Source organism: Mycobacterium sp. E3247 (assembly GCF_001667785.1).
Classification (GTDB): Bacteria; Actinomycetota; Actinomycetes; order Mycobacteriales; family Mycobacteriaceae; genus Mycobacterium.
In genome coordinates, this window is sequence record NZ_LZJG01000061.1 from 1 (window position 1) to 56309 (window position 56309).

At 68.6% G+C, this 56309-nt stretch carries 54 protein-coding genes and 1 tRNA gene (1 of these 55 running past the window's edge); 29 read left to right on the top strand and 26 right to left on the bottom strand.

Annotated elements, in window-relative coordinates:
- Positions 1-182: 182 nt before the first annotated feature.
- Entirely contained in the window at positions 183-1055 is an 873-nt protein-coding gene (locus tag A9X04_RS03125; RefSeq protein WP_067917652.1) for an alpha/beta fold hydrolase, read from the bottom strand.
- A gap of 110 nt (positions 1056-1165) precedes the next feature.
- Between A9X04_RS03125 and A9X04_RS03130 the strand changes: the two genes are divergently transcribed.
- The 4 genes from A9X04_RS03130 to A9X04_RS03145 all read left to right on the top strand — a co-directional run bounded on the left by A9X04_RS03130 (position 1166) and on the right by A9X04_RS03145 (position 6089).
- Positions 1166-2071 carry an NYN domain-containing protein gene (locus tag A9X04_RS03130; RefSeq protein WP_067917654.1) on the top strand — a complete coding sequence of 302 codons (906 nt, stop codon included), beginning with the start codon at positions 1166-1168 and terminating at the stop codon, positions 2069-2071.
- Complete coding sequence (locus A9X04_RS03135) at positions 2058-3251, top strand: MFS transporter (protein WP_067917656.1); 1194 nt, start codon at positions 2058-2060, stop codon at positions 3249-3251. The genes A9X04_RS03130 and A9X04_RS03135 overlap by 14 nt, the downstream gene beginning before the upstream one ends.
- 157 nt (positions 3252-3408) lie before the next feature.
- A complete protein-coding gene (locus A9X04_RS03140) occupies positions 3409-4647 on the top strand; it encodes a cytochrome P450 (RefSeq protein WP_067917795.1) in 1239 nt (412 codons plus the stop codon).
- A 92-nt stretch (positions 4648-4739) separates the two neighbouring features.
- On the top strand, positions 4740-6089 hold the full coding sequence (locus tag A9X04_RS03145) for a hypothetical protein (protein ID WP_067917658.1): 1350 nt from the start codon (positions 4740-4742) through the stop codon (positions 6087-6089).
- Positions 6090-6095: 6 nt separating this feature from the next.
- Here A9X04_RS03145 and A9X04_RS03150 read toward each other — a convergent pair whose 3' ends face one another.
- The 3 genes from A9X04_RS03150 to A9X04_RS30790 all read right to left on the bottom strand — a co-directional run bounded on the left by A9X04_RS03150 (position 6096) and on the right by A9X04_RS30790 (position 10500).
- Entirely contained in the window at positions 6096-7004 is a 909-nt protein-coding gene (locus A9X04_RS03150) for an alpha/beta hydrolase (RefSeq protein ID WP_067917660.1), read from the bottom strand.
- A gap of 137 nt (positions 7005-7141) precedes the next feature.
- Positions 7142-9700 carry a cation-translocating P-type ATPase gene (locus A9X04_RS03155; protein WP_231985652.1) on the bottom strand — a complete coding sequence of 853 codons (2559 nt, stop codon included), beginning with the start codon at positions 9698-9700 and terminating at the stop codon, positions 7142-7144.
- Entirely contained in the window at positions 9697-10500 is an 804-nt protein-coding gene (locus tag A9X04_RS30790; RefSeq protein WP_067917664.1) for a ferritin family protein, read from the bottom strand. Before A9X04_RS30790 ends, A9X04_RS03155 begins: the two co-directional genes overlap by 4 nt.
- Between A9X04_RS30790 and A9X04_RS30795 the strand changes: the two genes are divergently transcribed.
- The 3 genes from A9X04_RS30795 (at position 10499) to A9X04_RS30230 (ending at position 12462) form a co-directional block, all read left to right on the top strand.
- Entirely contained in the window at positions 10499-10636 is a 138-nt protein-coding gene (locus A9X04_RS30795) for a hypothetical protein (protein ID WP_197509008.1), read from the top strand. The genes A9X04_RS30790 and A9X04_RS30795 overlap by 2 nt on opposite strands.
- 179 nt (positions 10637-10815) lie before the next feature.
- Positions 10816-11559, top strand: coding sequence for a DUF523 domain-containing protein (locus tag A9X04_RS03165; protein WP_067917666.1), 744 nt, complete (start codon positions 10816-10818; stop codon positions 11557-11559).
- A gap of 657 nt (positions 11560-12216) precedes the next feature.
- Positions 12217-12462 carry a hypothetical protein gene (locus A9X04_RS30230; RefSeq protein WP_156751717.1) on the top strand — a complete coding sequence of 82 codons (246 nt, stop codon included), beginning with the start codon at positions 12217-12219 and terminating at the stop codon, positions 12460-12462.
- A gap of 63 nt (positions 12463-12525) precedes the next feature.
- Here the strand turns inward: A9X04_RS30230 and A9X04_RS03175 are convergent, their stop codons facing one another.
- A complete protein-coding gene (locus tag A9X04_RS03175) occupies positions 12526-12747 on the bottom strand; it encodes a hypothetical protein (protein ID WP_067917670.1) in 222 nt (73 codons plus the stop codon).
- 19 nt (positions 12748-12766) lie between these two features.
- A complete protein-coding gene (locus tag A9X04_RS30235) occupies positions 12767-13003 on the bottom strand; it encodes a hypothetical protein (protein ID WP_156751716.1) in 237 nt (78 codons plus the stop codon).
- A gap of 147 nt (positions 13004-13150) precedes the next feature.
- Between A9X04_RS30235 and A9X04_RS03180 the strand changes: the two genes are divergently transcribed.
- Genes A9X04_RS03180 through chrA form a run of 3 tightly spaced genes read left to right on the top strand, consistent with a single transcriptional unit; the run spans position 13151 to position 15125 of the window.
- Entirely contained in the window at positions 13151-13444 is a 294-nt protein-coding gene (locus A9X04_RS03180) for a PepSY domain-containing protein (protein WP_156764198.1), read from the top strand.
- A 29-nt stretch (positions 13445-13473) separates the two neighbouring features.
- A complete protein-coding gene (locus A9X04_RS03185) occupies positions 13474-13866 on the top strand; it encodes a hypothetical protein (RefSeq protein WP_067917675.1) in 393 nt (130 codons plus the stop codon).
- 41 nt (positions 13867-13907) lie between these two features.
- Complete coding sequence (gene chrA, locus A9X04_RS03190; RefSeq protein WP_067917678.1) at positions 13908-15125, top strand: chromate efflux transporter; 1218 nt, start codon at positions 13908-13910, stop codon at positions 15123-15125.
- A 17-nt stretch (positions 15126-15142) separates the two neighbouring features.
- On the opposite strand, the gene A9X04_RS03195 is transcribed toward chrA, so the two are convergent.
- Positions 15143-16093, bottom strand: coding sequence for a DUF1259 domain-containing protein (locus A9X04_RS03195; protein ID WP_067917680.1), 951 nt, complete (start codon positions 16091-16093; stop codon positions 15143-15145).
- Positions 16094-16127: 34 nt separating this feature from the next.
- On the opposite strand from A9X04_RS03195, the gene A9X04_RS03200 reads away from it, so the two are divergent.
- Genes A9X04_RS03200 through A9X04_RS03210 form a run of 3 tightly spaced genes read left to right on the top strand, consistent with a single transcriptional unit; the run spans position 16128 to position 19352 of the window.
- Positions 16128-16964, top strand: a complete 837-nt coding sequence (locus tag A9X04_RS03200; protein WP_369828913.1) for a response regulator transcription factor — start codon at positions 16128-16130, stop codon at positions 16962-16964.
- Positions 16961-18295, top strand: coding sequence for an ATP-binding protein (locus A9X04_RS03205; RefSeq protein WP_067917682.1), 1335 nt, complete (start codon positions 16961-16963; stop codon positions 18293-18295). The genes A9X04_RS03200 and A9X04_RS03205 overlap by 4 nt, the downstream gene beginning before the upstream one ends.
- Before the next feature lie 43 nt (positions 18296-18338).
- Entirely contained in the window at positions 18339-19352 is a 1014-nt protein-coding gene (locus tag A9X04_RS03210) for a cation diffusion facilitator family transporter (RefSeq protein ID WP_067917684.1), read from the top strand.
- A gap of 21 nt (positions 19353-19373) precedes the next feature.
- Here the strand turns inward: A9X04_RS03210 and A9X04_RS03215 are convergent, their stop codons facing one another.
- The 5 genes from A9X04_RS03215 to A9X04_RS03235 form a co-directional block, all read right to left on the bottom strand.
- On the bottom strand, positions 19374-20450 hold the full coding sequence (locus A9X04_RS03215; RefSeq protein ID WP_067917686.1) for a PDR/VanB family oxidoreductase: 1077 nt from the start codon (positions 20448-20450) through the stop codon (positions 19374-19376).
- A gap of 10 nt (positions 20451-20460) precedes the next feature.
- Positions 20461-21372: an alpha/beta fold hydrolase gene (locus A9X04_RS03220; RefSeq protein ID WP_197509010.1), complete on the bottom strand. Its 912-nt coding sequence runs from the start codon at positions 21370-21372 to the stop codon at positions 20461-20463.
- A 13-nt stretch (positions 21373-21385) separates the two neighbouring features.
- On the bottom strand, positions 21386-22294 hold the full coding sequence (locus A9X04_RS03225) for a metal-dependent hydrolase (protein WP_067917690.1): 909 nt from the start codon (positions 22292-22294) through the stop codon (positions 21386-21388).
- A 16-nt stretch (positions 22295-22310) separates the two neighbouring features.
- Complete coding sequence (locus tag A9X04_RS03230) at positions 22311-25556, bottom strand: thioester reductase domain-containing protein (protein ID WP_067917692.1); 3246 nt, start codon at positions 25554-25556, stop codon at positions 22311-22313.
- A gap of 458 nt (positions 25557-26014) precedes the next feature.
- Positions 26015-27001, bottom strand: a complete 987-nt coding sequence (locus A9X04_RS03235) for a diacylglycerol kinase family protein (RefSeq protein ID WP_067917694.1) — start codon at positions 26999-27001, stop codon at positions 26015-26017.
- 91 nt (positions 27002-27092) lie between these two features.
- Between A9X04_RS03235 and A9X04_RS03240 the strand changes: the two genes are divergently transcribed.
- The 3 genes from A9X04_RS03240 to A9X04_RS03250 all read left to right on the top strand — a co-directional run bounded on the left by A9X04_RS03240 (position 27093) and on the right by A9X04_RS03250 (position 30157).
- Complete coding sequence (locus A9X04_RS03240; protein ID WP_067917696.1) at positions 27093-27992, top strand: oxidoreductase; 900 nt, start codon at positions 27093-27095, stop codon at positions 27990-27992.
- Positions 27993-28010: 18 nt separating this feature from the next.
- A complete protein-coding gene (locus tag A9X04_RS03245; RefSeq protein ID WP_067917697.1) occupies positions 28011-28937 on the top strand; it encodes a DMT family transporter in 927 nt (308 codons plus the stop codon).
- A 293-nt stretch (positions 28938-29230) separates the two neighbouring features.
- Positions 29231-30157 carry a cytochrome P450 gene (locus A9X04_RS03250; RefSeq protein ID WP_197509012.1) on the top strand — a complete coding sequence of 309 codons (927 nt, stop codon included), beginning with the start codon at positions 29231-29233 and terminating at the stop codon, positions 30155-30157.
- An 18-nt stretch (positions 30158-30175) separates the two neighbouring features.
- On the opposite strand, the gene A9X04_RS03255 is transcribed toward A9X04_RS03250, so the two are convergent.
- Positions 30176-30259: transfer RNA gene (locus A9X04_RS03255), tRNA-Tyr, on the bottom strand.
- Positions 30260-30328: 69 nt separating this feature from the next.
- On the opposite strand from A9X04_RS03255, the gene A9X04_RS03260 reads away from it, so the two are divergent.
- Complete coding sequence (locus tag A9X04_RS03260) at positions 30329-30820, top strand: YajQ family cyclic di-GMP-binding protein (RefSeq protein ID WP_067917701.1); 492 nt, start codon at positions 30329-30331, stop codon at positions 30818-30820.
- Positions 30821-30989: 169 nt separating this feature from the next.
- Complete coding sequence (locus A9X04_RS03265) at positions 30990-32501, top strand: NAD(P)/FAD-dependent oxidoreductase (protein ID WP_067917703.1); 1512 nt, start codon at positions 30990-30992, stop codon at positions 32499-32501.
- Positions 32502-32519: 18 nt separating this feature from the next.
- Here A9X04_RS03265 and A9X04_RS03270 read toward each other — a convergent pair whose 3' ends face one another.
- Positions 32520-34046, bottom strand: coding sequence for a trypsin-like peptidase domain-containing protein (locus A9X04_RS03270; protein ID WP_067917799.1), 1527 nt, complete (start codon positions 34044-34046; stop codon positions 32520-32522).
- Positions 34047-34183: 137 nt separating this feature from the next.
- On the opposite strand from A9X04_RS03270, the gene A9X04_RS03275 reads away from it, so the two are divergent.
- Positions 34184-35209, top strand: coding sequence for an NAD(P)H-dependent glycerol-3-phosphate dehydrogenase (locus A9X04_RS03275; RefSeq protein WP_067917705.1), 1026 nt, complete (start codon positions 34184-34186; stop codon positions 35207-35209).
- A gap of 245 nt (positions 35210-35454) precedes the next feature.
- Positions 35455-37008, top strand: a complete 1554-nt coding sequence (locus tag A9X04_RS03280) for a SulP family inorganic anion transporter (RefSeq protein WP_067917707.1) — start codon at positions 35455-35457, stop codon at positions 37006-37008.
- A gap of 16 nt (positions 37009-37024) precedes the next feature.
- Here the strand turns inward: A9X04_RS03280 and A9X04_RS03285 are convergent, their stop codons facing one another.
- From A9X04_RS03285 to grcC1, 3 genes are all read right to left on the bottom strand, one after another.
- Positions 37025-37381, bottom strand: coding sequence for a type II toxin-antitoxin system HicB family antitoxin (locus tag A9X04_RS03285; RefSeq protein ID WP_067917709.1), 357 nt, complete (start codon positions 37379-37381; stop codon positions 37025-37027).
- Between the two features lie 196 nt (positions 37382-37577).
- On the bottom strand, positions 37578-38438 hold the full coding sequence (gene htpX / locus A9X04_RS03290) for a zinc metalloprotease HtpX (RefSeq protein ID WP_067917711.1): 861 nt from the start codon (positions 38436-38438) through the stop codon (positions 37578-37580).
- An 82-nt stretch (positions 38439-38520) separates the two neighbouring features.
- Entirely contained in the window at positions 38521-39537 is a 1017-nt protein-coding gene (gene grcC1 / locus A9X04_RS03295) for a nonaprenyl/(2E,6E)-farnesyl/geranylgeranyl diphosphat synthase (protein WP_067917712.1), read from the bottom strand.
- A 15-nt stretch (positions 39538-39552) separates the two neighbouring features.
- Between grcC1 and menJ the strand changes: the two genes are divergently transcribed.
- Both menJ and A9X04_RS03305 read left to right on the top strand, forming a co-directional pair.
- Positions 39553-40800 carry a menaquinone reductase gene (gene menJ, locus A9X04_RS03300; protein WP_156764199.1) on the top strand — a complete coding sequence of 416 codons (1248 nt, stop codon included), beginning with the start codon at positions 39553-39555 and terminating at the stop codon, positions 40798-40800.
- 92 nt (positions 40801-40892) lie between these two features.
- Entirely contained in the window at positions 40893-41246 is a 354-nt protein-coding gene (locus A9X04_RS03305; protein WP_067917714.1) for a DUF732 domain-containing protein, read from the top strand.
- Between the two features lie 7 nt (positions 41247-41253).
- Here A9X04_RS03305 and A9X04_RS03310 read toward each other — a convergent pair whose 3' ends face one another.
- Entirely contained in the window at positions 41254-41946 is a 693-nt protein-coding gene (locus A9X04_RS03310; protein WP_067917716.1) for a demethylmenaquinone methyltransferase, read from the bottom strand.
- 100 nt (positions 41947-42046) lie between these two features.
- Between A9X04_RS03310 and A9X04_RS03315 the strand changes: the two genes are divergently transcribed.
- A complete protein-coding gene (locus tag A9X04_RS03315) occupies positions 42047-42871 on the top strand; it encodes an SDR family oxidoreductase (protein ID WP_067917717.1) in 825 nt (274 codons plus the stop codon).
- Between the two features lie 9 nt (positions 42872-42880).
- Here the strand turns inward: A9X04_RS03315 and A9X04_RS03320 are convergent, their stop codons facing one another.
- The 6 genes from A9X04_RS03320 to A9X04_RS03345 are packed head-to-tail and all read right to left on the bottom strand — an operon-like array spanning position 42881 to position 49665.
- A complete protein-coding gene (locus tag A9X04_RS03320; RefSeq protein ID WP_067917719.1) occupies positions 42881-44035 on the bottom strand; it encodes a glycosyltransferase family 1 protein in 1155 nt (384 codons plus the stop codon).
- Between the two features lie 38 nt (positions 44036-44073).
- A complete protein-coding gene (locus tag A9X04_RS03325) occupies positions 44074-44607 on the bottom strand; it encodes a DUF3592 domain-containing protein (RefSeq protein ID WP_156751925.1) in 534 nt (177 codons plus the stop codon).
- A gap of 7 nt (positions 44608-44614) precedes the next feature.
- Positions 44615-46240 (bottom strand): 2-succinyl-5-enolpyruvyl-6-hydroxy-3-cyclohexene-1-carboxylic-acid synthase, encoded by a 1626-nt coding sequence (gene menD / locus A9X04_RS03330; RefSeq protein WP_067917720.1) that lies wholly within the window; start codon positions 46238-46240, stop codon positions 44615-44617.
- 55 nt (positions 46241-46295) lie between these two features.
- Positions 46296-47078 carry an alpha/beta fold hydrolase gene (locus tag A9X04_RS03335; RefSeq protein ID WP_067917722.1) on the bottom strand — a complete coding sequence of 261 codons (783 nt, stop codon included), beginning with the start codon at positions 47076-47078 and terminating at the stop codon, positions 46296-46298.
- Positions 47075-48055, bottom strand: a complete 981-nt coding sequence (locus tag A9X04_RS03340) for an o-succinylbenzoate synthase (protein WP_067917724.1) — start codon at positions 48053-48055, stop codon at positions 47075-47077. Before A9X04_RS03340 ends, A9X04_RS03335 begins: the two co-directional genes overlap by 4 nt.
- Entirely contained in the window at positions 48052-49665 is a 1614-nt protein-coding gene (locus A9X04_RS03345) for an amidohydrolase (protein WP_067917725.1), read from the bottom strand. The genes A9X04_RS03340 and A9X04_RS03345 overlap by 4 nt, the downstream gene beginning before the upstream one ends.
- 77 nt (positions 49666-49742) lie before the next feature.
- Here A9X04_RS03345 and fadD8 point away from each other — a divergent pair, with 77 nt between their 5' ends.
- Positions 49743-51344, top strand: a complete 1602-nt coding sequence (fadD8, locus tag A9X04_RS03350) for a fatty-acid--CoA ligase FadD8 (RefSeq protein ID WP_067917727.1) — start codon at positions 49743-49745, stop codon at positions 51342-51344.
- A 58-nt stretch (positions 51345-51402) separates the two neighbouring features.
- Here the strand turns inward: fadD8 and A9X04_RS03355 are convergent, their stop codons facing one another.
- On the bottom strand, positions 51403-51951 hold the full coding sequence (locus A9X04_RS03355; protein WP_067917729.1) for a TetR/AcrR family transcriptional regulator: 549 nt from the start codon (positions 51949-51951) through the stop codon (positions 51403-51405).
- Between the two features lie 82 nt (positions 51952-52033).
- Between A9X04_RS03355 and A9X04_RS03360 the strand changes: the two genes are divergently transcribed.
- The 3 genes from A9X04_RS03360 to A9X04_RS03370 are packed head-to-tail and all read left to right on the top strand — an operon-like array spanning position 52034 to position 54340.
- A complete protein-coding gene (locus tag A9X04_RS03360; protein WP_067917730.1) occupies positions 52034-52957 on the top strand; it encodes an aldo/keto reductase in 924 nt (307 codons plus the stop codon).
- A gap of 11 nt (positions 52958-52968) precedes the next feature.
- Positions 52969-53424 (top strand): nitroreductase family deazaflavin-dependent oxidoreductase, encoded by a 456-nt coding sequence (locus A9X04_RS03365; protein WP_067917732.1) that lies wholly within the window; start codon positions 52969-52971, stop codon positions 53422-53424.
- Positions 53425-53437: 13 nt separating this feature from the next.
- On the top strand, positions 53438-54340 hold the full coding sequence (locus A9X04_RS03370; protein WP_067917733.1) for a 1,4-dihydroxy-2-naphthoyl-CoA synthase: 903 nt from the start codon (positions 53438-53440) through the stop codon (positions 54338-54340).
- 3 nt (positions 54341-54343) lie between these two features.
- Here the strand turns inward: A9X04_RS03370 and A9X04_RS03375 are convergent, their stop codons facing one another.
- Positions 54344-55249 (bottom strand): AEC family transporter, encoded by a 906-nt coding sequence (locus A9X04_RS03375; RefSeq protein WP_067917735.1) that lies wholly within the window; start codon positions 55247-55249, stop codon positions 54344-54346.
- A 131-nt stretch (positions 55250-55380) separates the two neighbouring features.
- Between A9X04_RS03375 and A9X04_RS03380 the strand changes: the two genes are divergently transcribed.
- Entirely contained in the window at positions 55381-56277 is an 897-nt protein-coding gene (locus tag A9X04_RS03380) for an SDR family oxidoreductase (protein WP_067917736.1), read from the top strand.
- A 30-nt stretch (positions 56278-56307) separates the two neighbouring features.
- On the top strand, positions 56308-56309 hold a 2-nt sliver of the coding sequence (locus tag A9X04_RS03385; protein WP_067917738.1) for a VOC family protein. Its footprint extends 409 nt past the window's final position; a 2-nt sliver of its 411-nt coding sequence is all that appears in the window; the start codon is cut by the window's right edge — 2 of its three bases fall inside, at positions 56308-56309; its stop codon lies beyond the right edge, outside the window.

A 56309-nucleotide genomic window follows, 5' to 3' on the forward strand; every position in this document is an offset into this window, starting at 1 on the left:
ATCCCCGTACCGGCGACGGCAGGCGGCGACGAAGTGCGACCCGCGGTGCAGCATGAGGGCGGCCTGCACCGCGCGGGGCAACCGTGGCCCCGGCGGCAGCGCCACACCCGCGGTCTTGGGCATTGCCCCAATTTTACGGCCGGCCCGCGCGGTGCGGCGAGAACGATTTTCGGCGCCTCAGGTCACAGCTGCGCCCGTGCGCTGCCCGTTTCGTGGCGGTCGCCGGTCGCGATGAAGTCCTCGATCAGCTCCACCACCTGGCTGGGCGCCTCGACCTGGGCGAAGTGGCCGACGTCGGGCAGGATTTCCAGCCGGGCGTCGGTGCGGGCCTCGTGCGCGGCGTACGCGTGCTCGACGGGAATGATGCCGTCGCGCTCCCCCCAGATCGCCATGACCGGGAGGTCGTCACGCAGCCCCAGCCGGCTGAGCGCGCTGACCGCCTGCCCGCGGTAGTCGACCACCGAGCGCAGCGTCCTGAGGAACGACTGGCGCGTCTCGCCATCCGACAGCGACGAGTAGGCGCTCCAAATCTCGGCCCCCCGCGGCGACTGGATGCCGGCGCTCTTCAACCACGTCCTCAGCCGGTTGCCGACGGCCAGGACGGGCTTCGGCGCGATGATCGGCAGGACCAGCTCGGCCCCGGGCGCCGAGAGCAGCCGCAGCACCCAACCGACGTCGGGGCCCAGGCCGCCGCTGCTGATCAGGATCAGCCGCTTGGCGTAGTCCGGGTGCTGGTAGACGAACTGCATCGCGACCCCGCCGCCGAGCGATTGACCGACCAGGGTGGCCTGGCTGACGCCGAGTTCGTCGAGCAGGTCGCGCAGCCACACCGCGAAGGCGCCCAGCGAATAGTCCGTGCGGGGTTTCGCCGATTCGCCGTGGCCGAGCAGGTCCGGGGCGATGACCCGGAACTTCTTCGACAGCGGCGGTATCACCGAGCGCCACGTCTCCGAGCTGCCCGCCATGCCGTGGATGAGCAGGAGCACCTCACCGTCACCCTCGTCGCGGTAGGCGACCCGATCGCCGTGCAGCTCGAGGAACTTCAACTCATTCATGGCCCCGGTGTACCCGCTCCGGCGCCGTTTAGGGACCCGGACGGGGCAAATCGTGACGGAAAACGCTTCCGGCCACCACAGTGCCGGACACCTCAGCGATGATTTAGTCCATGACGGAACCGGTCGCGGCCCGCGTGGCCGTCTACCTCGACTTCGACAACATCGTCATCTCGCGATACGACCAGGTTCACGGCCGTAGCTCGTTCCAGCGGGACAAAGCCAAGGGGCTCGAGCACTACGCCGAGCGACTGGACCGGGCCACCGTCGACGTCGGCGCGATCCTCGACTTCGCGTCCTCGTTCGGGACCCTGGTGCTCACCCGCGCCTACGCGGATTGGTCGGCGGACATCAACGCCGGATACCGCGGGCAGCTGGTGGCCCGCGCCGTCGACCTGGTGCAACTGTTCCCCGCGGCGGCCTACGGCAAGAACGGCGCCGATATCCGCCTGGCCGTCGACGCGGTCGAGGACATGTTCCGGCTGCCCGACCTCACCCACGTGGTGATCGTGGCCGGTGACTCCGACTACATCCCGCTGGCGCAGCGCTGCAAACGGCTCGGCCGGTACGTGGTGGGCATCGGGGTGGCCGGCGCGTCGAGCCGGGCGCTCGCCGCGGCCTGCGACGAGTTCGTCATCTACGACTCGCTGCCCGGGGTGCCGGCGCTCGAACCGGAGCCCGCGGCCACCGACGCCGACGCCGGAGCCGCGGCAAAACCACCGAAGCGTCGCGCCGGCCGCGCCAAGGCCGCCCAGACCGAGGAGCCCGAGCCACCCGACCCGCAGGCCGCCGCGACGGCGCTGCTGACGCGCGCGCTGCAGATCGGCCTGGAGAAGGACGACGCCGACTGGCTGCACAACTCCGCGGTGAAGGCGCAGATGAAGCGGATGGACCCGTCGTTCAGCGAAAGGTCTTTGGGATTCCGGTCGTTCAGCGACTTCCTGCGTTCGCGCTCCGAGGTGGTGGAGTTGGACGAGACGTCGACGACGCGTATGGTCCGGCTTCGTGCGCCAGAGTGAAGCCCCCTCGGGGCCCCACTGGCTCACCCGCAACGTCCGGGTGCTCTCCGCGGTCTCCTTCCTGCAGGACACCGCCAGCGAGCTGCTGTATCCGCTGCTGCCGATCTACCTGACGGCCGTGCTGGGCGCGCCGCCGTCGGTGGTGGGAGCCGTCGAGGGCGTGGCCGAAGGTGCGGCGTCCATGACCAAACTCGCCGCGGGCCCGCTCGGGGACCGGTTCGCGCGACGCCCGCTGATCGCCACCGGTTACGGGATGGCGGCACTGGGGAAGGTCATCATCGCGGTCGCCGCGGCGTGGCCGGGCGTGCTGGTGGGCCGCGTCGTCGACCGGCTGGGCAAGGGCGTGCGCGGCGCACCCCGGGATGCGCTGCTGGTCGACGACGTGGACGACACCCTGCGCGGCCGGGTGTTCGGCTTCCACCGCGCGATGGACACCCTGGGCGCCGTCGCCGGCCCACTGCTCGGGTTGGCCGGCTACGAGCTGCTGGATCACCGCATCCCGCCGCTGCTGTATGTCGCCATCGTGCCCGCGGTGCTGTCCGTGGCGCTGGTCTTTTTGGTGCGCGAGCGGGGCCGCGGCGCCCCGCAAGCGCAGCGGCCCTCCATGTGGGCCGGTGTGCGCTCGTTGCCGCGACCGTACTGGCGGGTGACCGCGCTACTGGTGGTCTTCAGCATGGCGAACTTTCCCGACGCCCTGTTGCTGTTGCGCCTCAACGAGATTGGCTTCTCGGTGGTGGGTGTGATCCTCGCGTACGTCGGATACAACGCGGTGTACGCCCTGGCCAGCTACCCAGCCGGGGCGCTGGCCGACCGCATCGGCAGGCCGGCGCTGTTCGGCCTCGGCCTGACGTTCTTCGCCGTCGGTTACATCGGGCTGGGGCTGACCACCGACATCGTCACCGCCTGGCTGCTGATCGGCGCCTACGGATTGTTCACCGGGTGCACCGACGGCGTCGGGAAGGCCTGGATCTCCGGCCTCGTCGATCAGCCGCATCAGGCCAGCGCGCAGGGCGTGTTCCAGGGCGCCATCGGGCTGGGCGTCCTGGTGGCGGGCTTGTGGGCGGGCTTGCTGTGGGGTGCGAACGGCCAACTGCCACTGCTCATTTCGGGAATCACCGGCGGCGTGTTCGCGGTCGTGTTGATCGGCGGCCGGCTGGTCGGCGGCGGGAGGCGCGGGTAGCCGCCGCGCGAGTGGCCACACACACATCCCCTGCTGTATGGCGGACCTCCGAAGAACGCCCGCGGCAGCCCAGCAAAGTCGTTGACAGCCCCCGGGTCCGGCCATACATTGTGTGAAAGTTGTCGCGACTGGTTCGCGCAACCCCGAGGAGACCGCCATGGCCGTCGGTACCGCTCCCACAAGCGTTTTCGATGCCGATCTGCCGACGCTGGCGTACGGCGCGGAGGAGACCCCGGCCGAGGTCTATCCACGGCTTCAGGAGGCGCAACGACGCGCGCCCGTCGCCCTCGGACCGCACGGACCCGAAGTCCTGTCCTACCGCCTCGTCCGCGCCGTGCTGCGCGATCCTCGCTTCCAGATCCCGCCCGGGATCAACCTGCTCGTCCAGGGCGTCACGTCGGGTCCGTTGTGGGACAAGGTGGTCGACAGCCTGCTCTGCCTGGAAGGCGACGCGCACCACCGGCTGCGCAGCCTGACCTCCAAGGCGTTCACGCCCCGCGCGACCCTGAGGTTGCACGACACCATGGTCTCGGTGATGAACGAGCTGATCGATGACGTCATCGACGCGGGCCGCTGCGACGTCGTCACCGACCTGGCCCGCCCCTACCCCGTTCCGATCATCTGCGCACTGCTCGGCGCGCCGCGCGAGGACTGGCAACGGTTCTCGTCGTGGGCGGACGACGTCTTCAAAGCCTTCAGCTTCAGCGTGGACCTCCGCGAGGTCGAGCCGGTCGTGATGGCGGCGTGGCGGCAGCTCGACGACTACGTCGACGACATGGTGGCGCGGCGGCGGCACAGCCTGACCGATGACCTGCTCTCCGACCTGATTCGGGCCGAGGACCCGACTCTTCCAGGCGACCGCCTGAGCACCGCCGAACTGCGGATGCTCGCGGGCGGCCTGCTGCTGGCCGGGACGGACACCACCCGAAACCAGGTGGCCGCCTCGGTGCACGTGCTGTGCGAGCACCCCGAGCAGTGGGGCCTGCTCAAGGCCCACCCGGAGCGGGCGATGCGCGCCGTCGAGGAGACCATGCGCCATTCGCCCATCGCGTGCGGAACCCTTCGGCTGGTGGTCGAGGACGCCGAGCTGGACGGCTACCTGTTCCCCGCCGGCGCGATGGTGCTGGTCAACACCGCCGCGGCCAACCGCGACCCGGCCGTGTACGCCGATCCCGACCGGGTCGACATCACGCGTGCGGGGGCGCCGCCCATCTTGACCTTCGGCGGCGGTGTGCACTACTGCCTGGGCGCCAACCTGGCCCGCCGCGAGATCGCCGAGGCACTGAACGTCATCGCCGGGCGCCTGCTCGACCCGCGCACCGTCGGGCCGGTCCCGTGGAAGCCGATGGTCAGCCTGAGCGGCCCGAAGAGCCTGCCCATCGAGTTCGACCGATGACCGGGGTGTGACGAAGACCGCCCGACACAAGTCGCGGTTGCCCCCGGCCCGCTTTACGCTCGTTGGTTACACGAACTTAACGGGGGTTTTCGATGCGGGCAGTTGCGGGGCAAAGCGCGCCCAGATTCGGGCGTGCCCTCTTCGCGTCGGTCACCTGCCTGGCGGTGGCGTCCTGCTCGGCGACCGCGTCACCGCCCGCGGCGGCGCCGAGGACCTCGACGTCGACCGGTAAGGCGGCTACCCGCCCGGCTCCCGCGCCGCCCCCGGTGACGGGTCCGCTGGAGAAGGACTGGAAAACCTACGGCGCGACGGCGTACTTCGGTTGCCCCGAGAAGTTCTCCCCGGGGACCTCGGCGCTCGAGGCGATTCGGCCCAAGGTATTCGATACGAAAACCGGGCAGTATGTGGCGCCCGGGGCCCCGACGGTGCCCGCCGGAGAGAGTTTGACCGGTGCCGTCTGCGCGTTGACCGGCACGGCCGACGACATGAAGGTCGTCTATCTGGTGACGACCGTCAAACCGGCGCACGGGCCGGACCCCGAGGTCGCCAAGGCCACCGCGTACGCGTTCGACCTCAAGACCAGCCAACCGTTGGTGACCAAAGAGCTGCAGCCGCCGAACCCCGGCCTGAAGCTCACCCCATCGAACGACTGGACCCTGGCCGCGACCGCGTCGGGCGTGGCGTGGGTGAACGCGTTCACCGACGGGCACGGCGCCCCCTCGCCGCCGCGGACCGTGCTGCTGTCCGGCGCCGATCTCGCGCCGATGTGGGACGACCCGCAGCCGGGCCACGCATGGCAGGACGTGCTCTCCTTCCAGCGAAACACCGACGCCACCAAGACGTCGGGGGCCGAGCTGCGCCGTCCGAGCGGTGAAGCGCTCTACCAGGACAACGACATCTGGACGGTCGACAGTGAGTTGTCCGACGGCCCGGACAAATTGGTGAAGATGACGCATTGGGATTCCTACAACCCGCCGGTGGTCTCGACGATGTTCTATGACCTCAACGGCAAATCCGTCATCAAAGTCGGCGATTCCGAGAAGATTTCGGGCGGCGGCTTGTCGGCCACGTTGTCGGACGGGAAGTTGTTCGTCGACGGCCGTAACTCCGACAATTCGCAATTCGGCTTCGGCGTGTGGAACCTGCGGACCCAGCAGTGGGACTTGCTGAAGACGCGCGACGACGCGAAGAAGATGCCGATCGCCAAATTGGCGTTCTTCGAAGACCACCTCTACATCACCAACGTCGGCAACACGTTCGCCGTCCTCGCGTTGCCCGCCACCGATCCGGTCGCGACCACCTGGTCCGTCCGGCCCTTCGCGCGGATATCGGGCTGGACCCTGGTGTGCCGCGGCGAGAATGCCGTCGCCCTCAACGGCGACTGCAAGGACATCGTGATGGTGCAAGACCAGGACGGCCACTTCCCCGGCCCGTGGACGTGAGCCTCGTCAGGACTGCGGGATCAGTTGGCGGCGCAGAAACCGCGCCTGCACCGAGCTGATCTCCTCGAAGAGGGTTCCCGTGTACACGTCGAAGTGCCCAACCGGATAGCGTTGCAGTTCAACGTGTTTCATCTTCGACGCGATACGCACGGCGAACCTGGGCGACGCCTGCAGGTCGTGATCCCCCACGCACATCAGCACCGGCATCCCCAGCCTTTCCGCCGTGCCCTTCCGGTAGCGCGGCAGGGCGAAGAGCATGCGGGGAGCCAGCGCGTTGCGCCAGCCGACGGCTTCACCGCCCAGCGCCTCGAACGCGGCCTTCGCTTCGGGCTCGGTGAACACCGCGACCTCGCCGGGATCGGCGACCACGGGGACCAGATACGGCTGCTGCCCCAACGTCGCGCCCACCACGTCGCGCAACGCGGCGGCGGTGAACTGCACCGTCCGCCAAGTGACATCCCAATTGAGGCGCTCGCCGAGCCTGCGGCCGCGGTGCCAGCCGTCGATCAGCGGTACCTGCGCCACGACCGCGGCGATGTCCGGGTCGGTGGCGGCCACCGCCAGCACGTGGCCGCCGCTGAGCGAGGTTCCCCACAACGCGACCCGACGCGGATCGATGTCGTCGCACGCGCGCGCGTATCGCACCGCCGCCCGGTAGTCGTCTTGTTGCGCCGCGACGTCGATGACTTGCCTGGGCTCGCCGCCGCTGGCGCCGAAATTCCGGTAGTCGAACGCCAGCACCGCCAGGCCCGCCGCGGTGAACTTCTCCGCGTAGGCCGGCAGGCCCAGGCGCTTGGTGGCGCTGCCGCCGTGCCCCATCACCACGCAGGCCAGCCCGCCGCCGGCGGTCGCGGGCCGGTAGAGATCGGCCACGCACCGCACCCCGCCGGAGTCGAAGGACACTTCCTTCAGCATTGACACGTTCGTTCCGCTCTGAGTCGGTACACCGTGCTTTCAATCTGCACCTCCCGAGGAGCAGTGACCAGGACCAAGAGCAACAGTTCCCGGTGACCTAGGCCCCTACTGAACGGGGCGCGTACAACTCGAAACCGTCAGCGCCGCGCTGTGGTCGCTTTATAGACCTCGAACCATGCGACGCCGATGAACCCGGCCGACACGGCGACGACCCAGTCGCGCGGCGCGATCGGACCGAAGTTGAAGGCCCGGCGCAGTCCGGGCACTGTCAGCACCACGATGAGCAGCGCAGCCGCCGCGCCCAGTATCCACTTCAGGGCGCGGTTGCGCCGCTCCCGGAACGTTCGCCAGATCGGCAGCCGCCATGACCGATTCACCAGAATCAACGCAAGATTGCCGACGACGAGCGTGGCGAACGTCACCGAGCGGACCACATTGTCAGGGCGATGGTCAAGCACTGCCCACAAGTAAACGCCGAGGCTGACGACCAGCATCGAAACCCCTTGCAGCACAGCGATCGCCAGTTTGCCTGCACCGAACATCGGCTCGTTCAGCCCGCGCGGCGGCGAATCCATGATCTCCGGGTCGATCTCCTCGGCTTCGAACACCACCGAGCAGGCGGGATCAATGATGAGTTCGAGGAAGGCGATCTGCACGGGCAGTAGCACAAGAGGCCAGCCGACCACGAAAACCGGGATGAGCGACATGCCCACGATCGGCAGGTGCACGGCGATCACATAGGACATCGCTTTTCGTAAGTTGTCGAAGACGCCGCGTCCCTGTCGCACTCCGCCGACGATCGACGTGAAGTCGTCATCGGTGATGACCAGCCCGGCGGACTCGCGGGCGACGTCGGTGCCACGTCCCCCCATTGCGATGCCGATGTTGGCCGCGCGCAAGGCCGGGGCGTCATTGACGCCGTCACCCGTCATCCCGACCACTTCACCGTTGGCCTGCAGGGCGCGGACGAGTTGAAGCTTCTGCTCCGGCACCATTCGCGCGAAGACACTGACCGACCGGATGCGGCGAGCCAACTCATCGCCCGGCATCGCCTCGAGGTCGCGGCCGGTGATGCAGCCGGCTTCATGGTCCAAGCCGATGTCGCGGGCGATCGCCAGAGCGGTGCCGGGGTAGTCGCCGGTGATCATGATGGTGCGGACGCCCGCATGCCGGCATTCGGCGACCGCAGCTGCCACGCCGGGCCGCACAGGGTCGTTGAGGCCGGCCAGCCCAAGGAATTCGAACTCGAAGTCGTGCTGTTCGGACGGTAACGCTGTGTCGGCATCGAAGTGGGCGCAAGCCACCGCCAGGACCCGCTGGCCGCCGGCCGTGGCCTGTTCGACGTCGGCGGTGAGTGCGGCGAGGTCGTCGGCGGTGAAATGGCACAGGTCCGCGATGGCCTCGGGTGCACCCTTGGCGGCGATGACGTAGCTGCCTCCGTCAGGCGAACGCCACACGTGGGACAGCGCCAGCAATTCCTCCGAGAGCGGATATTCGCGCACGAGTTCCCACTCGTCGTGCACGTGTTCGGTTCCGGACAGGTACTTTTCGCCCAGTTCCCTGAACGCCTTGTCCATCGGATCGAAGGGATCGACGGGCGAGGCCAGCACGGCGAACTCCGCGAGGGTGTGGAACGCCTCCGGCAGCGCGTCCTGGCCGAGGGTATACGCGTGCCCGTCAACGATGAGCTGCCGCACGGTCATTCGGTTCAACGTCAAGGTGCCCGTCTTGTCGACGCACAGGACGGTCGCCGATCCCAGCGTCTCGATGACCGGGGGAACCCGGGTGAGAACCCGCTTACGCGACATTCGCCACGCGCCTAGGGCCAGAAATACCGCCAAGACCACCGGAAACTCTTCCGGCAGCAGCGCCATCGCGGTCGCGATGCCCGCGAGCACGCCCGTCAGCCAGTTGCCCCGCGTCAGCCCGTAGACGATGACGACCGCAACCGCGACGGCCACACCCAGCGCGGCCAGAATCCCAACCAGCCGGTCGATTTCGCGCTGCAGCGGGGTGCGCTCCGGCTCTATCGTGCGCAGCGCTGTCCCGATCTTTCCCAGTTCGGTTCCTGCTCCGGTCTGCATGACCTCGGCGATGCCATGACCTTTGACCACCAGGGTTCCCGAGAAGACCCAGGGGGTCGCGTCCCCGCCGGGCCGGCCCATGGCCGCCGGGACCTGCGCAGGCTCGATCGACACCTTCCGGACCGGGACGGACTCGCCCGTCAACGCCGATTCGTCGACCGAGAAGTTCGCGCACTCCCAAAGCATCCCGTCGGCGGGGACCCGGTCGCCCTCGGCGAGCAGGACCACGTCACCCCGCACCACTTCGCGGCCGGCAATGCGTACCTGCGCACCGTCCCGCACCACGAGGGCCCTGGGCGAAGACAGGTCACGCAATACGGCCAGGGCCCGTTCGGTTCTGTGCTCCTGATAGATCGAAATCGCGATGACGACGACGACGAAACCCATCAACATGACGCCGTCCAGCGGCTCCGCCAAGAGGAAGTTCACCAGACCCGCCCCCAGCAGCAGAAGCAGCATGGGTTGCCGGATGACGTCCCAGGCCTCCTGCAGCAAGTTCCGGCGCTGTTGGGCCGCCAACTCGTTGGGACCGTCGGCTGCGAACCGGCGCGCGGCTTCCGCGGCGGTTAGTCCGGACAGGGCGGCGCCGCGTCCTATCTCAGCCTTCGTCACGATGTCGTCAGCGCGGTCTGAAATGTCTGCTGGTGGCCCTTTTCGTCGCCGGCGATTTCGCGGAACAGGTTGGCGGCCTCGGGGTTTCCCGCCTGGTCGGCCTGGCGGGCGTAGTCGGGATACATGACGTCGGCCTCGTGCTGCTCACCGCTGATCGCGTCTTGCAGGTTGGCGTTGGTGTCGGTGGCCACCAGCCCCGCCAGGGTGGCCAGCGTCGCGAAATGCTCGTTCAATTCGACGTCGGCGGTGTTGGTGAACAGCTGTGCCACAGCAGGATTGCCGGCCCTGCGCGCCTGATCGGCGTAACGCATGTACTTGGCGTAGGCGAAGGCCTCACCCTGCATCGCCGTGCGCAGGTTCGCCAGCGTAACCCCGGACGACCGTGGGGGCCCGGCCGCGATAGCCGCCGGCGCCGCACCTTGGCCGGCGGGGACCGACGCGCCACTGCCCGGGCTGTTCACCGCCTGAAGTGCGGTTTTAAAGTCCCTGAGGTGATTCGCCTCGTCGGCGCCGAGCTCGCTGAAGGCGGCCGCCGCGGCCGGATCGTTGTCCGCGGTGGCCTGGTTGGCGAAACCCGGGTACATGGCCGTGGCCTCGTTGCTCTCGCCGTTGATCGCGTCGCCCAGGTCGGCCGCGATGTCGCCGCCCAGGCCGACCAGATCGGCCTCGCGCGCAAAGTGATCCATGTGCTCGGTTTGGGCCGCGTCGGTGAAGTCCTGCGCGGCCCGGGCCCGCCCCGCCTGCTTCGCGTGGGCGGCGTAAGCGAGATACTTCGCATGGGCCAGCGCCTCACCATGCATGGCTGATAACGCATTCGATCGGGTGGAATCGGCAAGCGCGGAGGTGGTGGAGGCTGCCGGTGGCGCCGGATGGCTCGAGCATGCCGCCACCAGCAGCGCGGCCGCACACACCACACCCAACAACCACCTGGTCTGAGACATGGCTAGCCCGGCAGTCGATGTGTCACTCGTCTTGCCATACGACCGACGGTAACGCTGTGCGGCGGGCCGGCCGTAGAGGCGGAAGTCCCGTAATCGGTGACGGCGACCGCTTGCGTGCGGGCCGAGGCCGAAAGCGGCTGCCACGTCGATTGAGCCGGGGTACCGTGTCGGATCATGCGCGGTAGCTCAGGGCCGCTTCCACCGCGGCTGCTGCTCGACCAACTGCGCGACGAGCGCGGCCGGCGGGTGGTGTTCGTGTCGCATTGCCTGCTGAACGAGAACACCCGGTACGCCGGCGGTGCCACCCGAGCCGGCGCGGTGCCGGAGGCGGTCGAGGAGCTGATCGGCGCGGGCTACGGAATTCACCAAATGCCCTGCCCGGAACGGCTGGCCTGGGGCGGGGTCCTCAAGCCCCACAGCCTGCTCCTGTACGGCTCCAAGGGCGGATGGCTGTATCCGCTGCGCGGCCCGCTGCTCCGCGCGTTCGTGTGGTGGACCCGCCTGGTCTACCGGCGGTTGGCGCGGCGCGTCGTACGCGACGTGGCCGACTACCAGCGTTCCGGGATCGCGGTCCAAGGAGTGGTCGGGGTCGGCGCCTCGCCGTCGTGCGGGGTGATCACGACGTTGGATATGCGGGCCTCGCTGGACGTGGTCGCGGCCTGTCCGGCCGCCGCGCTGACCCGTGACGTCATGAACGAACGAGCCGTGCTCGGATGCCGCCGCCAGGGCGAGGGCCTGTTCGTCGCGGCGCTGGATCGTGCGTTGCGGCGACGCGGGCTGCAGCTTCCCGCGCTCGAGCATGACCTCGCGGCGGAGCTTCGCGGTGAGCGGCAGACGCTGCTCGCCGCGGGCCCATTGCGGGCCCTGGGGGAACTCCGGAACCGCGGGACCCCCTCCGGCGGCGTCGAAACCCGCTGACCCGCTTCCGGATTCGTCGTCTGGTGGCTTATCGCGGGCCCGCCCACTCGCGGACTACTCGCCGAACCGCTTGTCTTATATACCCTACAGGGGTATGGTTTGGGTTATGAACGAGACAGACACCTGCCACTGTAAATCCACCGGTTGCACCTGTGGCGACTCCGGCTGCACGCACGCCGCCGGCTGCAGCTGCGGTCACCCCGAATGCACGTGTAACGATTAGTCAGCCTCATCGCTCACAGTGCGTCGCTACCTCACGGGGCCACCAGCCCGCCGGTCGCCCGAGTGGCGGCGGCAAGGCCCATCGCACCCGTGGCCATAGGCCGCAAGTGAATCACCCCCAGCTGATTACGAGACTCATCATCGGTCTCACGATTCTCCTCGGCGCATGCGTGGAGGTCGCGCCGGTGGCCGGCGCCGACCCCAATCCGTTCGGCAACCTGAGCTGTCATTGCCAGTCGCCTCCTGGCCCCGGTTCTGACGTCCGCGGTCAAATCGCCCACGGAATCGACGATGGCCTCTCCCGGCTGCAAGCCCACGACGGCAACCCACGGCCGGCCGGGCCTTGAGGTCCGGTCCGGGGACTTAAGCCCCTACCCCCTAGGGGTATCGATGCGGCACGATGGGCGTTACACACAACCGAGAACGGAGGCCCTGATGACATCTCGAGCGAGGACGGCGATCGTGCTGTTCAGCGGTGCGACGGTCCTGACGCTGGCCGCAGGCTTTGGCATCAGCGAATTGCTCAGCGACACAACCACACCGACCGCGGCCCCTACGTCGACCGTGACGCCCGCACCCCCTGCCACGGCCGGCCAGGGAGCACCCGCAACCAGTGAGCCCACTCGTGACTTCACCGCTCCCGGCGGCCCCAACGGCTGCATTCCCCACGTCAACTGTTAGGCGCGAGCGCGCTGGCCTGGTGCCCGCCGTGACACCAAACGGCGAGACCGCAGGTCGAATCCGCTAGAAGAGGTGGGGAGTGCTTCTGTGATGTCGGTGGTCGTAGTGCACGACCGCTCCGACCACGCCGGCGCCGACGCCGACACAGGACAGCAATGCGGCGGCCGCCACCATCGCCCAACCCGGGTGGCCGGTGCCGGCCGCGAACAGGGCCATCGGCAGAGCCGCAAACGCAAGGAGTGTGGACAGCCACCCGGTCCAGGCGGCGAACCTGTTGAGCATCATGTTTGACCCTCCTTAGCGGTCAGTCACGATCATCGTCCTTGTCGGCATCGGCCGGCAAGATGCCAAATGCCGAGGATGGTCCATTGATGGCGTGCCCCTGCCGTCGGGCCAGGTGACCGCGACCGTAACGCCGATCCTCTTCACCTGTCCCGCTCGAAGCGGCAAGCGGAACGTCTATGTTATGCACCTGACGCACAACGCTTCTCGGGATAAACGCCCCCAGCGCCCACCAGTCATCGCCCACTTCAGTGGTCATCGCGCCGCCAAGTCAAGGCGCGACTACCCGAGCGAGCAAGACGCTGTACCCATCAGCATAAGGAGTCCGATCACTTTCATTCTGGCTTCATGTGCGGGCGTTAGCGTCGCGTTCAGACCAGGTCACGGACCGGAAAGGGATGAATCAATGAAGCTCGGAATGAAGATCGGTATCGGTGTGGCCGGCGTCGCCGCCCTGGCGGCCATTGGCGTGGGGGTCGCTGTCGCCGACGACCAAGAGATCACCGGCCCCGCCGCCGACCAAGCTCGCGCCGCAGCGGTACAAGCCATACCGGGTAAAGCCGGGAAGGTCGAGAAGGAAACGAACGAGGGCGCCGCCTATTACGGGGTGCTCGTCACCAAAACGGACGGCACGCAGGTGGAAGTTCACCTCGACCAAGGCTTCCACTTCGTCGGCACCGAAGCCCCCGACAACGACTGATCTCGCAATCGGAGTTCCCGGAGTTTCAGGTGACTCGAATCGTGGGCAGGGCAACCGATCTCGCCGCCGAGGCCGGTAACTTCAGCGCGACGCACATCGCGCTGACGGCCGCACTAACCGGTGTGCTCGCGCTGGCCGCGGCGGCGTGGCGGTTGGGGCGAACTTCCTGGCTGGATGTCATTGCCATCGGTGTCCTGAGCGCGGCCGCGGTGTTCCTGTGGCGAATGTCGGCCAACATGCCACAACTCAACAGCGACGGACTCCCGGGCTTTTCCGCCAACGACTGGCTCGCACCCGTCATGACGTTTCTCTTTCTCGCGGCATACGCCGATCTCCGGCCTCCTGCTGATCCGAGACGCTTTGGCCAGGCCCGCGCGATCGCCGTGGTGGTGTCGTTGTGCGTCAACGTGGTCACCATCTGACGCCACCCGCACGAGAGGCAAACCTTGATTACATACTCGATATGAGTGAGGTAGGCCCGGGTTCACCGCTCGACGGGGAACCCCAATCGGCCGATCGAGAGCCCGCTGGCGGCGTGGGCTTCGGTCGCGTCCTCGCGTATTTCGCGAAACTGGGCGCGATCGGGTTCGGCGGGCCCATCGCCACCGTGGGATACATGCAACGCGACCTGGTCGAACGGCGCGGATGGATGGACCGGCAGGAATTCCTTGACGGCGTCGCCCTCGGCCAGACGATGCCCGGCCCCCTGGCGGCGCAGGTCGCGATGTGGGTGGGCTACTTGCGTCGCGGCGCGCTCGGTGCGGCCGCGGTCGCAGCGGCGTTCGTGGCGCCCTCCTTCATCATCGTGGTGGCCGTGGGCGCCATCTACACCCACTATTCGGGATCGCGCGTCGTGCAAGCGCTGTTCTACGGCATCGCCCCGGCCGTGATGGCGATCATCACCATCGCCGCGATCAGGCTGATCAAACTGACCGACCGCGCCGACTGGCGGCTGTGGGGCATCAGCGCGGCGGTATTCTCGCTCACCGCCCTCACCGGTTCCGAACCCGTGCTGGTGATCGTTGGGGCGGGTCTGTTGATGATCGCGCTCGACGCCCGGCCACGAATCCGATTGCGGCGCAATCCCCCAGACGACGTCGGCAGCACCGGAAGCGCCCCGAAGTCCATGCCCCTGGTGATCGGGCTGGGCACCATTGCCGGCGGCGGGACGCTGGCTTCTCTGGCATTGTTCTTCCTGAAGACCGGGGCGATTGTGTTCGGCTCCGGGTTGGCGATTGTGCCCTTCATGCGCGCGGGAGTGGTCGACCAGCACCACTGGCTGACCAACAGCCAGTTCCTGGACTCCGTGGCGATAGGTCTTATCACCCCAGGGCCGGTCGTGATCAGCGCTGGATTCATCGGCTATCTCGTCGCGGGACTGCCCGGGGCGATCGTCTCCAGCGTCGCCATCTTCACCCCGATCTACCTCGGGGTCGTCGTGCCCGGCCGCTGGTTCTTGCGGCACCGCGAGAATGTTCAGGTGCGCGCCTTCGTCGCCGGTGCCACCGCCGCCGCCGGCGGGGCGCTCTGCGGTGCGGTCGTGGTGCTCACTCGACAAGCTGTCACCGACTGGATCACCGCCGGCATCGCCCTGGTCACGCTGGGCGTGCTGTGGCGTTTCAAGATCAAAGAGCCTTATGTCGTCGCCGCGACGGGAGTGCTTGGCCTCCTGGCTTTTTGAGCGTTCCTGCGGCGGGTCTATGGCGCTTGCAGGTTGGTGGCGTCGAGCGCGGGGCGCAACGCCCTTGCCAGCGCAACCGCGTCGTCGACGGCCCAATAGTGCATATAGAACAGCCGGGGTTCCTCGGTCAGTCCGTGGTTGTGCAGCTCGACGATCTGGATGTTTCCGGCACGCAGGCCCTGAATCACCTTCTGCACTTCGGGAGCGATCAGGATGAAGTCGCCGTTGATCGCCGCCCGACCGCCACCGACAGGTTGGAAGTTGATGACGGTGGTCAGGTTCAGCGACGCCGCCGGCAGGACGTTCCCGTCTTCAACGATGGTGTCCTTACGGGGGATGCTGTACTTCAACAGTCCTCCATCTTGGGTCCCATTGCGGCCCAACGCTTGCTGCACCCCGGCGACGTCTATGTCGACCGGCGGCTGCTGCGCCGGCGGCGCGGCGGCCGGGCCAATCGATGTCGCGTCCAGCGCCGTTCTAAGCCCCTTCGCCAGCTGCACGGCGTCACCCATGCCATGTATGTGCGTCCACCAAATCGGCGGATTCTGTTCGAGCAGGTGCTTGTGCAGTGCGGTCTGAGCAATGCCATGCGCCTGCAGCGCGTCGGTGACCTTGGGCAGCTCTTCCTCGGTGACCACTAGGTCGCCCATCAGCAGCGTCGCGTTGTTGCCGTAACGGGCGAATGCCGCATACCCGCCCAACGACAGGCCTGGTTTGATGTCCACGCCGTAAGATGTGATGTGAAGATCGTTGCGCGGCAAGTTGATCCGATACGCGGTGTTGTGGTCGCCGAGCTTTCCGGTTCGTCCGAGCGCGTCGGCCACCGGCTTCCAGTCGGCATCGCCGGCCGTCACCGCTGAACGCGTGTTGGCCGGTTGCCCGGTGCCGCCTTTCGGACCCGAACTGCAACCCGCCAGCACCGTGGCGGCGATCGCGATCCCCACAACAGCATGCTTGACGCCGGCCATGACCGTGGGTCTACCGCTTCTTCATGAAGCCACGATGAAGCCGGACGGCGTGGCGGAATGTCCTCATCGCAACTTCATCAACGGCGACTACACCTGCTTTACCCACTTAGAGGTGATGATGGGTGTAAGCCTGATGGCATCTCCGTACGGGGAGAGGATGGTGGCGACCGTGCGAGTGCTGGTGGTCGAGGACGAGCCAAAAATGGCCGCCCTACTCCGCCGCGGCCTGGTCGAAGAGGGCTACGCGGTCGACATCGCCGCCGACGGCCCGAGCGGCTACCACGCCGCAACGGTCTGTGACTACGACGCCGTCGTCCTCGACGTCATGCTGCCGGGAATGTCGGGGTTCGAGGTCTGCCAGAAATGGCGCCGCCGGCAGAACTGGGTGCCGGTGTTGATGCTCACCGCCCGCGGCGCCGTCGTCGACCGAGTCGCGGGGCTTGACGGCGGCGCCGATGACTACGTCACCAAGCCCTTTCACCTCGATGAGCTCTTCGCCCGACTGCGGTCGCTCATTCGCCGCGGGCCGACACCGCGACCCACGGTATTGACCGCCGGTGCGTTGCGAGCCGACCCTGCGGGCCACCGATGCTGGCGGGGTGATGTCGAGATTGAGTTGACGGCAAAGGAGTTCGGGCTCCTGGAACTGCTGATGCGCCGACCCGGCACGGTGCTCACCCGAGACCTGCTAATGGAACACTGCTGGGACTTCGCGTACGAATCACGTTCCAATGTCATCGACGTTCACATCCGCGGGCTCCGCGACAAGATCGACCGGCCATTCGGGACGCGCTCCATCGAAACCGTCCGTGGGATCGGTTACCGTATGCGCGCCGACGGCGGCGGTGTGCCCGAGAAATCGAGCCGATGATCCGGCGCTGGCCGATCCGGATCAGGCTCACCGCCGCCTTCACCGTCGTGACGGGGCTGCTGTTATTCGCGGTGGCGAGTCTCACGGTTGCCCACACCAAGGGATCGCTCGACACCGCGATCACCGAGTCCCTGTCCACCCAACTGGCCAACCTCGGTCCGATCGCGGCGGACGACGATCCCGTACTGGCCGGAGGCGATCCCGACACCGCCCAGCAGATCGTCGGCCCGGAGGGTCGGGTGCTGGCGGCGACCTCCAATCTGGGCGGGCAGAACGCGCTGACGACCTCGCAGCTGGCGAGCGCCCGCCGCGGGATACTGGTCACCGATCAATCGCGGCTCGGCAACCTGCCGGCGCCCGTGCGCATGGTGGCCGGTCCGGCGCCCGGAGGACGCGTCGTCGTCGCGGCCCAAAGTCTCGCCGACCGGGACGCCGCGGTCGCGGATCTGCGCAACGAGCTGGCGGTCAGTTTCCCGCTGTTGCTGTTGGCCACCGCCGTCGGCGCATACCTCCTCGCGGCCGCCGCGCTTCGGCCGGTCGAACGGATGCGTAACCGGGCGGCCGGGATCAGCGCCGGCGACGCGGACGCCCGGCTGCCCGTACCACCGGCCCGTGATGAAATCCGTGATCTCGGAACCACGTTCAACGAGCTCCTGCAGCGGCTGCAAGACGCGCTGGAGCGCGAAAGACAGTTCGTCGTCGACGCGGGCCACGAACTTCGCACCCCGCTGAGCCTGCTGACCACCGAACTCGAGCTCGCCCTGCGGCGCCCGCGCAGCAACCCCGAGCTCGTCGACGCATTGAGCTCCGCCCTGCAGGAAACCACTCGGCTGTCCCGCTTGGCCCGCGACCTGCTCGCGGTCGCGGACGCGGGCAGGCGGCCCGACCCGCCCATTGTCGACCTGAGCACCGCCCTGGCCGCCATCGGCGAGCGCTACCGGCGTAGCCTGGGCGATCGTCTTGTAATCGACTGCCCTGCAGGACAATACATCCGCGCCCACCCGGACGATCTGGATCGGGTCATCGGCAATCTCATCGACAATGCCGCCCAGCACGGCGCCCCGCCGATCACCATCCACGTCCGGACGGCCGCCGACGGCGTCGAGATCCACGTCGCCGACCAGGGGCCCGGATTCCCGCCCGGCTTCCTCCCATACGCTTTTCACCGATTCAGCCGCGCCGACACCGCACGGACCGCCGGGGGCGCCGGCCTTGGATTGGCCATCGTCGACACCCTCACGCAGCGCAACGATGGCACGATAACCGCCGAGAATCGCGTCGGCGGCGGCGCTGAGATCGCCGTCAGGTTTTCGCGCGGGCCGGGTAAGTGATCTAGTATCTGCGTATGCATGCAGGTAAGCGGGCAACGCGCTGATGAATACCCATAGCGGGCACGATCACGACCACCACCATGGTCCCGGTCATGAGCATGCCCATGGGCTTCGCGGCCTCGTGACGCAACTTTTCCTCCCGCACAGCCACGACGCCGCCGACAGCGTCGACACCGCGCTGGAAACCAGCGCGGTCGGGATCCGGGCGGTCAAGATCAGCCTGCTCGGGCTGGGCGCAACCGCTTTCGTACAGGTCGTCATCGCCGTCGTTTCCGGGTCCATCGCCCTGGTCGCCGACACCATTCACAACTTCTCGGACGCGTTTACGGCCGTCCCGCTGTGGATCGCGTTCGCGCTGGGTCGCCGTGCCGCCACCCGGCGCTATACCTACGGCTACGGGCGCGCCGAGGATCTGGCGGGCTTGTTCGTCATCGGCATGATCGCGATGTCGGCCTTCGTCGCGGGCTACGAATCGATCCGGCGCCTGTTTCACCCCGTGCCCGTCGGGCACCTCGGCTGGGTCGCGGCCGCGGGTCTGATCGGCTTCGTCGGCAACGAAGTCGTCGCCGTCTATCGGATTCGGATCGGTCGCCGCATCGGCTCGGCCGCCCTCATCGCCGACGGCCTACACGCGCGAACGGATGGATTCACCTCTCTGGCCGTGCTTTTCGGAGCAGGCGGTGTCGCCCTTGGCTACCCGATAGCCGACCCGATCATCGGCCTGGTCATCACGCTGGCGATCCTGGCGGTGCTGCGCGGGGCGGTCCGTGAAATATTCCGCCGGCTCATGGATGCCGTGGACCCCGAACTCGTCGACACCGCCGAAGCGGCACTGGCCGCCCGGCCCGGTGTCCGCGGCGTGCGGAGCATCCGGATGCGCTGGATAGGGCATCGCTTGCACGCGGACGCGGAACTCGACATCGATCCCGGCACCAGCCTCGAGGAGGCCCACCGCATCGCTCATGACGCCGAGCACGAACTGACGCACGCCGTGCCAAGGCTCAACAGCGCGCTCGTCCACGCCTACCCGGCGCACCACACGGAAGAGGCGGTCTGAGCCCCTGCCGCTGCCGCGTTTTCAGGCGTCGATCACCAGGCGACCGCCGTTCGCCCGGGAGACGCAGACCAGCATTTCGCCGTCGCCCTCCAGGGCGCGGCCGCGTCGATCGACCCGTCCCGCAAGAACTTTCACCTTGCAGGTCCCGCAGAAACCTTGTTGGCACGAGTACGCCGCGGTCGGATCGGAATCGAGCATGACGTCCAGCGCCGACCGGTTCGCCGGGACGCCGAGCACGCGCCCCGACCTGGCGAGCTCCAGCTCGAACGGCACACCGTCGACGACGGGCGACGGCCCGAACCGTTCGTAGTGCAGCGGCGCGTCGGCGTGTTCATCGCGCGCCCTGCGCACGGATTCGAGCATGGCGGTCGGCCCGCACACGTACACGGCCGTCGCCGGCCCGGCGTCGGCCAGCAGTTCCTCGACGGTGGGGATGCGGCCGCGCTCGTCGTCGGCCCAGACGGTGACCCGCTCGGGCGCAATAGCCAGCACCTCGTCGAGCAGCGGCATGAACTCCCGGCTGCGCCCGCAATACACGGCGCGCCAGTCGATTCCGCGGCGCTGGGCAAGTCGTATCATGGGCAGGATCGGTGTCACGCCGATGCCGCCGATCACGAACAACACCTCCCGCTCGTCGGTGACGAGGTAGAAGGCGTTGCGGGGGCCTTCGAACTCGAGCGTTTCGCCCACGTCGAAGGTGTCGTGCATTTCGATCGAGCCGCCGCCGCCGTCGGCGATCCGCCGCACCGCGATGCGGTAGTCGGTGCGCCGCCCCGGCGGACCGCACAACGAATACTGGCGGCGGCGGCCCGAGGCCAGCCGGACGTCGATGTGCGCGCCGGGAGTCCACGACGGCAGCAACCCGCCCCGGGCGTCGGCGAGGGTCAGGGCAACCACGTCGGGCGTGAGGAGCTCGCGCTGGGTGACCACCGCGGTGTTGGTCCGTTGCACCGGCACGACCCGCGCCGGAGTCCACCGCGACGCCGACGCGAACCCGCCGAACAGGGTGCCCACCCCCCACAACGCGGTGTACAGGCGATCGCGTCTGCGGCGACCGTAGAGGTCGGCGGGCCTGCTACTCCAAATCGCATGCGTCACAACGGATGTCCTATGCCTGTCGGATGTCGGTGCCGGCGACCTGGTTGACCCACTCGCTCGTCAGCCGGGCGATGACGTCGGGATGCGAGGACACCACCCAATGTCCGCCCTCGATGTCGACGACCCTGCCGTGGGGCGGTATCGAGCCGGTGAACCGCTGCAGGGGCGGCGAGACGAAATAGTCGTGGCGCGCCGCCAGCACCTGCACCGGGACGGCCGTCTGCGGCAGCTGCTTCGGCGGAGCCAGAAACGGCGCCGGCATGTTGGCGCGGTACAGGTTGAGACCGTTGACATAGTCGCGGATCGACCGGGTGGGCGCCGCCCGCCTCCGGCCCGTGCCGCGCGGGCGGCCGATCAGTTCGACCCCCGCGAAGACCGCCACCGACGCGCGGGACCAGATCGCCAGCTCCGGCACCGCCGGGCACAGGAAGAACCAGATGTACGACGACGCCAGGGCCTGCTTGAGCACGTCGAACACCCCGTGGGCGGTGCGCGGGGACCGAAGGAACCTGCCCGCGTAGTTCAGGTGCGGGCCGGAGATCGACGTGAACGAGGCGACCTTGGGCATCACCGCGTCGTCGGTGACCGCGGCCCACGCCTGGATGGAACCCCAGTCGTGGGCCACCAGGTGTACCCGGCCCACCCCGAGGCTGTCGATCACCGCGCCGACATCGGAAACCAGTTGCGGGAGGCGGTATCCCGAGCGCCTGCGCGGCTTGGACGACTCGCCGGCCCCGCGCACGTCGTAGGCCACGACGTTGAACCGCCCGCCGAGTTCGTCGGCGACGCCGTCCCACACGTGGTGGTTGTCCGGGTAGCCGTGGATGGCCAAGATCGTCGGGCGTCCCGGATCGATCTCCGAGCGGGCATGAACGGCCAGCGACACGCCGTCGGAGGCGATCACGGTGCTGGATTGAGTCATCTCTCGCATGCCCTCAGTGCGCCGCGCGGGCCGCGGGCGATCGGGCCAGGTAGTCGACTGCGCGTCCCAACCCGCCCAGTTTGGACGGATGGAAACTGGGTGTGTAGTAGGCGCCGATGACCCGCAAGAACTGGAACGGCCCGGGCACCAGGCCCCGGCGCGCCGCGCTGAAGTAGTCGCGCCAGCGCGGCTTGGTGCCCGGCGGCAGGTAGGGGTCGACCGAGTACATGAACCGCACGCCACGGATGAACAACCACAGCAGCGCCGGCGTCACCAGCAGCTGGGTGCGCACCTGGCGCCAATAGCCGGCCCCCAGGTGCTTCATGGTGTCGAAGGCGACCGCCTTGTGTTCGACCTCTTCCGCGCCGTGCCAGCGCAGCAGGTCCAGCATCACCGGGTCGGTGCCGAAGGCGTCGTGTTGCGGAGTGTCGAGGATCCATTCGCCCAGGATGGCGGTGTAGTGCTCGAGGGCCGCCACCATCGACACCCGCTCGACCAGCCAGCTCTGCCGTCGCCGCCGACCCCAGCCGGGCCGGTCGCCGATCAGTTGGGAGAACAGCCACGCCATCTGGTCGGTGAACGGCGTGACGTCGATGCCCTTGGCCGCGAAATGGTCCAGCACGCCCGAATGCGCCTGGGAGTGCATGGCCTCCTGGCTGATGAAGCCCTGCACGTCCAGCCGCAGCTGATCGTCTTTGATCAGCGGCAGCGTGTTCTTGAACGCGTCGACGATGAACTCCTCGCCGGCGGGCAGCAGCAGGTGCAGGACGTTGCAGAAGTGGGTGGTGAAGGGCTCGCCCGGCACGTAGTAGAACGGCAGCGTCGCCCAGTCGAAGTCGACGTCACGCGCCTGCAGGACGATCCGCTCGTGGTCGAGCGATGCGTCATGCGGCCCCGTGGCCTGGTCATCGACGGTGAACATGGTGGACCCCCTTGAGTCAGGCGCTGCGCGCCTCGTCCTCAGCCTCGGTGATCAGGCGCTCGCTACGCAAGAACCGGACCAGGTTGTCGACCGTCTCGGTCAGGGCCGGTTCGCGCAGGCGGATATCGGCCAGGGCGCGCGCTCGCTGGTATTGGGTGTTGCCGTAGCGCTTGTCCCGCATCGCCGCGATCTTGTCCGCCGAGCGCGTCAGGAAGTCGACCAGCGGGTAGATCGGGTCCCTGGGCGTGCACCGACGGTTCATCTCGGCGGCGAACGACGGAATGTCGTGGTAGTCGAAGCGGTAGCCGTAGCGCTCCGACAACACCCGGGTGATGTCGGTCAGGTTGTAGTAGTCGTCGGCCGTCATATTAAAAACGTTGCCGCACACGGTGTCGTCCTTCGGCAGGTCCATCAGCGCCACGATGTGGTCGGCGATCAAATCCGCCGGCAGCAGGCTGAGCTGGTTGAGCGCGTCGGCGGCGACGCCGTGCTCGATCATGAACGCCACGGTGCGCACCAGGATGTCGTCCTGGCTGCCGAAGCCCGCGCCGGTCGGTGAGATCAGCGAGGGCCGGAAGATGCGCACGTCGAGCCCTTGCCGCTGGGCGGCGAAAGCCAGCTGTTCGGCGACCCACTTGGTCTGCGAATAGCCGAAGTCCAGGGCGTTCATCTCCAGGTTCGCGTCGGACTCCCCGACCACCGGTTTGACGCTCCACCCGTAGATGAAGGTGCTGGACACCAGGTGGAAGGTCTTCCGGTGCCCCGTCATGGCCAGCCGCAACAGCTCGTGCGTCCCGGCCACGTTGGCGGGCCGCAGGGCGTCGTAGGTGCGCACGTAGTTGACGAGGGCGCCGTTGTGGACGACGGCGTCGACGCTCCCGGCCAGCCGCCGGAACCCCGCCTCGCCCAGGCCCAGCTGCGGCTCGGCGAGGTCTCCGCAGACCACGCGCACCCGCTCCCGGACCTGCGCTTCCAGGGCTGGAGACCACAGCCGGGCCTTGCGCAGCGACGCGACGATCCGGTCCAGCCCGTGCGCGGTGTCCGTGGCGCGGATCAGGGTGTGCACGGTGTGAGACGTGCGGCCGAGCAGGCTGCTGACCAGGAACGGCCCCAGGAAGCCCGTCGCCCCCGTCAAGAGGATGTCGCTGGGCGTGCCCGGCCGCGCCGGCGGTAGCGCCGGCAACCGAAGCTGGGCGTCGGCCCGCATCCGCGCGACCTCGTAGGCCTCGTACTCGGCCGAAATCTGGTCCAGCGCCTCGCGCAGCGCATCCAGCGGTTGCCCGGACCCCTCGCCGAACTGCCGCATGAGCCGGAAGAACTCGGCCACCGTCAGCCGCTGGAGCAGGCGCGTGTTGACGTCTTCGGCCAGCTCCGCGGCGCCGTGCTCTTCCAGCAGGGCCTGCAGGTCCGCCCGCAGCTCGGCGAGCGCCAGCGAGTCGATGCCGAGGTCCGCGAAGGAGCAGTCCTCGTCGCCGGTGAGGTCGTAGCTCTCGATCAGGTTGCGGAACCGGTCCAGTGGGCCCGCACCCTCCTGCGCCGCATCGTGGGGCTGATGGGTGTAGGTGGCCAACACCGGTAGTTGACCATCCAGCCAGAGCTGGCGCGTGGACGAGCGCCGGATCTTCCCCGAGGTGGTCTTGGGGATGCTGTGCGCGGGCACGAACGCGATGGCGTGCGGGTCGATGTGGCCGTGCCGGCGGATGGCCCGCGCCAGTGCCTTGCCGTCCGGCAGCGCGTCCGCGTCGCGGACCTCGGCCACCACGGTCAGCACTTCCTGCTCGTCCTGCTCCACCGCGAAGGCGGCGACACAGCCACCGCGGACCTGCGGGGCCGACCGCTCCACGATGCCCTCGATGTCCGAGGGGTAGCAGTTGACGCCCCGCACGATGATGAGGTCCTTGCTGCGGCCGCAGACGAACAGCTCACCCTCGTACAGGAAGCCGAGGTCGCCGGTGCGCAGGTAGGTGTGCACGTCGTCGCCGGGGATGCGGGCGGCGAAGGCCTCCGCCGTCAGTTCCGGGCGGTTCCAATAGCCGCCCCCCTTCGAGGGCCCGTCCAGCCAGACCTCGCCGACCCGGCCCTCGCCGAGCGCCTGCCCGGACTCCGGGTCGACGATCCGGACCACGTTGCCGTCGATGGGCTTGCCGCAGCTCACCACCGGGACCTGGTTGCGGTTCTCGGGCTGCGCCTTTTCGACCCGCGCAAGGTTCTTCTCCAGGGCGCGCTTGTTCAGCGCCAGCGTCTGGCGTCCGCGAAGCGAGACGATCAGGGTGTTCTCCGCCATGCCGTAGGCGCCGGTGAGCGCGTTGGGCTCCAGGCCGTAGGGGGCGAAGCGCTGCCGGAAGCGGGCGAACGTGCTGGCGCGCAGCGGCTCGGCGCCGACGACGATGCTCTGCAGGCTGCTCAGGTCGACCCCTTCCAGCTCGGACGTGGGCAGCTTGTCCTCCCGCAGGCACAGCTCCAGGGCGAAGTTGGGCACCGGGGTGTGGGTGGCGCGCACGTCGCTGATCAGCCGCAGCCACGCCGAAGGCCGCTTGAGGAAGTCCAGCGGCGACATCGCGTGCGTCGTCCCGCCGCCGAGCAGGACGAAGAGGTATGCGGAGATCAAACCCATGTCGTGGTGTTGGGGCAGCCAGCTGACCAGGACCTCGCCCCCGGTGAAGGCCGAGGCGTTGGCGATGACGTTGGTGTGGGTGACGACGACGCCCTTGGGGTCGCTGGTGGAGCCGGAGGTGTATTGCAGGAAGAGCACCGGAGCCGGTGTGTCGGGGACGGGGGCGCCGCCGAACTCCTGCGTGCCATCGGTTCCGAACCACGGCAGTTCCGGGGGACGCTGGATCTCCGGCCACGGCGACTCGCTCTCGAGGTGATTGACCAGCAGGCGGTAGTCGTACTCGAACTGCTTGGTCGACAGCACCGCCTTGGCCTGGCAGTCCCGCGCGATGAAGGCGAGTTTGGCCAGTCCCGACTCGAACGACATCGGCAGCGGTGGGCTGACCGGCACGGCGATCAGCCCGATGCGGGCGCAGGCGTAAAACGCCGCGACCATCTCCAAGCTGGGCGGGTAGACCAGCAGCACGCGATCTCCCCGGCGCAGCCCGGCCTCCGTCGCCAGGTAGGCGGCCAGCTCACGTGTCCGCTCGGCGAAAGTCTGGTAGGTGTAGTGCTCCTGCTCCCGGCCCTCGGCGTCGACGAAGCGGAAGAGGGTCTTGTCGGGCGTTAAAGCTTCCCACTTGTGCAGATGATCGATGAGCGTCTCCATCGCAGGAGCCACCCCCTTCTGGGTTCACTATGAGCGATAAGGGCTTTCGTACCAATGGATAAATCCCAATGTAACGCCGCTGGAGCAGCCCAGGCAAAGTAAGCAGGCGCATTTTGGGCGGTGCACATTAATCTCACAGCATAGGCTTGGCTACGGTGACTGACTTCCGTCGAACAAGGGCGTAACTACTGACCTCAGTATCCGCGATAACGGTCCCTACCAGGTGATTCCACCGGACAGCGCTCCGCCCACACGGACATACTGATGTTTGTATTTGCGCGCTTCCTGAATTTGCGCTTCGCAAATCGCACGTGATTCGGGCCTCATTTCGTATCGCCACCGCAAACGACGTAAATCCATCCAATGGATATGGAGCTCCCGCGCGGGGATGGCGGCATGAAAGTGATTTCCGCCACGGCCTTCCGGCGCCGGCGTTGCTGATCTACTGAGATACGCAGTCAGCCGGTCCGGGCGACGCGGATGAGCGGGCCGGCGCGGGCCACCAGCCTGGTGACGCCGACGTATCGTTCGCCGTCGATGATCGGCGACAGCGGCTCACCCTCGGCCTCGATCACCATCTCACGTCCGTTGACGTCGCGTACCCGACGGCCGTGGACCGTCCCGTTGGTGAGCGCCGACGGAAGCTGCGTGACGATCCTGGACGGCCTGACCTCGCCGGCCTGAAAGTGCAGCGCACCGGGGCTTTCGGCCTTCGGGAAAAGCCGGAACGGCCCGCCGATCCGCAGGTCGATCGCACCGGCGTGCAGCAGGCGGTGCGTCCGCGTCGGAACCTCCTCACCGTCGATGACGACTCGGGCGCGCGTCGGCGCGAACAGCACGGACGCGTAGTTGGACGCCTGCGAGCGCCCGACCTTCGACGCCAGATAGTCACGGAACGACCGACCGATCACCTTCGCGACTTCGCCGCGGCCGTGGTCGGGCTTTCCGTAATACATGTCGTAGAACCGGTTTCCGACGCCGCCGGCGGCCAGCCCGAAGCACAGCCGGTGGAACGGCGCGCCGTCCGCGGTTTCGCCGTCGAGCCGCAAGGTGTCCAGGCGGATCTCGGGCGGGGGGCGGTCGGCCGCCGCGGCGGCCGCCAGCCGGCGGACGACGGCGTCGGGCCGCCCACGAACCCGTGCCTTGCGGGCGACGGCGTTGACGCTGCCCCCATTGGTGGGCACGAAGGCCGGCCAGCGGTCGGGATCGCTCTCGCAGCGCTCGATCTCGTTGATCAACCAGTGCAGCGCGCCGTCGCCGCCGTCCCCCACCAGGTGGGTGACCCGCGGGTGAAGCCGGTCCAGGGTCTTGCCGAGCTCCTCGATGGACGCCGTCTCGTGCACCTCGCCCCACGGGCCGACGATGCGGCGCAACTCGGCGACGCGGTCGCCCCGCCCGCGGCGGTTCCGGCGCGCGAGCGGATTGACGATGACACCTAGATACATCCGTGGCGTCCGGGTGAGTTTCCGCTGGCCATCCCACGCACGATACCTGCGGCGTTCGGATGGACGAGATCACGTAGTTAGGGTGGGCTGCATGCCGGGTTGGACCGCAGCGCAGCTGCCTTCGTTCGCCGGACGCACCGTCGTGATCACCGGGGCCAACGCCGGCCTGGGCGAGGTCACCGCCCGCGAATTGGCGCGGGTCGGTGCCCGCGTCGTGCTGGCGGTGCGCAACACCGAGAAGGGCAAGGCCGCCGCCGAGCGGATGACCGGCTTCAAAACCGGCCAAGTCGAGGTGCGCCAGCTCGACCTGCAGGACCTGGGCTCGGTGCGGCGCTTCGCCGACGAGATGGGCACGGTCGACGTGCTGGTCAACAATGCCGGCATCATGGCCACCAAGCACGCGGTGACCGCCGACGGCTTCGAGGGTCAGATCGGCACCAACCACCTCGGCCACTTCGCGTTGACCAACCTGCTGCTGCCCAGGCTGACCGACCGGGTGGTGACGGTGTCGTCGCTGATGCACCACTTCGGTTACATCAGCCTCAGGGATTTGAATTGGCGGTCCCGCCCGTATTCGGCGTGGCTGGCCTACAGCCAGTCCAAGCTGGCCAACCTGCTGTTCACCAGCGAGCTGCAGCGGCGCCTGGACGCCGCCGGTTCCGGGCTGCGCGCGGTGGCCGCCCACCCGGGCTGGTCGCACACGAACCTGCAGGGCAATTCCGGCCGCAAATGGGGCGACGCGGCGGTACTGGCCGTCGACCGCATCGTGTCCACCGACGCCGATTTCGGCGCCCGGCAGACGCTGTACGCCGTGTCGCAGGATCTGCCGGGGAACACCTTCGTCGGCCCGCGCTTCGGTCTGTATGGCCGCACCCAGCCGACCTGGCGCAACTGGCCCGCCAAGCGGGCGGGCACCGCCGCGGCGCTGTGGGACCTGTCCGAGCGGCTGACGGGCACCGCGTTCCCGCTCCCGGCGGGCGGTTTGCCGTGACACGACTAGATTGGTGGCATGTCGAGGGCTGATCTGGCGGCGATTCTTGCCCTGTGCGCCGCACTGGCGTCGGCGATCGGCAACGTCGTGCGCCAGCGTTCCGCGCAGGAGGTCACCGACAAACCGGTCGGGCACCTGGCGCTGTTCGGCATGCTGTTGCGCGATACCCGTTGGTGGATGGGCGGTCTCGGCGACATCGCCAGCTACATTCTGCTGGCCGCGGCCCTGGACAAGGGCTCGGTGCTGTTGGTGATGTCGCTGCAGGTGACCTCGCTGCTGTTCGCCCTGCCGCTCTATGCGCGGATGAGCCGCCACCCGGTCACCCGCGGCGAGTGGATGTGGGCGATGTTGCTGACCGCGGCGCTGGTGGTCGTCATCGCGGTCGGCCAGCCGGTGGGCGGCCAGGAGCGCGCCGCGGCCCAGGTCTGGTTGATCGTGGCCCTGGCGATGGCCCCGCCGCTGCTGTTGGCGATGCTGGGCGCCCGCGTCTGGTCGGACCGCCCGGCGGCGGCCGTCTTGCTCGCCGCGGTCGCCGGCTCGTTGCTGGCGGTGTTCGCAGTGCTGATGAAGGGCGTCGTCGACATCCTCGAACACAACCCCGACCAGTTGTGGAGCAGACCCGAGCTGTACGGCTGGGTGTTCTGCGGGGCGGCCGGGATGGTGATTCATCAATCGGCCTACCGCGCCGGCGCGCTGACCGCCTCGTTGCCGACGATCATCGCCGCCAAGCCCATCGTGGGCGCGGTGCTCGGGATCACCGTGCTGGGCGAGACGTTGGACGCGCACGGCTTCGATTGGGTGGTACTGGCGGTGGCGGCGGTGTTGGTGATCGTCGCGACGGTGGGCCTGGCCCACGGTGAGGCCGCGACAGTGTCGGCGGGCGCGGGTCGCGACGTCAGAATCGCCGACGAGCCGGAAGCGTCTCCGCAACGCTTGAGCGGGTAGCGATGGCCGGTACCGACTGCCCCGCAGTCCAACTGCCGTTGCCGCGCCCTAACGTCTTGGCTCTCGCGCCGCAATACCATGCGCTTCGCCGCGACGCGCCGCTTACCGGGGTTTTGACGCCGACGGGTCGGCCGGCGTGGCTGGTGACCAGCTATAAAGAAGCCCGCGAGATTTTCGCCGACGCGGCGCGCTTCGGTCTTCACGCCCCGGTGGATCCAAAGGCCTTGGGAGACAACCCTTTCGAACGTGACATGGCGAGAATGGTCATGGCCTACGAAGGTCAGGTAACGAGAATGCGGAAGCTGATGCTGCCGTGGTTCGCCCCAAAGCGGCTCGCGCCGTTCAGTGGCCGGATCCAGGAATTGACCGACGGCTGCTTCGACGACATGGCCGCGGCGCACGACCGCCATCCCGGCCAGCCCGTGAACTTCCATGACCTGGTGGGATTCCGGCTTCCGGGCCTGGTGATCTGCGCCATGCTGGGTGTCCCCGACGCGGACCGCGACCACGTGATCGGCCTGTCGGGGCGCCTGGGCAGCACCGCCGACGCCGATGACAAGATGGCCGCCATCGCCGAACTCCGGCAATGCGTAACCCGTCTGCTCGAGACCAAGCGGCACGCCCGCGGCGAAGACGTCTTCTCGCATCTGTTGGCCGCTCAGGATGCCGATCCCCACCTGCTCTCCGATTCCGACCTGAGATACTTCGCGGTGGGCCTGGTCTCCCCCGGTCACGAAACCATGGTGGCCCGAATGGACTTCGCGGTGCTCTACCTGCTCAGCGAGCCGAGCCGGCGGGATTGGCTGATGGCCGACGTCGGCGCACGGTTGGACAAGACCGTCGAGGAGATCCTGCGGATGACCTCGCCCCACCACACGGGCCGGCCGCGGTACGCGCTCGAGGACGTCGAGATCGGCGGTGTCACCGTACGCCGCGGCGACCTGGTGATCGTTTCCGAAGGGGCGGCGAACCGCGACCCATCCGTGTTCGACGACCCCGACGTGTTCAACCCGGACCGAATGCCCAACGGCCACATCGCCTTCGGTCATGGGCCGCATTACTGCATCGGGCAGAACCTCGCGCGCATCGAGCTGCGGATGATGGTCAGGTCGCTGTTCCAGCGGTTCCCGGACATCCGCCTGGCCGTCGACGTCAACGATCTCGAGATCATCACCGACCGCATCGACGGCGGTGTCGCGGCCGTTCCGGTCACCTGGTAACAGGCGGCCGCGAGCTGGTGGTGGCAGGTACAGGATTCGAACCTGTGAAGCTTTCGCGACGGATTTACAGTCCGCTCCCATTGGCCGCTCGGGCAACCTGCCGCCAGACAGGTTACAACGAGGGGGTAGACAAAGCACAAACGGCCATCACGGGATGAAGGGACGGATCGAATGGCGGACTCATCGTTCGACATTGTCAGCAAAGTCGAGCGCCAAGAGGTCGACAACGCACTCAACCAGGCCGCCAAGGAGCTGGCCACCCGCTTCGACTTCCGCGGCACCGACACCACGATCGCGTGGAAAGGCGACGAGGCTATCGAGCTGACGTCGTCCACCGAGGAACGCGTCAAGGCGGCCGTCGACGTCTTCAAGGAGAAGCTGATCCGCCGGGACATCTCGATGAAGGCCTTCGACGCCGGCGAGCCGCAGGCGTCCGGCAAGACCTACAAGGTCAGCGGCACCCTGAAGCAGGGCATCGACAGCGAGCACGCCAAGAAGATCACCAAGCTGATCCGCGACGAGGGGCCGAAGGGCGTCAAGACGCAGATCCAGGGCGACGAGATCCGCGTGACGAGCAAGAAGCGCGACGACCTGCAGGCCGTCATCTCGATGCTCAAGCAGGCGGACCTGGACGTCGCGCTGCAGTTCGTCAACTACCGCTAGGCGGGCGGCGGCTTCGGGGGCACCGCGGCCGCGAGCGTAACCTCACCGCGAAATTGCGCCCGATTTTTCGCATTGTCGTTACGCTCGCGCTCGACGGGCGATTACTGGCCCGGCCAACCGGTGGGTGCCTAATGTAGTGACCAGCCCCACAATGTGAGCGAGGTTCACGATGACCGTGACTCCCCAGGAAGCCGGCGCCCCGGTACCGACCGAGGCCGAGTACTCGGACGTCATCATCGTCGGCGCCGGCATCTCCGGCATCGACGCGGCCTACCGGATCAGCGAGCGCAACCCGCAGCTGACCTACACCATCCTGGAGCGGCGCGCACAGATCGGCGGCACCTGGGACCTGTTCCGCTATCCGGGCGTGCGCTCGGACAGCAGCATCTTCACGCTGTCCTTCCCGTTCGAGCCGTGGACGCGCAAGGAGGGGGTGGCCGACGGTGTCCACATCCGCGAGTACCTGGTTGCCACGGCGCGCAAGTACGGCATCGATCGTCACATCCGGTTCAACGCCTACGTCCGCTCGGCCGACTGGGATTCGGCCACCGACACCTGGACGGTCACCGTCGAGCAGGACGGCGCGCGCAAGCTTTACCGCGCCCGATTCCTGTTCTTCGGCAGCGGCTACTACAACTACGACGAGGGCTACTCCCCCGACTTCCCCGGTATAGAAACGTTCGGCGGCACGGTGGTACACCCGCAGCACTGGCCGGAGGACCTGGACTACACCGGCAAGAAGATCGTGGTGATCGGCAGCGGGGCCACCGCGGTCACGCTGCTGCCCTCGCTGTCGGACCGGGCCGCCAAAGTGACCATGCTGCAGCGCTCCCCGACCTACCTCATCTCGGCCTCCAAGTACAGCAAGGTCGCCGCCGCCGCGCGGAAAGTGCTGCCCCGCAAGCCGGCTCATCTCGTCGTCAGGATGTACAGCGCGCTCACCGAGGCGGTGTTCTTCGCCCTGTCGCGCAAGGCGCCGGGGCTGGTGCGGTGGCTGCTGCGGCGCAAGGCGATCAGTAGCCTGCCCCCCGGCTATGACGTCGACACCCACTTCAAGCCGCGGTACAACCCGTGGGACCAGCGGATGTGCCTGATCCCCGACGCCGATCTGTACAACGCCATCACCGCCGGCCGCGCCGACGTGGTCACCGACCACATCGACCATTTCGACACGAGCGGCATCGCGCTGAAATCGGGCGCGCACCTCGACGCCGACATCATCGTCACCGCGACCGGCCTGCAGCTGCAGGCCCTGGGGGGGACGGCGATCAGCCTGGACGGCAACGACGTCAAGACCAACGACCGCTTCGTCTACAAGGCGCACATGCTCGAAGACGTGCCCAACCTGTTCTGGTGCGTCGGCTACACCAACGCGTCGTGGACGCTGCGCGCCGACATCACCGCTCGGGCCACGGCAAAGCTGCTGGCGCACATGGCCGCTCACGGCTACACGCACGCCTACCCGCATCGCGGCAACGAGCCGATGACCGAGAAGCCGTCGTGGGACATCAACGCCGGTTACGTGTTGCGGTCGGTGCACGCGTTGCCGAAATCGGGCACCAAGCGGCCGTGGAACGTGCGGCAGAACTACCTCGCCGACGCCATCGATTACCGCTTCGACCGCATCGAGGAGGCGATGGTGTTCGGGCGGGTTTCCGATCGGGAGGCGTTGGCGGGCTAGGGCCGGCGCTCGGCCGGCTCACCCGGCAGAGATCTGCTTCCCGCAGTTCGGGCAGAACCTTTCGGCGGGATGGTGCTCGGCGCCACAGCCCGCGCAGAAGTGGGGTTCGGCTGCCGTCGACGGTTGTGCAACGGCTATGCCCGCAGGCTGCGCGGCGCCGGGCGGTTCCGGCGTGCCCGGCACCGGCGCCGGTGCAACGGGCGGCGCGGGCTGCGGGGCGAAGGGTCCGGCTTGCGGCCCGCCCGCCGGGAACTGCCCGCCCGGGACCGGCTGGAAGCCGGTCACCCCGGCTGGGGCCGGCCGCCGCCGACGGGTTGTCACCACCACCAGGACGACACCGGCGCCCACGGCGAGCAGCAGCGCAACGCCGCCCAGGAGGTACCACCGCGATTTCGAGCTTCCAGACGCCGACACATCACCGTACTGCGCCCGCAGATTGACCGCGTTCGTCTTCAGATCGGCCACCCCGGGATAGTCGGGTGACATCGACAGGGCCTGGTCGAAATGTTTGATCGCGTCGGTGTAGTGACCCGTGTAGTACGCGTCGAGCCCTTTGCGGTAGGACACGTCGGCGGGCCCGAGCGTCGCCTTGACACCCTTGCCCGCCAGGACCGCGGCCAGGCCGTCCGCGGGCGCGATGAAGTTGAACGCCTGCGGCTCGCCGGTGGGGCCGAAGCTGTTGAGCCCGATCACCTTGCCGTTGAGCTCGATGGTCGGGCCGCCGCTCATGCCCGGGGACACCGCCGCATCGATCTCATACTCCGGAATGGTTCCCATGGAGGACTTTTTGCTGACCTTGCCGCTCTTGTTCGTCGGGTCCAGGGAGGGATCGGTGACACGCTCGGTGCTCCCCGGGAATCCCACGGCGAGAACCGAGGTGCCGATGTTGACGTCGGCGTCGGTGGCCAGCTCGGACGACGGCATATTGTGCTTCTCCACCTTCAACAGGGCGACATCGCCCTTCTCGAGGGGCTTGAAGTCGACGACGTTCGCGGGCATCTTGCCGGCGACCTTCGTCCCGGTGCCGTACAGGAGCGTGATGCTGATCTCGGGGCCCCGGTCGGCGGTGGTGCCTTCAACGTGCGCGTTCGCGCGCAGCCATTCCACCGCCCGCTCGGGATCCGCCGCCTCGGGCGAGTCCGGGAATTCGGCGATGTAATCGGCGGCGGCATGCCTGAGGATCGCGCTCTTGGCTTCCTCCGGGTCGACGCAGTGGCCGGCGGTCGCCACCCAGCCGTCGGGATTCACGACGAAGGCGGTGCAGCCCCAGGCGGCATCGAAGGCCCTGTTGACGTTGGGTTCGCTGTAGTGCGGCAGGAGGTCGCCGTTGGGTAGCCGGACCCACCCGGCGGCTTCGGCGGCGAAGTACATCACGGCGGGCCGGATCATGGCCGCCGCCCTTTCCTCCGGGTTGGTCTGCGGGCGACCGCCATCGGCGGACGCGATGCCTGGCGACCCAAGCAGCGAGAGGGCAGCCGCAGACAGCAAGGCCAAGCTGCGGCTCGGCAGGCGCCTCTTGGTCACGAGGCCGGCTCGGCGGGACATGGCTTCTCCTTGATGGTTGTTGACCATGACGATCCGATGCGGCACACCGCGGGGCTAGGGACAGAAGTCCCCGGCTGCCGGGCCATTGGTTCGTGAACTGCTTCTAAATCGTTGGTGTCGGCAATACGCTGATCGCCATGGCGGCACAGATGCGCGAACCCAACGTCGTTGTCCTCGGTGGTGGTTCCTGGGGAACCACGGTGGCGTCCATCTGTGCGCGCCGGGGACCGACGCTGCAGTGGGTGCGCTCGGAGGAGACCGCAAAGGACATCAACGAGAACCACCGCAACAGCCGTTACCTTGGCGACGACGCGGTGCTCAGCGACACCCTGCGCGCCACCTCCGACTTCGCCGAGGCGGCCAACTGCGCCGACGTCGTGGTGATGGGCGTTCCCTCCCACGGGTTCCGGGGCGTGCTCACCGAGCTGGCCAAAGAGCTGCGGCCCTGGGTGCCGGTGGTGTCTTTGGTCAAGGGACTCGAGCAGGGCACCAACATGCGGATGTCGCAGATCGTCGAGGAGGTGCTGCCCGGTCATCCGGCGGGAATCCTGGCGGGTCCGAACATCGCGCGCGAGGTCGGCGAGGGCTACGCCGCGGCGGCGGTGCTGGCCATGCCCGACCAGCATCTGGCGACCCGGCTGTCCGGGCTGTTCCGCACCCGGCGTTTCCGGGTCTACACCACCGACGACGTCGTCGGGGTGGAGATGGCGGGGGCGCTGAAGAACGTCTACGCCATCTCGGTCGGGATGGGCTACTCGCTGGGCATCGGGGAGAACACCCGGGCGCTGGTGATCGCCCGCGCCCTGCGCGAGATGACCAAGCTGGGGGTGGCCATGGGCGGCAACCCCGACACCTTCCCCGGCCTGGCCGGCCTGGGCGACCTCATCGTGACGTGCACCAGCCAGCGCAGCCGCAACCGGCATGTGGGTGAGCAACTGGGCGCCGGCAAGCCGATCGACGAGATCATCGCCTCGATGAACCAGGTCGCCGAGGGCGTGAAGGCCGCCAGCGTGATCATGGAGTTCGCCAACGAGTTCGGACTGAGCATGCCGATCGCCCGCGAGGTCGACGCGGTGATCAACCACGGTTCGACCGTCGAGGAGGCCTATCGCGGCCTGATCGCCGAAGTCCCGGGCCACGAGGTGCACGGTTCGGGCTTCTGAGCTGGCCGTGCGGCGACGCGGAATTTAAATCTTTGCGTTCCATATGGGCTTGACCCATCGGCTTGACCCGGCGTTTGCCAGCAAAATACCGTCGACGAAGCAGCCAGGGGTTCCCGGCCGCGGCTCCATGGGTCCGGACGGGTTATAACTTGCTGTGCGCCAAGGTGTTACGCCGACGTAATACAGCGCCACTCGGGGCGGATATCGGAACATCCCCCGCTAACTCCTAACGAGGGACGAGACCGATGCAGGACATCGAACAGCTCGGCAATCAACCTCAAGGCCACGGCACGCACGCGCGCAAGGACAGGGTGCGATCGATCATCCGCCACGACCTGCCTTCGTCGCTCGTGGTCTTCCTGGTCGCACTCCCGTTGTCCTTGGGCATCGCGATCGCTTCCAACGCCCCGGTGCTCGCCGGCCTGATCGCCGCGATCGTCGGGGGCATCGTGGTCGGCGCCATCGGCGGGTCACCGCTGCAGGTCAGCGGCCCCGCCGCCGGGCTGACCGTCGTCGTCGCCGACCTGGTCTCCGACTTCGGTTGGGGCGTAACGTGTTTGATCACCGTAGCCGCGGGCGCGCTGCAGGTGTTGTTGGGACTCAGCCGCGTCGCGCGGGCGGCCCTCGCGATCTCACCGGTGGTCGTGCACGCGATGCTGGCGGGCATCGGCATCACGATCGCGCTGCAGCAGGCGCACGTGTTGCTGGGCGGAAAGTCCAAGAGCACAGCCTGGCACAACCTCATCGGGCTGCCGGGTCAGATCATCGGCGCGCATCGTCCCGGGGTCATCCTCGGCGTGCTGGTGATCGTCATCCTCGTCGGGTGGCGGTGGGTTCCGGCCAAGGTGCGCCGCGTTCCGGGCCCGTTGGTCGCCATCGTCGCCGTGACCGTGGTGTCGGTCGTCTTCCCGTTCCACGTGCGCCGGATCGACCTCGAGGGGTCGCCGCTGGACGCGCTGCAGCTGCCCGACCTTCCGCACGGCAATTGGGGCGCGGTTGCGATCGGAGTGATCACCGTCGCGCTCATCGCCAGCGTCGAGAGCCTGCTGTCAGCGGTGTCGGTCGACCGGATGCACAACGGGCCGCGCACCGACTTCAACCGGGAGTTGGTGGGACAGGGCGCCGCCAACATCGTCTCGGGCGCCATCGGCGGGCTGCCGGTCACCGGGGTGATCGTGCGCAGCTCGACCAATGTCAACGCCGGCGCCCGATCCCGGGCCTCGGCCCTCCTGCACGGCGTGTGGATCCTGCTGTTCACCGTCCCGTTCGCGGAGCTCGTCGAAGAGATCCCCACCGCCGCGCTGGCCGGACTGCTCATCGTCATCGGCGTTCAGCTGCTCAAGCCGGCTCACATCGAAACCGCAATGAAGCACGGCGATCTCGCCGTGTACGTCGTGACCTCGGTCAGCGTCGTCTTCCTCAACCTGTTGCACGGCGTGATGATCGGTCTGGCGCTGGCCATCGCGTTGACCGGTTGGCGGGTCATCCGCGCCAGGGTTGAGGCGAAGCCGGTCGACGACGAGTGGCAGGTGGTGATCGAGGGTGCGGCGTGCACGTTCCTGGCGCTTCCGCGGCTGACGCGGGTTCTGGCGTCGATCCCCAGCGGAAGCGTTGTCACCGTGGAGGTTTCGGTGCACTACCTGGATCACGCTGCGCATCAGGCGGTCAGCGACTGGCAGCGCCAGCACGAGGCCAACGGCGGCGCGGTCCGGATCCGGGGCAGGCTGGAGACGGGCCACGCGGCTCGCAGGGATGCAAGCGAGCTGATCGAACGCGAAAGACCCGGGGCCGCAGCCTGATCGGGCACCGGGCTAGCTAGTCCCACCCCGAGAGGCCGAAGGTCTCGCTCGGCGCCCGCCCGCTGAGTTTCTGGACTATCCATTGGTTCATCGGCACGCCCTGCTCGATGGCTTCCAGCGCGAGGCGGGCATGCAGCTGCGGTGAGGTTCTGACGAGGATTCTCCCACTGTAGCGGCGTTCGGAAAGCGGTTCGGGGGGCACCTCTCCGGTTTCTCGCAGGGCTTCCACGTGGACCTTGACAGCCTCCTCGATGGCGGCCACGGCCTGGGGCGCCGTCGGCGCTTCGCGCCTCATGTAGGGCAATTCAATGCATACGCCCAGGTATTCGTTGTAGTCGGGCAACCATTGCGCGCGGTAGGTGTAGCGGTCCACGCGGGACTTGATAGCACGGGCGATATCAAATCGGGGAGTCACTCATCCCCAGCTGAGGGGGCGTGCGGCGGGCGGGGTGGCGCGGGCGTCGGGCGGGTGGCCCGGCTCTCCAGACCATGTGGCTCACTCAAAATTTGATAGCGCGGGTGATATCAAAAGATCGGCAACCCACTCGTACCGCGGAGAGCGTCGACAGCTAGCCGCGCGCCATCGCCTCCAGCCGCCGGATGCGGTCTTCGATCGGCGGGTGCGTCGAGAACAGCGACCCGATTCGCTCGCCCGCCCGGAACGGGTTGGCGATCATCAGGTGCGCCTGGCTGGCGAGCTGCGGCTCCGGCGGCAGCGGGGCCATCTGCACCCCGCCGGAGATCTTGCGCAGCGCGGACGCCAGGGCCAACGGGTCGCCGGTCAGCACGGCGCCGGATTCGTCCGCCTGGTACTCCCGTGACCGGGATACCGCCAGCCGCACCACGGTCGCGGCGATCGGGCCCAGCAGCGAAACCAGCAGCAGCGCAAAGGGATTCTCGCCGTCGCGGTTACCGCCGAACATGCCGGCCCACATGGCCATGTTGGCCAGCGCGGTGATGATCGACGCCATCGCGCCGGCGATGCAGGAAATCAGGATGTCGCGATTGTAGACGTGGGAAAGCTCGTGACCCAGCACCGCGCGCAACTCACGCTCGTTGAGGATGCCCAGGATGCCGGTGGTGCAGCAGACGGCGGCGTTGCGGGGGTTGCGGCCCGTCGCGAAGGCGTTGGGGGCGTTGGTGTCGCTGATGTAGAGCCGGGGCATCGGCTGGTGCGCGGCGGTGGCCAGCTCGCGCACGATCCGGTACATCACCGGCGCCTGCAGTTCGGACACCGGTTGCGCGTGCATGGCCCGCAGCGCGAGCTTGTCGCTGTTGTAGTACGTGTAGATGTTCATCCCGACGGCGAACAGCACCGCCAGCAACATGGCCGTCCTGCCGAACAGCGATCCGACAAACACGATCAACGCGGACATACCGACCAACAGGGCGAAGGTCTTCAGCCTGTTGGCATGGGGATGCCAGGTCATCGGTGTCCTCCTCGGAGCACTCAGGAATTGACTACTACAGCCAATTGAACGCCCGAGATGGGTCGTTGGGTTCCGCAACCCGCTACCCGTGCCGGCTGATGGTGTAGTCGACCAGCGTTTGCAGCGCGCGCCGGCCGGCCACGTCGGGCAGAAGGGCCAGCTCGTCGCGGGCCTCGCCCGCATATTCGGCCAGCGTCTGCTTGGCCTTCGCCATGCCCGGGGACGCCCGCAGCAGGGCGAGGGCCTCGGCCACCGCGTCGTCGTCGTCGATCGGACCCGCCAGCAGCTCCCGCAACCGCGCCGCGTCGGGGCCGGGTTCGCGCAGGGCGTAGAGCATCGGCAGGGTGTGCACGCCTTCGCGCACGTCGGTGCCGGGCAGCTTGCCCGACTCGTGCGAATCGCTGTCGATGTCGATGATGTCGTCGGAGATCTGGAAGGCGGTGCCCACGATGCCGCCGAGGCGGCTCAGCCGCTCGACCTGCTCCGCGTCGGCGCCCGAGAACATTGCGCCGAACCGGCCGGCCGCGGCGATCAGGCAGGCGGTCTTCTCGTACACCACCTTCAGGTAGTGCTCGATCGGGTCCACGCCTTCGGCCGCGCCCGTCAGGCCGCGCGTCTCGCGCATCTGGCCCGTTACCAGCTGGGCGAACGTCTCGGCGATCAACCGCACCGCCTCCGGTCCCAGCAGGGAGACCAGCCGCGACGCCGTGGCGAACAGGTAGTCCCCGGCCAGGATCGCGATGTTGTTCCCCCATCGGACGTTTGCGGTGGGCGCGCCGCGGCGCACCTCCGCCTCGTCCATCACGTCGTCGTGGTAGAGCGTCGCCAGGTGCACCAGCTCGATGACCGCGCCGGCGATGGTCACATCGTGCGCCTCGGGGTTGGGCCCGATCTGGGCGGACAGCACCGTGAACAACGGCCGGAATCGCTTGCCGCCGGCCTTGAACAGGTGCGTCAGCGAGTCGGTCATCACCTCGTCGGCGCTGCGCAGCTCGGTGTCCATCAGCTGCTCGATCCGCCCGACGCCGTCACGCACGGCCGCCGCGAACGCGGCGTCGCCGAAGTCCACGCCCGCCACCACCGTCGCCGGAGTACTCACCCGACCAACATACTGGTGAGCGTGGAGACCAAAGCCGACCTGGTGGTCGTCGGAGCCGGGCCGGCCGGTTCGGCGGCCGCCGCGTGGGCCGTGCGCGCGGGCAACGACGTGCTGGTCATCGACTCCGCCAGCTTTCCGCGCGACAAGCCGTGCGGTGACGGGCTGACACCGCGCGCCGTCGCCGAGTGCGAGCGCCTCGGGCTGGGCGAGTGGCTGGACACCCGCATCCGGCATCGGGGCCTGCGGATGAGCGGATTCGGTGGCGAGGTGGAAGTCGGCTGGCCGGGCCCGTCGTTCCCCTCGACCGGCAGCGCGGTGGCCCGGCTCGAGTTGGACGACCGCATCCGTAAGGTCGCCGAGGATTCCGGCGCGCGGATGATGTTGGGAACGAAAGTCGTTGCGGTTCATCGTGACTCGTCGGGGCGCGTGATGTCGCTGACGTTGGCCGACGGCACGGAGGTGGGCTGCGGGCGGTTGATCGTGGCCGATGGGGCGCGGTCTTCACTGGGCCGCAAGCTGGGCCGGCGCTGGCATCAGGAGACGGTGTACGGCGTCGCGGCCCGCGGATATCTAGCCACCGCGCGCGCCGACGACCCGTGGCTGACGTCGCATCTGGAGCTGCGCGGACCCGACGGCTCCAAGGACAAAGTGCTGCCCGGCTACGGCTGGATCTTCCCGCTGGGCAACGGGGAGGTGAACATCGGCGTCGGGGCGCTGTCGACGTCGAGGCGGCCGGCCGATCTGGCGCTGCGACCGCTGATCGACCACTACACCGACCTGCGCCGCGACGAGTGGGGCTTCGACGGGCCCCCGCGGGCCGTGTCGTCGGCGCTGCTGCCGATGGGCGGCGCCGTGTCCGGGGTGGCCGGACCCAACTGGATGCTGATCGGCGACGCCGCCGCCTGCGTCAACCCGCTGAACGGCGAGGGCATCGACTACGGCATGGAGACCGGGCGGCTGGCCGCCGAGCTGCTGGACTCCTGTGGCCTGTCCCAAGACCTGTCGCAGGTGTGGCCGTCCCTGCTGCAGCAGCACTACGGCCGGGGGTTCTCGGTGGCGCGCCGACTGGCCCTGTTGCTGACCTTCCAGCGGTTCCTGCCCGCGACGGGGCCGGTCGCGATGCGCTCCCCCAGGCTGATGACGATCGCGGTGCGGGTGATGGCCAACCTGGTCACCGACGACGACGCCGACTGGGTGGCGCGGGCCTGGCGGGGCGCCGGACGGCTGTCCCGGCTGATCGATCGCCGGGTGCCGTTCAGCTGAGCGCCTTTGACGTGCGCAAAAGGCCAACGGGCCTGGTAGCGGCCGCCGACAATTTTCCGCACGGTTCGGGCGCGCGGTGTATAGTCCGGCTAATGAAGGGAACGAAGCTGGCTACTATCGGCGGCCTGGCCGTCACCGCCATCGCGCTGGCCGCGCCGGCGCTGGCCTCGCCGCCGCCGTCCAACGACTACGACGCCCCGTTCAAGAACACGGTCAACGGCTTCGGCATCTATCAGCCGCAGGACCAGTTGGCGTGGCTGGGCAAGATCACCTGCGACCGGATCGGCCGGGGCGTGGACGGTGACCCGTACAAGTCGGCCAACTTCATCCAGCGCAACCTGCCGCGGGGCACCACCCAGGGCCAGGCGTTCCAGTTCCTCGGCGCCGCGGTCGACCACTACTGCCCCGACCAGGTCGGCTTCGTGCAGCGCGCCGGTACGCACTAGCTCGTTCTCAACGCAGGGGCTTATAGCCCGCGTGTAGTGCGACGATGCCGCCGGTCAGGTTGCGCCACCGCACCGCCGCCCACCCCGCCCGGGCTATCTCGCGCGCCAGGCTCGCCTGGTCGGGCCACGCCCTGATCGACTCGGCCAGGTAGACGTAGGCGTCGGGATTGCTGGACACCGCGCGCGCCACCCGCGGCAGCGCCTGCATCAAGTACTCCTTGTAGGCGGTGGCGAACAGCGCGTTGGTGGGCGTGGAGAATTCGCATACCACCAATCGGCCTCCCGGGCGCGTGACGCGCGCCATCTCGCGCAACGCCGCCTGCGGGTCGACGACGTTGCGCAAGCCGAAACTTATTGTGACAGCATCGAATACGTCGTCACCGAACGGCAGCCTGGTGGCGTCGGCGGCAACTTTCGGCACGTGGCGGGCCGCACCCGCCGCGAGCATACCGACCGAGAAATCGGCCGCCACACACCAGGCCCCCGACTTCTGCAGCTCGACGGTGGATACCGCGGTGCCCGCGGCCAGGTCCAACACCTTCTGGCCCGGCCCGATCGTCAGCGCCGAACGGGTGGCCTTCCGCCAGTACCGGTCCTGCCCCAGCGATAGCACGGTGTTGGTCACGTCATAGCGGCGGGCGACGCCGTCGAACATCGACGCGACGTCCCGGGGGTCCTTGTCCAAGGCCGCGCGACTCATGGTGGAGACGCTACCGGCTGGATAACGGACCACTCGCTTTCGCCCCCACGCGTGTGAGCTCTCGGGGAATTACGTGGCGACATCGGCGTTGCAACACTGCGTGACTCAAAAAGTTTGGTTTATCACCGGTACATCGCGCGGTTTCGGACGGGCGTGGACGGTCGCGGCGCTGGAGCGTGGCGACAAGGTGGCCGCCACGGCGCGCAACACGGCGTCACTGGACGACCTGGCCGGGAAGTACGGCGACGCGCTGCTGCCGATCCGGCTGGACGTCACGGATCGAGACGCCGACTTCGCCGCGGTCAAGCAGGCACACGACCACTTCGGTCGTCTGGACATCGTGGTGAACAATGCCGGCTACGGGCAGTTCGGGTTCATCGAGGAACTCTCCGAGCGGGACGCACGCGATCAGATCGAGACGAATGTCTTTGGGGCGCTGTGGATCACCCAGGCTGCGCTGCCGTACCTGCGCGAGCAGCGCAGCGGGCACATCATTCAGGTGTCCTCGATCGGGGGCATCACCGCGTTCCCCTTGGTCGGCATGTACCACGCGTCCAAGTGGGCGCTGGAAGGCTTTTCGCAGGCGCTGGCCCAGGAGGTCGCCCCGTTCGGCGTGCACGTCACGTTGATCGAACCGGGCGGTTTCGACACCGATTGGGCCGGAGATTCGGCCAGGCACGCAGGCCCCCTGCCGGCGTACGACGACGTGCGCGCGGCCGTCCAGGCGGAACGCAGCAAGCGGTGGGCCAGCCCGGGCAACCCGGAGGCGTCCGCAGCCGCGCTGCTCAAGGTCATCGACGCCGAAAATCCGCCGCTGCGAGTGTTTTTCGGCTCGTCGCCGCTGGGAACCGCTAAGGTCGACTACGAGAACCGACTGCGCACCTGGGAGGAATGGCAGCCCGTCGCCGAACTGGCGCAGGGCTGAGGCGTCAGCTCACTCGCCTTGCGCGTACCGCTTGGCGAACACGCGCCGTCGGGCGAACGGCGATAGCACCGCCTCATAGTGGCCGAGCAGCTCGTCACAGATGACCGGCCAACTACGGCCGAGCACGCTGCGCCGGGCGGCCAGTGCGTAACGCTGCCGTTCGTCGATCAAATGGGTGACGGCCGCAGGCAACTTCGTCTCGAACTCGTCGACGCCCAGTAACAAACCGGTGCGCCACGGCGTGACGAGGTCACGTGGGCCGCCGGCGTCGGGGGCGATCACCGGCAACCCCGACGCCAGCGCTTCCTGCACGACTTGGCAAAATGTCTCGTGCTCGCCGGGATGCACGAAGACGTCCATGCTGGCGTATGCCGCCGCGAGTTCGTCACCGTACAAAGCTCCGGTGAAAACCGCTGTGGGCATGGCCTTTTGCAGCTTGGCGCGGTCGACACCGTCACCGACGATGACGAGTTGCAACCCGTCCCGCGCCGCCAGCGGGATCAGCCGCTCGACGTGCTTCTCGGGCGCCAGCCGGCCCACGAAGCCGACGATCGGCTTGCCCTGTGGCGACCATCGCCGCCTGAGCTCCTCATCACGCGCCGACGGGGCGAACCGCAGCACGTCCACCCCGCGCGCCCAGTGGTGTACCCGCGGGAAGCGGTGTGCCACAAGCGATTCCATCGTCACGCTGGAAGGGGCCAGCGTGCGGTCGGCGAGACTGTGCAGATGACGGAACCAGGCCCACGCGGCGCGAGACGTCATGGGAATGCCATAACTGGCCGCGAAACCCGGCACGTCCGTTTGATACACGGCGACCGTCGGCACCCCCAGCCACCGCGCCGCCTTCACGCCGCCGTAGCCGAGCAGCGCCGGCGAGGCCAAATGCACGACGTGCGGGTCGAATCCGCGCAGCACCTTCACCATCCGCGGCATCGGCACACCGAGCGGCAACGTGGTCACCTTCGGGAACATCCGCGACGGAACCCGATGCACGCGGATGCCGTCGTAAATCCGGTCGGCCGGGACCGCACCGGGCGGGGTGTCCGGGGCGATGACGAGGGCTTCGTGACCCGTCCGGCGCAGGTGCTCGAGAACCCGGATCACCGAGTTGCTGACACCGTTGACTTCCGGCAGGAACGATTCGGCGACGATGGCAACGCGCACAACACCACGGTGTCAGCACCGACTTTCGACAAGGTTGCCTACGGGCATACGTCGTGCGAAATCTGCTGGTCGGACACCTCCGGGCGCCGGTCCAGCAGCTTATCGAGCAGCGCCAGGCCGATCAGCAGGAGCGTCGCCACCAGCCAGCCCACCACCGCGATGGAGCCCGCCGGGATGATGGCCAGCCCCGCGTTGCGGTGCTGCACGCGAACCAGATTGGGGTCGTTCTTGTTGTATTCGACGTAGATGCGCATGCCCGTGGCCAGATGCGACGGATACAGCACGCCGAGCTCCGGGCGATACGTGACCCGTTCGGGTGTGACGAATTCGATGGTGGAGCGCCGCGGGCCGGCGCTGAGCACCTCGGCCTGCGCCACCCCCATGTTGTGTTGGATCGCAAGGTCGTTACGCCAGGCGCCGGCGACCAGCAGGATCGACTGCAGGGTGACCAGGGCGGCCACGATGAGCACCGCAATGCGGGCCCAGCGCAACGCAATCCTGGGCCGGGTGCTCGGCGGTTGGTCGCTGCGGCCGTGAATCAGTATGTGCAGCAATCTCTTCGGGAAATTCACCGAGCCCTCACAGGGCCGCCTTGATCGCGGCGTGGAGCTGGCGCAGCGACGAGCGGTCGGCCTTGACCTCCAGCACCCGCATGCCGGCCGCGGGTTCGTCGAGGGCCGCGCTGAGCTGGTCGACCTCGATCTGCCGGCTCTCGACGTGATAGGCGCGGCACAGCGCCCCCACGTCGACGTCGTGCGGAGTGCCGAAGATCCGCGACGACACGTCCGAGAACCTCGGATCGCCCTGCTCGAGCAGTTCGAAGATGCCGCCGCCGTTGTCGTTGGAGACCACGATGGTCAACCGGCGCGGCGTCGGCTCGGTGGGGCCGATCAGCAGCCCGGAGCTGTCATGGACGAACGTCATGTCGCCGATCAGCGCGACGGTGCGCCCCTCGTGGGCCAACGCGGCGCCGATCGCGGTCGAGACGGTGCCGTCGATGCCGGCGACACCGCGGTTGGAGCGCACCCGGATGCCGTGGGTGTCGAGGCCGACCAGCGCCGCGTCGCGGACCGGGTTGGAGGCCCCCAGCACCAGCTGGTCACCGGGCCGCAGCGCGTCGGCCACGGCCGCCGCAACGTGCAGGCCCGTGGTGAGCGGGTGCGCCTCGAGCTGGCCGCGCACCGCGTCGATCGCGTGCCTGTTGACCTCCGCGCAGCGCCTCAGCCAGGCGGGATTCGGGGCGCCGGTGGTCACCGCCCGGGTGCCGGTGGCCTGTGAGTTGCCCGAGACGTCTGGCCAGCGCGGTCCGGTGGTCAACGCGTACACCGGGACCTTGGGGTCGGCCAGCAGCGCCGACACCGGCCTGTGCAAGGTGGGGCGGCCGAGCATGATCACCTGCTTGGGGCGCAGCAGCGGCAGGGCCAGGGGATGCAGGGGGTTGGCCGGCGCCGGGGCCGTCGGCTCGGCGACGGTCGGCAGCTCCGCGAGGTTGGGCTGGGCGCCCGCGCCGTGGCCGGCGATGACGACCGTGTCGGGCGTCAGGTCGATGTCCAGCGGCTGGTCGAACGTCACGGGCGGCGTGTAGGTCCACGGCAGCCCGCCGGGCCGTCCCTGGGGGATGACGGCGCCGTGCGGCTCGGGATCGGGCACCAGCGGTTCGCGCAGCGGGATGTCGAACTGCACGGGGCCGGCGTTGGCGGTGCGAGACCCCGTGGCGGCCACCAAGACCCGGCAGGTGGCCGATCGCCAGGTGGCGTTCAGGGCGTCCAGCCGTTCGGGGGCGTCCTCGGCCAGGCCGAGGCTGATGGCGGTGCGGACCTGGGTGCCGAAGTAGCCCAGCTGCTCCATGGTCTGGTTGGCCCCGGTGCCCAGCATTTCGTAGGGCCGGTTGGCCGACAGCACGATCAGCGGCACCCGGGCGTAGTTGGCTTCCACGACGGCCGGCCCGAGGTTGGCGACGGCGGTGCCCGACGTCATCGCGACACAGACCGGGGCGCCGGCGGCGATGGCCAGCCCGATGGCCAGGTAGCCGGCGGTGCGCTCGTCGATGCGGACGTGCAGCCGGATCCGCCCGGACCGGTCGGCGTCGGCCAGCGCGAACGCCAGCGGCGCGTTGCGCGACCCGGGGCACAGCACCACGTCGCGCACGCCGCCGCGGATCAGCTCGTCAACGACGACGCGGGCCTGTCTCGTCGAGGGGTTCACTCATACAGAGTGTCACAGCCGGCCAACCGGGTGCGTGGAGCAGCGGGGTCGGGACTTAGTTGCTGGCGAAGAACTTCAGCGCCGCCTCGTTGACGGCGTCCGGACGCTCGAAGAACCCGAGGTGGCCGGCGTCGGCGATCTGCACGTAACGGCCATTGGGCAGCGCGTCCGCGACCTCTCGGCCCAGGTAGGGCGGCGTCAACACGTCGTCGGAGAAGCCGATCACCAGCACCGGCGTCGTGATGCCGCGGTAGGCCGGCAACCGGTTGGTGTACGGGGCGATGTCCAGCTGACACCGCATTCCCGGGGTGGACTTGACCGGCCACATGGAGAACATCGCGATCCAGTCCGCGACCGCGACGTCGTCGTTGAGCGTCCTGTGCGAAAAGTTTTCCAGCAGGCGGATTTTCGCCTCGTACGAGCTCGGCACCTGGACACCGGCATCGGCCAGCTCGGCCTCCGCGTCGCGGAAGAACTCACGGGTCTTGTCCATGCGGCCGCGGGTGCCCATCAACACCGCGGAGCTGACGAGTTCGGGCCGGGCGAGCATGAGCTCCTGGGCGATGAACGCGCCCATCGACATCCCGACGATGCGGGCCGGGGCGGCGTCGAGCCCTTCGATCAGCGCCGCCGTGTCGGCGACCATGGTCTGCGTCGTGAACCCCTGGGCGTTCTCGGTGGCGCCGATCCCGCGGTTGTCGAAGGTGATCACGCGGTAACCGGCCGCCAGGAACGCGGGAAGCTGATACGGGTGCCACGTCCGACCGGCGCCGCCGTGACCGCTGATGAACACCACGGGCTCACCGGAGCCGCGGTCGTCGTAAGCCAGGTTGATCACTCCGACGACGGTACAAGCAGTCCGTGGCAGGCCTTGACCCGGTCGATCCACCATTGCCGCCGCTGCGCGGGCGCGGCCAAGGCGCGCAGCCGCGCCAGGTCGGGCGTGACCGGGCCCACCGGCAGGGCGCCGTCGATGGGCGGGGCGACGTCGGCCACGTCTTCGGTGAACAGCCCACCGGTGCCCAGGCCGCACGCGTGGTCCAACACCGGCAGGGCCGCCGCGGCGGCCAGCCCGGCGGCGATCCCCACCGCCGAGTCGATCGCGCTGGAGACCACGACCGGGATGTCGATCTGCGCGGCGATCGCCAGCATGGCCGAAATGCCGCCCAGCGGAGCGACTTTCAGCACGGCGATGTCGGCGGCACGGGCGCGGACCACGGCCAGCGGGTCGTCGGCCTTGCGGATGCTTTCGTCGGCGGCGATCGGCACGTCCGGCATGTCCGGCCGCAGGCGCAGGGCCGCGAGCTCGGCGACGGTCGCGCACGGCTGTTCGAGGTATTCCAGCGGGCCGTCGGCGATCAGGGCGGCGGCCGCCTGCACCGCCTGCTCCACGCTCCAGCCCCCGTTGGCGTCCACCCGCACGGTTGGTACGAGTCTGCGCACCGCGTTGACCCGGTCGACGTCGTCGGCCAGCGTCTGGCCGGGTTCGGCGACCTTCACCTTGGCCGTGCGGGCGCCCGGGAACCGGGCCAGCACCTCGCCCACCCGGGCGGCCTCAACGGCCGGCACGGTGGCGTTGATCGGGATGCGGTCGCGCCGCGGCGGCGGCGGACGGCGGTAGGCGGCCTCGATCGCCGACGCCAGCCAGTGCGCGGCCTCGGGCGGGCGGTATTCCAGGAAGGCCCCGAACTCACCCCAGCCCGCGGGCCCCTCGATCAGGGCGACCTCCCGGGTCGTGATGCCGCGGAACCGCACCCGCATCGGCAGCGCGACCACGTGCAGGCGGTCGAGCAAGTCCTGGGTGGATGGAATCACTCGCCGTAAACCTGGCGGCCGGCCAGATACGTCGCACGCACCTGCAGGTCGGCGATCTGCTCGGGCGGCACGGTCCGCGGGTCGGCGGAGAGCACCACCAGGTCGGCGTACTTGCCCACCTCCAGCGAGCCGGTCACGTCGTCGGCGAACAACTGCCAGGCCGCGTCGATGGTCTGCGCGCGGATGGCCTGCTCGACCGTCAACCGCTCCTCGGGTGCCAGCACCCGACCGCTGGGCGCCGTGCGGGTCACCGCGACGCTGATGTTGCGCAGCGGCTCCTCGGGCGTGACCGGGGGGTCGTTGTGCAGGGAGATGCGCATGCCGGTGGCCACCGCGGAACCCGCCGGCATCCAATGGGATCCGCGCTCGGGACCGAACAGGCCGTCGACCAGGATGTCGCCCCAGTAGTGGATCTGGTCGACGAAGATGCTGCAGGTGACCCCGAGGTCGGCGGCGCACTGCAGCTGTTCGGGCCGGATGGCGCCGACGTGCTCGAGCCGCAGCCGGTGGTCGGGGCGCGGGTGACGCTTGAGCGCCTCCTCGTACACGTCGAGGATGGTGTCCACCCCGGCGTCACCCTGCACGTGGCAGGCCATCGGCCAGCCCAGCGGGAAGTAGGCGCCGACGATCTCGCTGAGCTGCTCGCGCGTGTAGTTGGCGTGTCCGCAGGAGCCGGGCGCCACCCCGATGGTGCGGGTGGCGTCGGTGTCCAGGTACGGGAAGGACAGCGCGATGTTGCCCACCCACGGGGAGCCGTCCACCCAGATCTTGATGCCGACCTGGCGCAGCATGTCGTCGCCCTGACCGGGGGTGGCGTCGGTGTGCATCTGCGGGTTGGAGATCTCGTAAGTGCGCAGCCGGACGGTCAGCTCGCCGCGCAACTGCTCGACCAGCGGCCCGAACGCCGGGTCGAAGGCCATCTCCGAGCAGGTGGTGAGGCCGGCGCGGTTGAGCCGGGCGCATTCGGCGCGCAGCATCGCCGGGTAGTCGCTCGGCGCGATGGCGCCGGCCAGCAACGGAAACACCGCGCCGGTTTCCTCGGCGGTGCCGTCCAGGTCCCCGTGCGCGTCGCGGCCGAAGCGGGCGCCCTTGGGATCGGGGGTGTCCCGGGTCAGGCCTGCGTGCCGAGCCGCGTGCGAATTGAAGAAGGCCTTGTGCCCGGAATTGTGGATGATGATCAGCGGCCCGTCCGGCGCCATCTCGTCGAGCCAGGCCAGCGTCGGCCGGGGCAACCCGGGCTGCAGCAGCGGATCCCAGCCGTTGAGGAACGCGCCGGCTTCGCCCCGCTTGGCGACCTCGCTCCGGACGGCGGCGACGACGGCGTCGGCGTCGGCCACCGTCACGGGCCGGATATCGACGATCCGGTCCGATAGCGCCAGCGCCTCCATCAGCGGATGGCCGTGTGCCTCAACGAATCCCGGCATGACGCAGCCTCCACCTAACGAGCCGATGTCGACGGTCTGGGTGTCGGGGCCGACGAATCCCGCGACGTCCGACCGGCTCCCGACGGCGACGATGCGCCCGTCGGCGACGGCGAGCGCCTCGGCCGTGGGGCGTTTGTCGTCGACGGTGAGCACGGTCCCGGTGATGACGAGGTCAGCGTCGGCCATGAGAACGGATGCTAGTGCTCCGGGGTGCCATGGAGGGTCTGGCTGACCGGAATTGCAACACGTTCTAGTCTGGCCACATGAGTGACGAGCTGCTGCGCCATCCCATTCATTCCGGACACCTGACCGTCGGTGCGCTCAAGCGCAACAAGAACAAGCCGGTGCTGCATCTCGGCGACACCACGCTGACCGGCGGTCAGCTCGCCGAGCGCATCAGCCAGTACATCCAGGCGTTCGAGGCGCTCGGTGCGGGCACCGGCGCAACCGTCGGGCTGCTGTCGCTGAACCGGCCCGAGGTGCTGATGATCATCGGCGCGGGCCAGACCCAGGGTTACCGGCGCGTGGCCCTGCACCCCCTGGGCTCGCTGGACGACCACGCCTACGTGCTGGGCGACGCCGGCGTGACGTCGCTGATCATCGACCCCAACCCGATGTTCGTCGAGCGGGCGCTGGGCCTGCTGGAGAAGGTGCCCGGCCTCAAGCAGGTCCTGACCATCGGCCCGGTCCCCGAGGCGCTCGGCGATTCCGCGGTGGACCTGGTGGCCGAGGCCGCGAAGTATTCGCCCAAACCGTTGGTGGCGGCCGACCTTCCGCCCGATCACATCGGCGGGATGGCCTACACCGGCGGCACCACCGGCAAGCCCAAGGGTGTGCTGGGCACCGCGCAGTCGATCACCACGATGACCACGATCCAGCTGGCCGAGTGGGAGTGGCCGGAGAACCCGCGCTTTTTGATGTGCACCCCGCTGTCGCATGCCGGGGCGGCGTTCTTCGTGCCGACCATCATCAAGGGCGGCGAGCTGGTGGTGCTGACCAAGTTCGACCCGGCCGAGGTGCTGCGGGTGATCGAGGAGCAGAAGATCACCGCGACCATGCTGGTGCCGTCGATGATCTACGCGCTGATGGACCACCCCGATTCGCACACCCGCGACCTGTCCTCGCTGGAGACCGTCTATTACGGCGCCTCGGCGATGAACCCGGTGCGGCTGGCCGAGGCCATCCGCCGCTTCGGGCCGATCTTCGCCCAGTACTACGGGCAGTCCGAGGCCCCGATGGTGATCTCGTATCTGGCCAAGAAGGACCACGACGAGAAGCGGCTCACCTCCTGCGGGCGGCCCACCCTGTTCGCGCGCACGGCACTGCTGGACGCCGACGGCAACCCCGTGCCGCAGGGCGAGGTCGGTGAGATCTGCGTGTCCGGGCCACTTTTGAGCGGCGGGTACTGGAACCTGCCGGAGGAGACGGCCAAGACGTTCAAGGACGGCTGGCTGCACACCGGCGACATGGCCCGCGAGGACGAGGACGGCTTCTGGTTCATCGTCGACCGGGTGAAGGACATGATCGTGACCGGCGGGTTCAACGTGTTCCCGCGCGAGGTCGAGGACGTCGTCGCCGAGCACCCGGCCGTCGCGCAGGTGTGCGTGATCGGCACGCCGGACGAGAAGTGGGGTGAGGCCGTCACCGCGGTGATCGTGTTGCGGCCCGACCATCCCTCCGACGAGGAGTCGGTGGCGCGGGTGACCATCGAGATCCAGTCCGCCGTCAAGGAGCGCAAGGGTTCGGTGCAATCGCCCAAGCAGGTGATCGTCGTCGAGTCGGTGCCGGTGACCGCTCTGGGCAAGCCCGACAAAAAGGCCGTGCGCGCCCAGTTCTGGGAGGGCGCCGACCGCGCCGTCGGCTGAGCGGCTCTCGCCGAGCGTGAAATTAACTTCACGCTCGCGCCCAAGCGTGAAACTGGCTTCACGTTCGGGGCGCACTCACCCCAGCGACCAGCAGGTCGAGCATGCGGCCCGTCTGCTCCGGCGAGCCGCTGGCCAGGAAGATGCCGATGAGGCTGGACACCACGTCGTCGGCCCGCACGTCGGAGCGCAGGCTGCCGTCGTCGGCGCCGGCCCGCAACAGCAGGTCGACGGCGCCGACGATGCTGTCCCGAGTCTGGCTGGGCTGCATGGCACCCGAGTCGAAGATTGCGTGCAACGACTCGGCCATGCCGCGCTTGGCGGCCACGAAGGCGGCGTAACGATCCATCCAATTGCGCAGCGCGGTCTTGGGTGGATGCCGCCCGAGGAGCCGTTCGGCCGCCGCGGCCACCTCCGCGAGCTCGGCGCGGTAGATGGCCTCGACCAGCGCCTCCCGGTTCGGGAAATGGCGGTAGAGCGTGCCGATCCCGACGCCGGCCTCGCGCGCGATCGACTCCAGCGACACCGGCCGGCCTTGCGAGAACGCCGCCGTCGCCACCTCGAGCAGCCGCTCACGGTTCCGGCGTGCGTCCGATCGGATCTCTGCCAAAGCGGAGGCTCCTCCGTTTCTGCTACGCTCGAATAAGCGGAGGATCCTCCGCATCTTCTCCAGTCTGGCACGAGGGAGCACCATGACGGACAAACCACAACCCGGCGGTCTCGGCACCATCGGCACGTCGACCGTCGCACGCATGGGCTACGGCGCGATGCAGCTGTTCGAGGCGACGTCCGCCGACGACGCGGCCGTGGTGCTGCGCCGCGCGGTCGAACTCGGCGTCAACCACATCGACACCGCGTCGTTCTACGGCCCCGGCGAGGTGAACCGCCGGATCCGCGCCGCGCTGGCCCCCTACCCCGACGACCTCGTCATCGTCAGCAAGGTCGGCGCGCGATACACCGGCGAAGAGCCGATACCCCTGGCCGCCGCCCAGAAGCCGGCGGAGCTGCGCGCCGCGGTCGAGGACGACCTGCGCCAGCTCGGCCTGGACCGCATCCCGGTGGTCAACCTGCGGCGCATGGACCTCGGGCCCGGCGTGGCCGCCGAGGGCGACCAGGCCGTCGACCTCGACGACCAGCTCGCCGAGATCATCGCGCTGCGCGACGAGGGCAAGATCGGCGGCATCGGCATCAGCGCCGTGCCGCTCGACGTGGTGCGCCGGGCGTTGCCGGCCGGCATCGCCTGCGTGCAGAACGCCTACAGCGTGCTGGACCGTTCGCAGGAAGACACGCTGCAGCTGTGCGCGGCCGAGGGCATCGCGTGGGTGCCCTACTTCCCGCTGGGATCGTCGTTCCCCGGCTTCCCGAAGGTCGCCGACCATCCCGTGGTGGCCGAGATCGCCGGCGAGCTCGGCGTCACGGGCGCCCAGGTCGGCCTGTCCTGGCTGCTGTCCCACACGCCGAACACGCTGCTGATTCCCGGCACGCGATCCGTCGCGCACCTGCACGAGAATCTCGGCGCCGGAGACGTCACCCTCGGCGCCGACGCCATGGAAAGGCTGGACGCCGTCGGCACAACGGAGCCCCAGCCCCACGGGGTCGAGCCGTTCCAGAGGTAACGTCGCTGCCTATGGGAAGCGGCAAACCGATCAAGCCGCCGTGGTGGCTGAAGCCGGCCAACAAGGTGTTCATCCAGATGTCGCGGCTGGGACTGAGTTTCGGCGGCGAAAGCCCCGTGGTGCTGACCGTGACCGGCCGCAAGTCGGGCGCACCGCGCTCGACACCGGTGACCCCGATGACGGTTGACGGGCAGCAGTACGTCGTCGCCGGGTTCCCGGGCGCCGACTGGGTGGCCAACGCGCGGGCCGCCGGCGAAGCGACGATCGCGCGGGGGCGGCACGTCCAGAAGGTGCGGATGGCCGAGCTGGCCGCCGACGACGCCCGGCCGATCCTGCGCGCCTTCCCGGCCGAGGTGCCCACGGGCGTCGGCTTCATGAAGCGGGCCGGACTCGTCACCGAAGGCCGGCCCGAGGAGTTCGAGGCCCTGGCCGGCCGCTGCGCCGTCTTCCGCCTGGACCCGGCATAGGAGTTCAACCACCTTGACCGACAATCCCTTTGACGCGCAGTCCTGGCGGCCCGTCGCCGGGTTCGACGACCTGACCGACATCACCTACCACCGCCACGTCGAAGACGCGACCGTACGGGTGGCGTTCGACCGGCCCGAGGTGCGCAACGCGTTTCGGCCGCACACCGTCGACGAGCTGTACCGGGTGCTCGACCACGCCCGGATGGCCCCGGATGTGGGCGTGGTGTTGCTGACCGGCAACGGCCCCTCCCCCAAAGACGGCGGCTGGGCGTTCTGCTCCGGCGGCGATCAGCGCATCCGCGGACGCAGCGGTTATCAATATGCAAGCGGCGACACCGCGGACACCGTCGACCCCGCCCGCGCCGGGCGGCTGCACATCCTCGAGGTGCAGCGGCTGATCCGGTTCATGCCCAAGGTGGTCATTTGCCTGGTCAACGGCTGGGCGGCCGGCGGCGGGCACAGCCTGCACGTGGTCTGCGACCTCACCCTGGCCAGCCGCGAGCACGCCCGGTTCAAGCAGACCGACGCCGACGTGGGCAGCTTCGACGGCGGCTACGGCAGCGCATACCTGGCGCGCCAGGTGGGCCAGAAGTTCGCCCGCGAGATCTTCTTCCTCGGCCGCGCGTACACCGCCGAGCAGATGCACCACATGGGCGCCGTCAACGCGGTCGTCGACCACGCCGATCTGGAGAAGGAGGCGATCGCGTGGGCCGCCGAAATCAACGCCAAATCCCCGCAGGCGCAACGGATGCTGAAGTTCGCCTTCAACCTCCTCGACGACGGGCTGGTCGGCCAGCAGCTGTTCGCCGGCGAGGCCACCCGGCTGGCGTACATGACCGACGAGGCCGTCGAGGGCCGCGACGCCTTCCTGGAGAAGCGGCCGCCGGACTGGAGCCGGTTCCCGCGCTACTTCTAGCGTTCACAGCCCCAAGATCACCGGCCACCAACACCAGGTCGTCAGGATGGACAGCGGCACCCCGACACCGATCAACAAGGCGACGAGCTCGGGCTCGAGATCGTGCTCCATGGCGATGATGCTGGCGCCGAGCATCGGGGGCATCCCCATCTCCAGCATCGCCACCTTGGCGACGGGATCGTGCGCTTGCCCGAGGGCGCAATACATGGCCACCAAAGCCAGCGGAGCCACCAGCAGCCGATAACCCAGGCCGACGCTCAGTGGTGCGAGACGCCCGGCGATGTGGTCCAGCCGCAGGGCATAGCCCACCGCCGCCATCGCCAGCGGCGTCAGCGTGAGCGCCAGCGCGTCGATCACCTGGGTCACCCACGTCGGGCGATCGACATGATTGGTGGCGAAAGCGGCGAGGATGGCCAGGAAAGGCGGGAAGGTCACGATCCTCTTCACCACGTCACGCCAGTCGAGCCTGCTGGCGCCCGCGATCGACGCGACCGCGATACCCAGGGTGGAGACCGCCAGATAGGACCCGCACAAGTCGATCACCATGCCCAGAGCCATCCACTGTTCACCGGCGTACGCGGCGATCAGCGGGAGCCCCACGAACGAGGTGTTGCACCAGCCCCCGGCGAGCAGCAGAGCGCCGGTGCGTCGCCGCGACCATCCAAATGCACGGCTCAGGGGAACGATGACCACGACGGCAAGGGCGACGTCGAGCCACGGCGTTGCGGCGGCGAACCACCAGTCGTCGCTGACGCGCAGGTTGTGAACACTGTGGAAGGCCGCGGCCGGCAGCGCGATGTTGATCACCCAGCCGCCCAGCACGCTGCCGGCGTTGTCCGGTAGCCGTCCCGAGAGCCGCAACAGGAAACCGAGGATCAGACAGACCAGGACCAGTGCGATCTCCCGCATGCAGCCCGCTTCCTCCGGCAGCCCGGGCCGCGTGCCGACAAGAAGTAACCGACGGTCGGGGATCGTATTGAAGGGGCGATCGCCAAGCACGGCGGGGTAAGCCGCGCGCCACGCCCCTAGACTGCCCACCCGTGAGTAAAAGCCCGCTGCGCCGCTTCACCGATCAGCTCGTCCTGGCCAGCATGCGACCGCCGATGGCGCCGCAGGTGCTGGTCAACCGGCCCGCCATGAAGCCGGTCGAGCTCGAGGGCAAGCGCGTCCTGCTCACCGGGGCGTCGTCGGGCATCGGTGAGGCCGGCGCCGAACTGCTGGCCCGCGCGGGGGCAACGGTGGTCGTTGTCGCCCGAAGGCAGGAACTGCTCGACGCGCTCGCGGACCGGATCACCGCGGCGGGCGGCACCGCGCTGTCCATGCCGTGCGACGTCTCCGACATGGACGCGGTCGACGCACTGGTCGCCGACGTCGAAAAGCGGCTCGGCGGGGTGGACATCCTGATCAACAACGCCGGCCGGTCGATCCGCAGACCGCTGGCCGAATCGCTGGAGCGCTGGCACGACGTGGAGCGGACCATGGTGCTCAACTACTACGCGCCGCTGCGGCTGATCCGCGGGCTGGCGCCCGGCATGCTCGAGCGCAAAGACGGCCACATCATCAACGTCTCCACCTGGGGGGTGCTGTCCGAGGCGTCGCCGCTGTTCGCCGTCTACAACGCGTCGAAGGCCGCGTTGTCGATGGTGAGCCGCGTCGTCGAGACCGAGTGGGGCGGCAAGGGTGTGCACTCGACGACGCTGTACTACCCGCTGGTGGCCACCCCGATGATCGCGCCGACCAAGGCCTACGAGGGCATGCCGGCGCTGACGTCCGAAGAGGCCGCCGAATGGATGCTGACCGCCGCGCGCACCCGACCGGTGCGGATCGCGCCGCGGATGGCGATCGCCGCCAAGGCCATCGACACCTTCGGCCCCCGGCTGGTCAACACGCTCATGCAGCGGCAAAGGCTCCAGCCGAACCGCGCAGAGAGCGACTAGATCCCACCGCGACGTGATAGACACGACGTCAT

Bases quoted from the DNA above. Each gene is read 5' to 3' on its own strand.
- A9X04_RS03125 (WP_067917652.1), bottom strand. From the start codon at position 1,055: ATGAATGAGTTGAAGTTCCTCGAGCTGCACGGCGATCGGGTCGCCTAC.
- A9X04_RS03130 (WP_067917654.1), top strand. From the start codon at position 1,166: ATGACGGAACCGGTCGCGGCCCGCGTGGCCGTCTACCTCGACTTCGAC.
- A9X04_RS03140 (WP_067917795.1), top strand. From the start codon at position 3,409: ATGGCCGTCGGTACCGCTCCCACAAGCGTTTTCGATGCCGATCTGCCG.
- A9X04_RS03145 (WP_067917658.1), top strand. From the start codon at position 4,740: ATGCGGGCAGTTGCGGGGCAAAGCGCGCCCAGATTCGGGCGTGCCCTC.
- A9X04_RS03150 (WP_067917660.1), bottom strand. From the start codon at position 7,004: ATGCTGAAGGAAGTGTCCTTCGACTCCGGCGGGGTGCGGTGCGTGGCC.
- A9X04_RS30795 (WP_197509008.1), top strand. From the start codon at position 10,499: ATGGCTGATAACGCATTCGATCGGGTGGAATCGGCAAGCGCGGAGGTG.
- A9X04_RS30790 (WP_067917664.1), bottom strand. From the start codon at position 10,500: ATGCATGGTGAGGCGCTGGCCCATGCGAAGTATCTCGCTTACGCCGCC.
- A9X04_RS03165 (WP_067917666.1), top strand. From the start codon at position 10,816: ATGCGCGGTAGCTCAGGGCCGCTTCCACCGCGGCTGCTGCTCGACCAA.
- A9X04_RS30230 (WP_156751717.1), top strand. From the start codon at position 12,217: ATGACATCTCGAGCGAGGACGGCGATCGTGCTGTTCAGCGGTGCGACG.
- A9X04_RS03175 (WP_067917670.1), bottom strand. From the start codon at position 12,747: ATGATGCTCAACAGGTTCGCCGCCTGGACCGGGTGGCTGTCCACACTC.
- A9X04_RS30235 (WP_156751716.1), bottom strand. From the start codon at position 13,003: ATGACCACTGAAGTGGGCGATGACTGGTGGGCGCTGGGGGCGTTTATC.
- A9X04_RS03180 (WP_156764198.1), top strand. From the start codon at position 13,151: ATGAAGCTCGGAATGAAGATCGGTATCGGTGTGGCCGGCGTCGCCGCC.
- chrA (WP_067917678.1), top strand. From the start codon at position 13,908: ATGAGTGAGGTAGGCCCGGGTTCACCGCTCGACGGGGAACCCCAATCG.
- A9X04_RS03195 (WP_067917680.1), bottom strand. From the start codon at position 16,093: ATGGCCGGCGTCAAGCATGCTGTTGTGGGGATCGCGATCGCCGCCACG.
- A9X04_RS03200 (WP_369828913.1), top strand. From the start codon at position 16,128: ATGAAGCCGGACGGCGTGGCGGAATGTCCTCATCGCAACTTCATCAAC.
- A9X04_RS03205 (WP_067917682.1), top strand. From the start codon at position 16,961: ATGATCCGGCGCTGGCCGATCCGGATCAGGCTCACCGCCGCCTTCACC.
- A9X04_RS03210 (WP_067917684.1), top strand. From the start codon at position 18,339: ATGAATACCCATAGCGGGCACGATCACGACCACCACCATGGTCCCGGT.
- A9X04_RS03220 (WP_197509010.1), bottom strand. From the start codon at position 21,372: ATGACTCAATCCAGCACCGTGATCGCCTCCGACGGCGTGTCGCTGGCC.
- A9X04_RS03225 (WP_067917690.1), bottom strand. From the start codon at position 22,294: ATGTTCACCGTCGATGACCAGGCCACGGGGCCGCATGACGCATCGCTC.
- A9X04_RS03230 (WP_067917692.1), bottom strand. From the start codon at position 25,556: ATGGAGACGCTCATCGATCATCTGCACAAGTGGGAAGCTTTAACGCCC.
- A9X04_RS03235 (WP_067917694.1), bottom strand. From the start codon at position 27,001: ATGTATCTAGGTGTCATCGTCAATCCGCTCGCGCGCCGGAACCGCCGC.
- A9X04_RS03240 (WP_067917696.1), top strand. From the start codon at position 27,093: ATGCCGGGTTGGACCGCAGCGCAGCTGCCTTCGTTCGCCGGACGCACC.
- A9X04_RS03245 (WP_067917697.1), top strand. From the start codon at position 28,011: ATGTCGAGGGCTGATCTGGCGGCGATTCTTGCCCTGTGCGCCGCACTG.
- A9X04_RS03250 (WP_197509012.1), top strand. From the start codon at position 29,231: ATGCGGAAGCTGATGCTGCCGTGGTTCGCCCCAAAGCGGCTCGCGCCG.
- A9X04_RS03260 (WP_067917701.1), top strand. From the start codon at position 30,329: ATGGCGGACTCATCGTTCGACATTGTCAGCAAAGTCGAGCGCCAAGAG.
- A9X04_RS03265 (WP_067917703.1), top strand. From the start codon at position 30,990: ATGACCGTGACTCCCCAGGAAGCCGGCGCCCCGGTACCGACCGAGGCC.
- A9X04_RS03270 (WP_067917799.1), bottom strand. From the start codon at position 34,046: ATGTCCCGCCGAGCCGGCCTCGTGACCAAGAGGCGCCTGCCGAGCCGC.
- A9X04_RS03275 (WP_067917705.1), top strand. From the start codon at position 34,184: ATGGCGGCACAGATGCGCGAACCCAACGTCGTTGTCCTCGGTGGTGGT.
- A9X04_RS03280 (WP_067917707.1), top strand. From the start codon at position 35,455: ATGCAGGACATCGAACAGCTCGGCAATCAACCTCAAGGCCACGGCACG.
- htpX (WP_067917711.1), bottom strand. From the start codon at position 38,438: ATGACCTGGCATCCCCATGCCAACAGGCTGAAGACCTTCGCCCTGTTG.
- A9X04_RS03305 (WP_067917714.1), top strand. From the start codon at position 40,893: ATGAAGGGAACGAAGCTGGCTACTATCGGCGGCCTGGCCGTCACCGCC.
- A9X04_RS03310 (WP_067917716.1), bottom strand. From the start codon at position 41,946: ATGAGTCGCGCGGCCTTGGACAAGGACCCCCGGGACGTCGCGTCGATG.
- A9X04_RS03345 (WP_067917725.1), bottom strand. From the start codon at position 49,665: ATGGCCGACGCTGACCTCGTCATCACCGGGACCGTGCTCACCGTCGAC.
- fadD8 (WP_067917727.1), top strand. From the start codon at position 49,743: ATGAGTGACGAGCTGCTGCGCCATCCCATTCATTCCGGACACCTGACC.
- A9X04_RS03360 (WP_067917730.1), top strand. From the start codon at position 52,034: ATGACGGACAAACCACAACCCGGCGGTCTCGGCACCATCGGCACGTCG.
- A9X04_RS03365 (WP_067917732.1), top strand. From the start codon at position 52,969: ATGGGAAGCGGCAAACCGATCAAGCCGCCGTGGTGGCTGAAGCCGGCC.
- A9X04_RS03375 (WP_067917735.1), bottom strand. From the start codon at position 55,249: ATGCGGGAGATCGCACTGGTCCTGGTCTGTCTGATCCTCGGTTTCCTG.